Here is a 57,671-nt window from a genome sequence, read left to right as displayed (position 1 = left end):
GCTTACAGCTATTTTGTCGTTTTCAGACAATCTGTCTATACCATCGAATCCCCGGTCCCTAGGATTGGCCAAGTAGAGCAAGGCGAAGGCGGCCTTCAGAAACATTGGCGTCTGCTTCAACAAAGTCACCTTTAAAATGATTCTTTTAGAGCAAAATGGAAACGAACATGCACCAAACGTTCTCGGCTCATAGTTCAGTCAACCCGACGAGTTCCTTCGACGATCTCAATGATCTGAACTCGCCGTCGCGCAGAAAGCACTACCTGATCGCCAGCGACTTCGATCAAACGCTCAGCTTCAACGATACCGGAGTCGAGCTCAGCGAGATGCTGGGATTGTCTGACTTTGAATCAAAAGTCAGCGGACTGGCCAACTCGCATCTCGTCCAGCAGGGTGGCGAGTTGACCTACCTCTTGCTGCACGATCCCGACTATCGACAAGTCCGCCGCGATCATCTTTGGGAAGCAGGGAAGCGGATTCGTCTGAAGAAGAATCTGGCTCCGCTGATGGAGTTGCTACAACAAGGGATCGATGGTCACCGCTTCACGTTCTATGTGGTCTCCGCGTCGCCCGAAGAGGTGGTGCGTTCGGCGCTTGAAGGCATCGTGCCACCGGAGCGGATTTTGGGAACTCGACTGAACTATCACCCCGAGACGGGTGAAATCACCTCGGTGTCGAAGTTGACGGCTGGTTACGGAAAGGTGACGGTGATGGACGAGCTGCAAGAACAGCTCGGTATTCCGTGGGACCGAATCGTTTACGTTGGCGATGGCAGCTCCGACGTGCACGTGATGTTGCACGTCAACCGCTGTGACGGCTATACGATCGCCGTATCAGAGAACAAACACCTCGCTCCGATCGCACGTCGCACGGTGCTTAGCGACAACGCGTTCAGTGTGCTAATTCCGATGCTCGAAGACGTCATCGGTTGGACGGATCGAGCAAAAGTGCGAGAGCTGTTCGACAAACATGGTCTCGATGTCCAGGGCTGGGAGAAGACGCAAGTCGACCGAATGGCGATCGTCCCCGCCAAACTGGAATCACAGGGGCTGCAAAGGGAATATTGCTGAGCCCTCTGCAAAGCCGCTCCCCCCCTTTTCAAACCAAGCGGTTTGGCGTGGCTTCGCCCCCCGCTGCGATACCCAGGACGGATTGCCGGCGCAATCCACCAACCGCAATCATCGTCTGAATACCATCGTCTGAATACGAACCACATGGCAAACGCAATACTCCAGCAACCACTGACTCGTCAGCCCGCTGCGTTTTCCTTGAACGCGTCGCTATGGGCGGTGCGTGGACTGTTCTGCTTAAATGGTTTTCTGTATGCAACCTGGGCGACCCGGATACCTGCGATTCAGTCGCAGTTCCAACTTTCCAATGGAAGTCTGGGCCTAGCTCTGATGGTCGTGGCGACAGGAGCGGTGGTGGCGATGCCCAGTGCGGGTTGGCTTTGCTCCCGTGTCGGTAGTCGTCGGATCGTTGCCCTCAGCCTCGTACTGTACCTATTGGGGCTGCCAACGATCTCAGTGATGCTCAACCTGGGTTCGTTGATCGCGGCGTTATTCGTATTCGGTGTCGGCCATGGCATGCTCGATGTTTCCATGAATTTGCAAGCGTTGGAGGTCGAGCGTCGATTGAAAAAGCAGGTCAATTCGTCGATTCACGCTTTGTGGAGCATGGGCGGACTGGCCGGCGCCTTGGCGGGAAGTCTGATTGCGATTGGAGGCTTGGACGTTCGTTGGCACTTTGGAATCGTGGCTACCGCGTTGGCATTGGCGAGCGTCCCCATTGTCTCTCGGCTGTTAGCCGACCGAGCCGGTCGCGACCACGGTTTCCACGACGAAAAGACGCGACCGTGCAAGCCCAACACGGATTGCGAAATCCGCGGGGAGTCCGAGCCTCAGCAACGCAGCCGAGAGGACCACGAGCGTGCGCCGCGCGGGGTGACGATTCTGCTCGGCGTGATCGCGTTCTGCGTGATGGCCAGCGAAGGAGCCATGGCCGATTGGAGCGCGGTGCTCTTGCATCAATCGCTTGGCATCGGCGAAGGGGTCGCAGCAATGGGGTACGCAACATTCGCGATTGCAATGGCGATCGGTCGCTTCGCCGGAGATAGCTTATCCGCGAGATTGGGCCCCACTAAACAAGTGCGCATCAGTGCCCTGATCGCGATGGCCGGAGTCCTAATCGTGGTAACATCCACTCAGCTTTTCGTGGCGCTCGCTGGCTTCACTCTAATCGGTGCGGGTTTGGCGACGATTGTTCCCGCCGTCTTCAGCGCTTGCGGCAGACTACCAGGCAATTCACCCGGCGTCGCGCTGGCGACGGTTTCCACGATCGGGTACTTTGGCTTTTTGCTTGGACCGCCGCTGATCGGCTTCCTTTCCGAGTGGGTCAGTCTGCGTGTGGCACTCAGCACGCTGGCGGGAACCATGATGCTCACCATGGCCCTAGCTTCGGCAACTAGCTCGCAACGTAAATAGATCGGTCAAGCCGCATCCAAGGATGTTTGGGACGCGTCCCCTTTTGCTCTGCTTGAGAGCTCTTAGAATGCCGCAATGTTTGAACTTCGTTGCACCGTCCGAGATTGCCAAGAACCGCTTCACCAGCGTGAGAACGGTCTTTTTTGCGCGGCCGGCCACCACTTTGACCGAGCCAAAGAGGGGTACTGGAGTCTGTTGCAACCCCAGGATCGGAAATCACGCAATCCCGGTGACGCCGATGCAGCGGTGCTTGCTCGGCATCGCTGGCTGAAACGCGGCCATGCGGCCGGACTGATCGAAACACTTCAACCGTGGATCACGGACCAGCAACGTATCGACGCGGAGGTGCCGCTGCGCACGCTTGATCTCGGCTGCGGCGAGGGCTCGTTTGGCCCGGCCTTGTTCACCGCCGATGCCGACGGATATTGTGGCATCGACCTGTCCAAACGCGCGATCAAACTCGCCGCTCGCGGTTGGCCTTCAGCCACCTGGGTGCTGGCCAATGCAGATCGTATTTTGCCAGCGGCCGATGCGAGTGTTGACCGCGTGATATCGCTGTTCGGACGTCGTCCGGTGCAGGAAATCAGCCGCGTTCTCGCTCCTCAGGGCACCTGCATCATCGCGGTGCCTGGCGAAGAAGATTTGATTGAACTTCGAGAACAGGTCCAGCAAGCGGGACATCGCCGCAGCCGCTGGGAAATCATCGTAGAGGAGATGACGAGTTCCGGGCTGCAGTGTGACGCGCGAAAACATTGGCAGCAGCAGGTCGAACTCGAACCCGACGCGATCGCTGACGCCCTCGCGATGACCTACCGCGGCATGCGACATTCCCAGCAGACTCGAATGGAGTCTTTGGCCGCGATGAAGGTGACTTTGGCCGCAGATCTGCTCCTGCTACGCCGCTGTCCGTAATGCTTCTTGAGGCCGTTTTTGTCGTTCCCGGCTGAACTTCTTGGCTCTCAACGCGTCCCAACATTTCTCATTGTCCACTCCGACTACGAATGCCACTCGGTTTCAAGTTACAGTACAATGACTCGCTCGCGATCCAGCGGAGTCGCCGCGTGGTGCACTCGCTCATCCACGATCGATTACGACGCCTCCACGGAACCGTCGACGCGAACGCAACTCCGCATCCTTATTTTCTACACGTACGACTTCACAAGAACCGCTTAGGAACAAAAGCATGACTCGCAATTCTGCATGGCTAATGGTGGCGATCGCTGTCATTATCGCATCCCCTACTATCCGCGCCGCCGAGCCCAAGCCACCCGAAGGCTTTCGAGCGATCTTTAACGGACAGGACCTATCCGGATGGTACGGCTTGAACCCCCACCTTGCGGTTAAACTGACGGGTGAGAAAAAAGAAGCAAGTTTGAAGACGCAGCGAGACGAGTTTTCCCAGCACTGGAGCGTGGAAAACGGAGAACTCGTCAACGACGGGCACGGTGCCTATGCAACCAGCGAAGAAGAGTTTGGCGACATTGAGTTCCTCGTTGAGTACAAAACGGTCGCCAAGGCCGACAGCGGTATTTATTTGCGGGGCACGCCCCAGGTGCAGATCTGGGACTGGCATCAACCCTTCGATCCCAAGAGGCCCACCCGAAAACCCCACCTCGGGTCCGGTGCACTTTTCAATAACACGCCGGGCAATTCGGGTCGCGACCCGTTGGTGTTCGCCGATAAACCATTGGGCGAGTGGAATCAGGTCCGTATCCGCCAAATTGGTGACCGCACCTGGGTTTGGTTGAACGACTTGTTGGTTGTCGATGATGCGGTAATGGAGAATTTCTGGGATCGCAATCAAACGCTCCCCGCAACCGGCCCCATCATGTTGCAAACACACGGCGGTGAAATTCGCTGGCGGAATCTGTTTGTGCGCGAAATCCCAGCGGACGAAGCGGCCGAGATCCTGAAGTCCGTCGACGAGCCCAAGTCAAAACTGGCCACCGCGTTAACATTGCACGCCTCCTTTGACCAAGGATTGGATGCCGATTTTTCTCGCGGCGACCGAACGTGTTATGTCCGCGCTGGAAAAGAAATGCACCACGCTGAGGCCAATGACGATGGAAAACTTGAACCCGAGTCGGGTCGTTACGGCGGAGCACTTCATTTCACAAAGAAGAGCCGTTTTCAGCCAATATTCAAAAACTCCGGCGTACTCGACTACAACGCGAAAGACTGGAGTTCAACGGTTTCGGTTTGGTTGAGGCTCAATCCTGATAAGGATCTCGAACCGGGCTATTGCGATCCCATCCAAATCGTCGGAGACAGCAGTGCCAAAGGGTTCATTTTCCTGGAGTTCTCCAAAGATGAAACGCCACGATATTTCCGTTACGCGATTCGTCCACTGACTTCGATTTGGGACCCCAACAACGTCGGTTGGGGTGAACTCCCTTTCAATAAACGTCCGATGGTTCAAGTGGAGAAACCGCAATTTTCAAGTGACTCCTGGACGCACGTGGTGTTCACGCTCGAGAACATCAATAACAAGGACGCCAAGCCATCGGGGCGTTTGTATATGAATGGCAAGTCGATGGGGGCCATCGAAGACTGGGATTTGACGTTCGATTGGGATCCCGCATCCGTGCTGATGGTCTTGGGCGCATCTTATGTTGGTCACATGGATGATTTGGCCGTCTTCGATCGCGTGCTTAGCGGCGAAGAAGTAACGCAACTCTACGGCTTGAAAAACGGCGTCAAAGAGCTTTACGCTCCAGCGCCGCAGCAAACCAAGTAACCTTCTTGGCATTGCCATTGGGGCTCATCATTGGGGCCCCAATGGCTTCGTTCTTATTCGGGTGAGTTCTTAATTACCCCAAGCGTAAGCGTGGGGATATACCGCTTGACTCCCCCCCCTCCGCTGATGCGTCGGGTTATGATTTACGCGAACCCTCAAAGCCCGGCGCTGCCGATCGCCACCGTGTTGCGGCCCAAAACGTTGCGCCTCCGTCACGCATCGCGTGAGCGATCATCGTAGAATGCTGACAGCGTCCGTTACTCCAAAAATGGGAATTCGCTCATGCGTTGCTTGACTGTGGTTTGTTTTCTGCTCGCCGTGCAACTCACTACCGCGGTGCACTCGTCCCTAGGCGCTGACGTGGACGTGATCGATATCGGCAGTCGACGTGAACTGTTAGTCGACCACTTGCTAATCGAAAAACTCAACAATGTTCGCTTGGTGCTTAATCGGCCGCGAGATGAAGGGATCGTGTTGAAGTTCGATAAGCCGTGGGAAGGACCGTTCAGCGGTTATTGCACAGTGATCAAGGATGGTGATCTATATCGTCTGTACTATCGAGGCAATCCGAAAGCGGGAGCGGACGGCAATACTGGTGAAGTGTACTGTTACGCAGAATCGAAATACGGCATCAAGTGGACGAAGCCCGAATTCACTCAGTTCGAAATTCCGGGGCATGAAACGAACAATATCGTGCTCGCCAATGCCGCTCCGCTGACCCACAACTTCTCTCCGCTGCTTGATACGCGTCCAGGGGTTTCACCCGACCAGCGTTACAAAGCAATCGGCGGAACAATGACCAGTGGTCTGGTGGCGATGACGTCCGCGGATGGGATTCACTGGAAAAAACTTCGCGAGCAAGCAGTCATCCCCAAGGAGATGGTTCCTTTCGACTACATGTTTGATTCTCAGAACGTCGCCTTTTGGTCAGACGTTGAAAAATCATACGTCTGTTTTTTCCGAGTTTTCGCAGACGGAGTCCGCCGCATCTGTCGCACCACGAGCAACGATTTCCTAAATTGGTCGCCCCCTGTGTTGATGGAGTATCGTCATGGAGAGGGTGAAGCGCCAATCGAGCATCTTTACACGAATCAAACCCACCCTTACTTTCGTGCTTCCCATTTGTATGTTGCAATCGCTGCTCGCTTCATGCCCGGTCGTCAGGTACTTTCCAAGGAACAAGCCGAGGCGATCAATGTATCGCCCGCGTATTTCAAAGATACGTCCGATGCCGTATTGATGACTTCGCGTGGCGGAGAGTACTACGACCGCACGTTCCTGAGCGGCTACGTTCGTCCCGGGATTGGCGCCAAAAACTGGGTTTCGCGAACCAATTACCCCGCCTTGAACGTCGTGCAAACCGGTCCCTCGGAGATGTCGGTTTATCTGAATCAAGACTACGCCCAGCCAACATCGCACTTGCGAAGATACTCGATGCGATTGGATGGGTTTGCTTCGGCACAGGCCCCTTACGCCGGAGGAGAATTGATTACGAAACCGTTGAAGTTCAAGGGCCGTGAACTGGCAATCAATTTCAGTACCTCCGCAGCTGGCAGCATTCAAGTCGAGATCCAAGATCTTTTAGGCAAGCCCATCCCTGGCTTTACCCTCGACGATGCAAATGAACAAATTGGCAACGAGATCCGGCGAGTGGTCTCGTGGAAAAAGGGCAGCGATGTCGGGTCTCTCTCCAACACCCCCGTACGCCTGCGATTTGTATTCAAAGACGCTGACTTGTACTCGTTCAAGTTTGACGAGTAACCCAATCGAGTAACCAAATCGTCGGCCACTGCAATCCATTCGGCGGACTTCATCTTGAACCTTGTTTGTTCATGGGAGCCGCGGACCACCGAATCGTGATGGTTCTTCTCGGCATGTGATCGAGCCTTCAATACGCTCCGGCAATGCCCAAGGTAGTCACGGCGTGTATAAACATTCGTCGTCCCGGTGACAAATCACAGCATATAGAGCACTCTGAAACCGGGGCGTCATCTTCCCAATTAGCACCATCGTTTTTGAACAAACTATCGGCAATGTCGGGACGCGTGGGTTGGCCTTTTCCAACCGCAAACCGCGTTCTCGATGACCCGAAAGTGACTTTACCACCGCGCGACTCCCGACTAGAATCCCAGCCGTGAGGAGCGAGCCGTTTGCGGTCCGTTTTTGAGGCGTTGGCCTAACTTTGTTGTCGTTCTTTTTCCAACCGTCGATGGTATCTCGCCGATGCCGATGCTTCGTTAGCATTTTATTGCTAGTGATGTTGTCGTGTGGGCTGGTAGGACTACCGTTGACGGCTCCCTCACCCGCAAAAGAAGGGCGTTTTCCTTGCGAAACATGCTCCTGCGGATGCGCGACGGCCGCGTATTGTTGGGACCAATGCTGTTGCCATACCGATGCCGAGAAGCTTCGCTGGGCGAACACCAACGCGGTCGCGGCGCCATCCTTTCTTGTCGCTCGCGTCAAAGAACGATCTCCATCCAATCCGATCGCGTTCGTTTCACGCAGTCACGACACGCCGCCCAGCGCGAGTTCTTGCTGTCCCCAGAATACACGCTGCACTGAAACGTCATCGTCGTGCCACGACGGCGTTGCCGAACCCCGGCGATCGTGTGGTTCGGCCGTCAAGGACAAACCGACGATCCGAATCATCCGGCTCGAGGACGCCGCGAAGTGCCACGGCATCTCGTCGTGGTGGGTGACCATTGCGCACGCGGTCGTCGACCCTCCGTCGCCCGTCCCCACAAAGATCGCCCCGCCGTTGCTGTACTCGTTTACAAACGATCACCTGCGCCCCATCTCACTCTCTTACGCTCCCGATCCGCCTGTGCCTTGGCACTACCGAAGCTCGCTTCGACTCGCCTCTCGGTGAGTATCTCGATCGTTGCATTTTAATCGCGGTAGACGCTGCACCCCAGGTTGCCTTCGCTGGCTCTCCTAGCGGTCTCGATCTCCGCTGACACCGTTCCCACGTTGGTTCTCCGGAGGCTTGCTCCTCACACCAGCTTGGTCTTCGTCACTGACGTGGGAGCGACCTTTGAAATGCGATTTATAATTCACCATTCCATTCACGTTGGCCCGCCATCGTGGTTGCTTCCGCTAGCGTTCGGACCGCGACCTCCGCTGGCCGCACACCACCATGCCATACACCACGCCACGTTGACTTCCCCCTCGTCGGGTGATTGGTTGCCATCGCGATCATCGACGCGTTAATGGGCAGATTGCCTCCCGCGGTCCAAACTGCTCGCACAGCATGAAGGGAAAGCGTAACGGTTGCCCGATGATCCCAATCGATTGGCTACCGCCTTAACGCTCACACCACACGTCCCCAACTTGGTGAGCGTTTGCAACAACCCCTCGCTCGATTGCCTAATGCGACCCACTATGCAGAACGTTTGCGAGTGCGACTGCTGCGTGATCGGAAATTTCCGCTTAGCATTTCGTCCTCGGTGGCTTCACGCATCAATGGTTGCGTGGGTTGCACAGCGGCGAGCAACTCATGCTCTCGCAAAAACTTGCTGACGATCTTCAATAACCCATCGCGGAAACGAGCGGGGTCCTGCCCTTCTTCGATCCATGCGCGGACCTCGATCCTTTGAGACGCTTGGCCTACACACACCAAAGTAGCTTGCGGGGCGGGCGCCAACAGAACGTCCGGTTGTGCAATCACAAGTTCTTGTAGCGTACGACAAAGATCGGCGGGCCGCTCATCTCGACTGACTGCGACTTCGATCGGAATCACATTCAATCGCCCTGCGCCCATCCAATTCACCACATCTTCGCTGACAAAATTCTTATTCGGGATAATGACTTCGCGTCCCTCGTCATCGGACAACACCGTCGTGCGAAATTTCTGTGCCGCAACACGTCCGGTGACACGTCCTACGGTAATCAAGTCTCCCAATCTCGCAGGTTTCTCAAACAGCACGACCAGTCCACCAAATAGGTTTCGCACCATGTCTTGCAATCCAAAGCCTAAGCCGATCGTCAGCCCCACCGCCAGCCACTGAATCGTTTGCCAGCGGACACCGACCCACTTACAAGCGACCAAACACCCCACGCCAAACAATAACACACGCCCGAGCACCAAGAAGAAGTGCTCCATCCCTTCATCGAATGAGACACGTTGTAAAACCAAAGCATCAAACAGTGCGGGCAGCAATTTTGCCAATTGAAACGCGACAAACAATGTCGCGGCCGCCAATAAAAGATGGAGCGCCGTTACGGGCGTCGATTCCATGACGGAGCTCGTGATTGTTTGACCCGAAGCATCAACCGAGCTTTGGGTGACCGTGTCCTGCACCGTCCAAACGACGGGATTTCCCATCCGCACATTGGGAAAGACATCGATCCAAAGCGAACCGAATGCAACGATTGCCCCCACCACCAATCCACATTGACACAGGAACGCGAGGTGGTGCTTCAGTTCGAGAAAATGTTCGCCTAGAACGCCGCTTACCTGAGATCCCGAGGAACTGCCCGTGTTAATTCGTCCGTATTCGTCGTATTGAGGCGACGGCATCGTGCCGGTTAGCATCTGCCAAATATTGGCCGAAACGATCTTCACGCCAGACCATAATGTCGCCGCAACCATTACAGACACCAACGTGATGATCGCGCGTCGTATCAACTCGGTTGACGTGTACCCATAGCCGAGCGCGGCGAGCACCAGCATCGCCAAGGGGAAACCGATCCCCGCCAAGTAGATTATAAACCGCACTCGATGGATCACGCTGCCGCCGAATTTGGCAATCCACGGTTCAAGGAAACCGCCGGTCGGACGAAAGGTCAGATGAGCGGTCAACGCGACCATCAACATCGCTGCCATCAAGCCGAATCGCGACACCGAGTCACGCCACATCCCGTGCTCAACCAAATTCATCAGCGTGATCACATACGCTGCCCAAACCAACCCGAACCCAACCAGCGTCAAGAACGCGGTCGCTCGTTCGCGGTGCGGCAGTTCTACCGCCACATGTTTTTCCATGTAACCGTGTTTACGAAGCAATTGCCGGGGCACTTCAACCATCAACGCTACCAAGCTCGCTGCGTACAACCCACTCGATGCGTGCAACGTCGATTCGGACACGACGCCAGTGCCCAACCAGCGAGCTAACACGTACAAAACCCCCGGAAACGCTAGCGCAACGAAGGTGGTTAAAACCCCCGCAGCCAACTTTCGCGTGTCCGCCGTCGCCTCACGCATCCGTTTGCGACTGCCAATATCAACCAACCATGATTTGGTTCGCCAACGCATCAGCAAAAACAAAACGATCGAAACCAACAATCCGATTCCAGCGATCGCATTCGCTTGCCATTTGCGCTTGATCGAGTATCCCAAGTCGGAGCTGCGACGGAAATCAAACAACGCTCCCAAACCGGCTCCCAAATTTCGCAGGTCGTCGATCCGAATCGGATCGCCACTGCGAATCCAAGTCACATGACGATCGATCAACGTTCGATATTCGCGAGTCAGTTTCGCCAATTCCGTGGTCGTCGAATCGAGCTCGGCCAATTTTCGTTGGTAATCATGATAGCCCTGTTGGAGTGCGGCTAACCATTCACGTCGCTGATCTAACAACGCCCTGACCTGGGATGCCAACACCATGCTCTGAACACTTGCTGCATCCAATCCAGCTTCGGCCAAAATTTCAGTGGTTTGGCCGCTGGCGTCGGCGCCGTTGTAGCGGACCATCTCCACTTCAAGCTGCTTCTGACGCGCGCGTCCGAGTTCTTCCGTTACAAAGAGTGTCACGGAACCGTTGCCCTGCCATGCGTCGAGCTGTTCCTTTTTGTGCCGCAGAAGCAAACCGACGGTAGGAGTCAAACCATAGTGCTCAAGTTTTGATCGAACGTCGTCAAGGTCACTCTTCGTCGTGTTCAGCTTCGCCGCGACGGCGCTGACTCGCTCGTTTAAGGCTTGATAATCTTCGGCCACATTGGCCCATTGCTCTGCATAGTTAGCGTTTTCGCCAGCAACCTTTGCCGCGACTGCTGGTATCGACATTCCCATCCGCCGGTACTGCGACACACTTTCTCGTGCCGATTGAATTCGCGTTTGCGTGTACGGTGTAACGAACGCTACGGGACCAACGTCGGATCGACTCGAGTTAGCAAGTTCACCGTTTCCAAAGGGAGGATTGGAATTCAATGGCCGAGTGCTTGCGAAACGGATAACGCCGTCACGCCGTGTCTCGGATCCGGAATCGAGACTGGAGTAGCCCGATGGAGACGCCGACGGAGTCGTTTCAAATGCGTTCTCAGGAACAACCGGTGTCGCTTGAAACGCCGAAGCGGAAGACCGATTCGATGCAGCATCCCGACTTTCCCTCGAAGCGGCGGTGGCGGTCCGTGAACCCGAATCGCGGTGGAACGCTGACGCAGACGAGTTCCCAGCCGAAGTCGATCCTTCCGAATTCCAGTACCGTTGCGGCTCACCGTAGCGGGAGGCCGACTCAACCGGATAAGACCCCGTGGGATAACTCGTCGTGGGATGGGAGTACGGAGCCTGATACGGATGCGGAGCGTTGAAAACTTGCCCCAAGCAATGACTGCACGTTGAACCTATCAACACTGCTGAAACGAGCAATATTTCGCAAATGACGAATCGTGTACCGAGCATCATGGTGGTGGCTGTCACTAACGTGGGATTGATTCAGTACAGGAACGCTTGGGAATCTTAAGCGATACTGGCCACCTGTTTCCGCCCCTCCGCTCAACGCATCGCGGCGGGGACGAGAAGTAAAATGGCCTCAGCTAATTGCGTCCGATTCCGAGTGCGTGGCTCCCCATGACCGCTCGCTGATCTGAGACGGGGGCGGCTTTGGAACTAGCACCGCAAACGGAGTAGGCTTAAGCCAGGCCGCGGTGGAAGACGGCACCCTTTGAAATACGCAAAATGCCCGATTTGCTCTACACCGATCGCGTTTCTCGGGGCCAAAAGAGTCACTTTTTTGCTAGAAGAGTAACCGCTCTGGAAAAAGCGGGGCGGCGCCCCCCCAATCGGCAGTAGCGAAGGCCTTTCACCGGCAATTTGCTAGCTTTGCGTTTGGGCTCGGTTCACGATCCGAACCGCGTTGTAAGCGAGACGAGGTGTCTTGATACGGGGACCGAGCCATACCGAGGCGGGCGGCGAGCGTTTGTATCAGCTGGACGACGCTACCCAGACGAAGTAGCCTGTCTCTATCGCATTTTTGTTGAATCGGATTGCCGGAAGGCTTGCCCCACTCAATCTGCAAGCGATGGCGTATGAGAGCGGATCGCTGAAAACGCATGGGAACTCGATCCGCCCCTGACACCGGTGGTCGGTTTGCTGGGGGGCGATTTACCGATGCAAGGGAATCGTGGCCTTAAGCACGCCCCTGTTTTGAAGCAACAAGCTCAAGCGGGGGTGACGCGATCATTTGGGTCCCCGCGACGTCTGACACTGTTTCCCATCGTAAATGTAGTAGAATAGCGAATGTGAAACCATTAAGATTCATCGTGAAATGTCGATCGATCGCGAGCGGGCTTCGCGGTCGAAAATAACGCGGTGCCACTGTGGTCGGTCGTTGATCGCGGCTTCACGTATCACGATACAATGAGTCCGAAAGGTTTCTGAACAATCGCTTGACCATTGGCATCAAGACAATGACTGTCGCTTCAGGACGCTCCCTCTTTATGCCAATCCTGCAAATTCGCTCGATGAAATGGTACTTGCCATTACTGATGCTTGTCGCAGGCGTGATCGGAAGCATCTATCTCTATCATCTGATGCGCACGCTTGATCAAAAAGCGATCGAAAAGGGTTTTCGCCGGTCAGCCGAAGAGCGGGTCGCGGTATTCGAATCCGAATTTGCCAGACCGATTGATCTCATCCGCGGAATCGAGTCGCTGTACCGCAGTTCACAAAGCGTCAATCGACGCGAATTCCACAGCTTCATCAATGGAATGAAACCGCAAACCATTGGATTCAATGCGATCACGTGGGTCAGCCACGTGGACGAATCACAGCGGATTGCGTACGAGCAGGGTGAATCGGTCTCTGAACAAGGGATTCTGCAGCGAACCGCGGAGGGTCAACTGCAACCTGCCTCACATCGCCCGGAATATTTGCCGGTAACCTACAAGTATCCGCCCAACAATTCACGAATCGAGCTCGGCGAAGATTTAAATGCAGATCCTCGCTTGCACGATACGTTTGCGGTCGCGAAGTCAACGAAGCGCATCACCGCGTCGCCTGCGCTGCCACGTCAAGAGGAAGGAGCGGGGCTTCAGGTGCTGCTGGTGTCTGCGGTTTTTGAGAAACCCGAGGATCGTTCTCAGACGCCCTCCCCAGAAAAGTTGAGGGGATTTATTGTCGGGCAGTTACGCTTAGATCAAGTGCTTGAGAATGCACTCGCACCGCTAGATCATGCGGGAATCGAAATCCGGTTGTTTGAGAATAGTGCGTCACTCGATGCACGCCACGCCTACCTGCATAGGTCGCGTCTCCACGAACATCCATCGGCGGAAACGAAATCCATTGGATTGTTTGGTGAAAAACCGACTGCATCGCTCCATTTCGACGGGTTTGTTGAACGCGCTGGACGAACGTGGACGCTGCACTGCACAGCGAACGCGGATTATGTGGCAATTCGCCGCGATTCGACTCCGCGTACCATGTTGCTACTCGGAATACTGACCTCTGGAATCGTCAGTGCATTTGTTGCTTACCTGTTCCGCAGAACGGAACTGGTGGAACGATTGGTGGTGGGACGGACGGCGGATCTGAATCAAGAAAAGTTGAAAGTCGAAGAGCAACTGGCCAAACAAGACGCTTTGGAAAAGGAGCTGGATGTTAGCCGCGAGCAGTTTAACGTGCTGATGCTCGGGTGCAACGACGGCATTTTCGAATGGAATTTAGAAACGAACAAGGTGTTCTTTTCGCCACGATTCCTGGACATGTTGGGCTACAATCGCGAAGACATTGGCGATGACGCTGACGCGGCGCTTCAGCTGGTGCATCCCGACGACCGAGACAATGTCTCCACCAAGCTCGATCAATACGTTCGCGGAGAATTAGAGAAATATGAAGTTGAATGTCGCATCCTGCACAAAGACCACCACTACGTGCACGTGCTCTCTCGCTGCTTTACCGTTTGCCGCGATGGAGACACGCATCCGAATCGCGTGGTGGGCAGTCACGTCGATCTGACCCAATGGAAACAACATGAAATTGAGCTGAATCAATTTAAAACCACGCTTGACCAGACCCATGATTCGGTCTTCATGTTGAACCCTCAGACCCTTCGTTTTTACTATGTCAACCAAGGAGCCACCAAACTGCTTGGCTATTCCGCGATGGAATTGTGCCAATTGGGCCCCCGGGATGTCGATGTCGGAATGTCAGCGGACGCGTTGCAGCGAATGGTGGCGAGCCTTTTGTCTGGCGAAAAACCGATGCAACGCGTTGAGACGGTCGTGCGGCGAAAAGACGGGCGAGATGTCCCTGTCGATCTTTTTGTGCAATACATTGCACCAGACGACGAACCCTCTCGCTTAGTCACCGTTGTCCGAGATATCTCCGAACGCAAAGAAAATGAGGCGGTTCTTGCTGAACGCAATCGGTTGGCGATGTTGACTGCGGATGTCGGGGTGGCGTTGTCACGCGCGGTTGCACTGGAGTCTGGCTTACAAGAGTGTTGCCAGTCCATGGTCAACCGATTGCAAGTATCGCTCGCGAGGATCTGGACCATGGATCCGACGCAGTCCGTCTTGGAACTGCAAGCCAGTGCGGGATTGTACACCCACCGCGACGGAGTCCATTCACGCATTCCCGTCGGGCAGCGCTGCGTGGGACGCGTGGCTCAGCGTGGCTTGCCGTATTCGACCAATGACTTGCAAAACGACATGGAACTTGAGGATCCGCTGTGGGCCAAGCATGAAAACTTGGTCGCCTTTGCCGGCTATCCGTTGATCGTCGGTGAGCACGTCGTTGGCGTATTGGCATTGTTTAGTGAGCACCCTTTGAAAGTCAACACGCTCGAATCACTGGCCTCGATCGCCGACACCATTGGCGTTTTTGTCGAACGCAAGCGGGCGGAAGACGAGTTACAGCAGACTCATCGTCAGATTTCGAAACTCTCGTTGGTCGCCAGCAAGACACAGCATGCCGTGTTCATCATGGACTCTAGCTGTCGTATCGAGTGGGTGAACGAAGCGTTTACGCAAATGAGTCAATACGAGTCGGACGAGGTGGTCGGGCGACGCCCCATGGATTTCTTGATTGGTCCCGATTCAGATTCCGAAACCATTCGTACAATTCGCCAAAAAATTGAGCGACGAGAAAGTATTGCGGTCGAAATTTTCAATTACAAAAAGTCAGGCGATGGGCATTGGATCGACCTGAAGATTGACCCGGTGTTTGATAGTGCCGGCGAGTTGTGCAATTTCATTGCGACCCAGATTGACATTACGCAACGCCGAGAGAATCAGCAGGCGCTGATTGCAGCGAAGGTGGAAGCCGAGCGAGCGAGCAGTGCGAAGAGCGAGTTTTTGGCAAGCATGAGTCACGAGTTGCGAACGCCTCTAAACGGTGTCATTGGCATGACGGAATTGCTTGCCGATTCTCCACTGGATGATCGACAGCGTCGCTTCGTTAGCGCTTGCCAAAGTAGCGGCAAGGCATTGCTGGCGTTGATCAGCGACATTCTTGATTTTTCTAAAATCGAAGCGGGCTCCATGGAACTAGAACAGCACCCCTTTGATCTTCCTCAGTTACTTGAAGACGTGGTGCGCAGCATGCCGCCACGATTGGAAGACAAAAGTGTGCAACTCAGCCATTCGATCGACCCCGCCATCGCGTTGCGTCTTGTGGGCGACAGCCATCGCTTGCGTCAAGTCTTTGTGAATCTGTTGAGCAACGCGATTAAATTTACCGATCGGGGAGAAATCAACCTACGAGTCGAACACCAAGAACAATCGGAGCGTGGCGTCACCCTACTCTTCTCGATCACCGATACAGGAATTGGCATCCCTGCCGATCGCCTGAATCGGTTGTTTCAGTCGTTTTCACAGGTCGATAGCTCCATCAATCGAAAATACGGTGGCTCGGGACTTGGCCTTTCGATCTGCAAAGCGATCGTCGAAAAAATGGGGGGACAAATCGGCGTCGAGAGTCGTGAAGGCGTTGGTTCTCGGTTTTGGTTTACTGCCAACTTCCGCTTGTGCGAAGCGGGGGATTTGCCCGCACTCGATGAAGCCTCGCTTGTGCCGAAACCAGCGATGGAAAAGAAAGCGTCTGGAACCCGTATCCTGTTAGCCGAAGACAACAAAATCAACCAACTCTTTACACGCGAGATGCTGTCCCGTTTTGGTTGGAATTGTGATGTGGTGGAAAACGGCCTTGAGGTACTCAAGGCGTTAGCGGGCAAATCTTACGACATCGTGTTGATGGATTGCCAGATGCCGACGATGGACGGATTTGTGACGACGAAAAAAATTCGCGAATCGGAAGCAAAGAAAAAGAACGGGAAGGATACTCCCCTAGTCATCGTTGCTCTCACCGCCAATGCCATTCAAGGCGACCGGGAACGATGTCTCAATGCGGGGATGGATGATTACCTTGCAAAGCCATTCGAACCGACTCAATTGAGGTCAACCATTGAGAAATGTTTTGCCGAAGTCGCGCGCAGGTCCGTCTGTGAGCACGTTGGAAAATGATCATACAAATCACGCATCACGACACAGGAACAGCGCCACGCACTTGTCCTTACTAGCATCAACAAAGCAAAGGGACAGAGCATCTTGCTGGGGCACGTGGTTCTACCTCCGTCGACTGGACGCATCCCATTGGGGACAGAGCACTTTGCTGGCGGCAAGCGAACCTCGATAGCCATCCCCCCGCAAAAGCGCTCTGTCCCTCAGTGAGAACCTCCAAGAGGGGACAGAGCATTTGGCCGGGGTGCGTGGCTCTAGCTCGGTCGATTGGACGCTGAGGATCCGCATCTTCAGACGGTTGCGGACGCCAAGATGGAGCGATGAGTGCCCCACCGCTCGCGCGAAGCGGCCGGCAATGGGCAATGGGCAATGGGCAATGGGCAATGGCAATGGCAATGGCAATGGCAATGGCAAAATACAGCTGCAACCCACCGTCGTGGGCACCTGCTCGCTAGAACCCAAAAGAAATATTACGTGCTAGCTACGAAGCACTCGTCAACAGCTCACGCGCCCGCCGCCGGAGATGGTAGCGGCGGTGCGTCCGATGACTACGCATCGAATCGACACGCTCGGGTCGACCCGCAACCGTGCAAAACAGGCTCATCCGCTGGGAATCAATGTCACCGACTTGCAGGTTGCGAGCTTCCTCGAGCCGCAAGCCCATCGAGTAGGTCGTCCAAAAGAAGGCTGCAATCCGCTCGACTCGGCAGGCGTCGATGATGCGGTGCACCTGTTCGATGGTAAGCACCTCCGGCATCGTTTTGGACCGCTGCAGCTTCATCGTGGCGAGCGTCTGCCAGTTCCGCTTGCAGGTTCGCGAGTAGAAGAACTTGATACCTGAGAAGGCTACACGAATGGAACCGTACGCGAATTGTTTTTCGTTCTTGAGGTACAGGAAGTATCGCCGCAGTTCGGCTTCGGTGATTCGGTTGGGGCGTTTTTCGCAGTAGTCGGCCAGTTGTCGCACGGCTCGCAGATAGCCGTGCACGGTGCGTTTGCTCATACCGGCAAGCTGCAGGTCTTCGTTCATGTTCTGATAGAGCTTGCCGTCGAAGTAGGGAGAAGCGGCAGGGAGGTTGTCGTAGTTGACCATGGTGGAACCTTGTTGAGAGGGTAAAGAAAACAACAAGGAAACATGCCTGCGCCGTGAGCACCTGCTAAACTAACGATCGAAAAACCCAACCACCCCGCCGCGATAGCGGCTTACTTGAACCATCGCTTGAACCGAAGTCGCGGGCTGAGGCTTATGGCGAGGTCCATGCCTGGACATGAGTGGCGAACTGATACTTGAATTTGTTCTATTATGCAGCGAACCATGCCGCACAACGAAGGACGGCTGTCGCGAAATGACCGATGGAGACTCAACCGTCCGTCCTCGCTGATAACTGCCTTTTGTGCCTACGTGAAACAAGTTAAATAATGACACTATCTGCAATGCTTATGACCGCCAAGCGACTCCCGTCGGGTATCGGCGGGATCCTATTGGTTTACTTCATATTGGGTGCATCGGGATGTGGGGGACCGGCTCCCAAGCCCTTAAACGTGGCGGCTGACAGTGTCGCATCGCTCGATCCACACGTGCCATTTTTGCTGCCCGCAAATACGCAGCTCGAAGCAATGAGCAAGTGCGTCGTGTCCTTCCCCGGCGCGGATCTATTTGAAGAGGGTGAAGTGATCGGGGAGGTTGTCGTCGTTGACAATGATGCGTTGATCTATCTTGCGCCAAATAAACAGGTAATCGCAGTGACACTTGAACATGGACAGTCCATGTCAATAACGAAACCACGCACGATTACGGTCGACGAAACGGATGCGGCACCTTGTCGCTTTAAGGTGACGCGGCCAGACGGCACCTAACCATGCGATCGTGACGGAGCAGCGGTGGCACGCTGTTCCGCCAGCTTGCAAGTTAACTCCCGCCACCTGCACATCACGACCATTAGGCGTAGATTTAAATGATGCACTCAACAGGCGTCTGGTGTGACCGCGTGCAGGGCGGTGAAGGGATCCTTCGTCACTTTGACGCCAGCGCAGATCTTGAACCTCTATTCCTCATCAACCTGCATTACGACTCGCGATCGCTTGATTTTGAATTAGTTTCATTCACCGCTCCATTGCGAACCGCCCCCAAATGGCCGAAGGGCCTGGATGGAGGCACGCGTCTGCGGCTAATCGGTTCCACAAATCGCTTGAACATCAACGCGCCGGCCTTTTTCTGCGAAACGTCGCTTGAAACAATTGACTGCAAGATGAAAGGCGTTGAATGGCGTGAAGGTAAGTTTAACGAGAGAGAATTCGACGGCGTGATGCTGGAATTACGCCAAAACGGGGACTTGGTCATCAACGCCGAATGTGCTGCACTGCGCCTTGGTGGAATTCAGCCATTCGATAACGATGAAGCCGACCGCTATAGGAACCCTGAGAGATATGCCTAACGATTGCCTGAACCGGAGCGTCTGAACCGGAGCGGCGAATTCGGCGAATTTTCAAGCCAACGCTTAACTTCGCTGCCCGGTTACGCTGGTCGTTATTCGCCAGAGAGACATCATGACAATCAAACGCATGGACAACGTCGGCATCGTGGTGGAAGACATCGACACCGCCGTCATATTCTTCACGGAGCTGGGCCTTGCTCTCGAAGGCCGGATGACAATCGAGGATGAATGGGCCGGCCGCGTCACCGGCTTGCGTGGCCAGCGTGTCGAAATTGCAATGAGGTGCACACCTGACGGCCACAGTCGATTGGAGCTCTCTCGCTTTGACGCCCCGGCCATTAAATCCGATCACCGCACAGCTCCTGTGAACTCGCTTGGATATCTGCGTGTCATGTTCGCGGTTGACGACCTTGACGACACGCTCTCGCGGATCGGCAAACTTGGCGCGACGGTGGTCGATGAAGTCGTCAACTACCAGGACAGATACCGGCTATGCTACATTCGCGGCCCTAAGGGAATTCTGATCGGTCTTGCTCAACAGCTTGGTCAGCCAGAGACCCGAACGAATCCTATGAAACAAAACGAATGAGACTACGAAAATACCGAATACCAATGCGATGCACCGGCGCCGCGAAGCCGGTCAGTTTGGCAATGGACTTTCATTCGTCGCGGCCGCTGATCGCGGTCGTTCTGCCATCGAATCCCATCAACGGAATGACGTAACACAATGGTTTTTCTTGGCGTCTGCATTTACGCACTTGCTTGTGTCGTCACCGCGTTCGCATTGGCTTTTTTCATCGATGGAACGCTTCCGAGCAGTACGCCGTTCGGGCCTGAATCACTTGGCTTTAATGGAATCATGATCGGTATGGCAATGATGCCGGAGCATTTCTTCTTGGTGCCACATATGGCTGGTTCTCAGGAAACGGACGGCAATCCAAACTTGATTCCTTTTCGATACGGATTCTCACCTGCGAGCTGCGTTTTCATGTCTGCTGCGGCGATCGGAATTCTTCAATCGATCGTGGTGTTCTTTCTGTGGCGAACAGCAACCACTGCGACTCAATTTGACATCGCAAATTCCTTATGTGGTATCGTGACTTTTGCGCTCGTCGTGCTGGACGGAGTATTGCTTGCGTCAGTATCCGCCAATGCCCTTGCCTTGGAATCCCACGGTGATGGCAAACCGGTTCGGCGCCGCAAAAATGGCAGCACCGCATCATAAACCGGAGACCGCCATGGCGAGATTTCAAATGGCTGCCACCTTGGGCGATCCCGGTTATAGCAAACGCTACCCGTCTGATATCAAACGAGTACCGTCGCCACGCTGGAACGCTTTGCATTACTCGCAGTTCGATTCGCATCGTCTACCGTTCTTGCTGTCGATCCTTCACAACCTAGCTCGGCAACTTATGCGTTTGACGTTGGGACGTAAAATGTACGTTCGGAACACGCGACGGTTCTGAGGCCAACTACCGATGAAACGGGCGAACGTGGTTTGCGAGTGACAACCACTGTGCGGAAGATCGCAGATACGATGCGGGATACCGCGAAACAGTCCGGCCCGGCGGACAACCCCAAAACTGCACTGGAGCGTCGGTGGCAACACGGTTCGAAGCCGAAGGTCAATTCCCGTTGCCCAGTGAATTCACACGTTACACAGCGAATCGGCAGACAGACCTTACCCCTCGCATGATCGTCTTTGGACGACTACACCCCAGCACAGGAGACTCTGATGCAATACCGAGTTATCGCGTTCGCATTTGCTTTACTTTCCGTTACCTCGTTGGCTTTCAGTGACGATCCTGATCCAGCGAAGCAGGCTAAACATCCCGCCGGGTTTACGAACCTGCAAAGGCTCGGGATTGCGATGCATGGATACCACGACATTTTTGGCCGCTTTCCGCCTGCTGTGCTTTACGCTCCCGACGGCAAAACCAAGTACAGTTGGCGCGTCGAACTGTTGCCCGTCCTTAAGCACTACGTTGACGGCATCGACAATGATGCACTGAACGCCAATACCACTCGTGAGCAGTATGCCGCATTGATCAAAGCATGCGGTTACGACATCGATCAACCGTGGGACTCGGAGCCAAACCGGGAGATCCTCAATGCCATGCCTGCCGTCTACAGGCATCCCAGCGATGCCCCCGAATCAAATCATTCCGCCTTTTACGCGATCGTTGGCAGTGGCACGGCCTTTGATCCCAACGTGACATCCACCTACACCGATATCAGAGCGTGGCCCGGCACCACTTTAATGCTGGCCGAATCGCGCAGTCGGGAGCCGTGGACAAAACCCATCGACATTGCCTATTCGGCCGACACGGTTATTCCTCGGTTTGGCGGCTTTAGTTCAAACGGTTTTATGACAGTCAGTTGTGATGGTGGCGTTCACTTTGTCTCTGACGCCGTTTCTCCAGCGGACCTTCGGTCGTACATTACGAAGGACCAATCAGACAGATTCAGCATACCGGGAATCCCCGCTGCGTATTAGCAGCACCTCCGCACACCTCATTGGGCTTAACGTTGCCTAGGCTACGTTTTGCAGCTTCGCCGCTTTGAGGATTTATGCCGAAAGACTTCTGCCGAGGTGCTTAGCACCTCGGTCTCGCGTGACTGCGCAACAAACTCGGCATGCCTTCCCAAACATTGCGATACAGGCCTTTGACCTTTCCACAATGCACCACGATCGTGATGACGAAAGCCGCCTCATGTATAAGAAATAAGTGCACAGAGTCATGAAACCATTGAAACACCTTCGATCGGCTGGCAGTCGCTTTTCGACTTCGCGAACATCCACGACGGGATCCATCTTGCGTGGATCGTGCTCGGACGGTCCGCCGAACTTGTATTTCGTATTGCGTGGCCGTTAGATTCAACGACTCAATACACCCCAAGACTTTGCCGCATCACAAGTCGCGCCTAATCATGACATTCATACGAAGATCGCGATGACGCGTTTTTTGACATCGATGCCGTACGATGCGATCTCAGTGATGGCAAATCGAGATCCCGCTGACGCGATCCGTGGCATGCCGTGAACCCATACGAATCTGCACCTGCCGTTCCGCCACCTCGCCGCTCCCTCCGTCTGCGCCTAGTGCCGTCCCGGAAACGAATTGCCTGGAACGCTTCCGTTGCACTACTCGCGTGCATTCTGTACGCGGACCGCTACTCGCAATTCACACCTTCGCTTGCCAGGGTACTTGCAAGCCGCTTTGACGACATCTACGCGTTTGTGGCCATTGCCCGGTTGGCAAACCTTCTTACTCCCTTGTTTCTGCTATTCGCATTCACCACGGTATTCTTCTCCAAACGTGTCGTGATGCTCCGGCTCGTCTTATTGCTTCCCGTTTTTCTCGATTGTTTTCTATCGCGTTCCTGCCCGGATTGGTGACTTCGTCTCATTGTTCGTCTACCTGGCGCTGGTCTCTTCGATTCTGGCGACTGGACTGGGGTGGCCCGCATTCGCTCGAAATTATTTCCGGCGTTCTCGCGGCTCATCGATTCCTGCCCCTCACGTCCATTAACAACGGGATGCATGCCGCGCGGCAGCGAGTTGGCAAGCGGACTCTCGTGGGTCACCGCCGGGTGACCACCACCGTTCTGGCATGGAAGAAATCGCGAGGCCGATCCCGTGGTTCGCGTTGGTACCGTCAACGCTCGAAATCGTTGGACACCGCAGACGTTTTGAATTGGACGCCGCCCCGTCGAGACTTTTTCTCCATTACATGACTGGCAAAAACATGTGGGAAAAAGAGATGCGTGACGTGGGAAAAAAGCTCAGTGTCGCGATCGCCCCAAATCTATTCTTCATTTTTTTGCCAAACATCTTGTTGTCGTCCAAGACGATCAACGCGGTCGGATTGAACAGGAGGGCGCAGAGGACACGGAGACGCTGGTCCATTCTCGTCTGTTTTGTTTGACCGATTGTTTGCCCTAAAACGCCGCCAGTTCTTCCGAACGCTTGGATATTTGCTGGCCGACATCTGCTCCCCACATCTTCTAACCCTCTATTTTCTAACCTGCCTGTCCGGCGTCCCGCATTGCTGCTGCAAAAACAAATTGGTCAAGATGCTCTGTCCCCGTTGGCACCCGTTGGCACTGCCCCCTTTGGCACCAAGTCGATCAGCGCGGTCGGATTGAACAGGAGGGCGCAGAGGACACGGAGACGCTGGTCCATCCTCCTCTCCTCTCTCCGTTTCCTCCTGTTCGTTCACTTCTTCTTGTCGCGAACAGCCCACGCTCCATCGTTCGCGGCCAAATCTTGCGCCGCCGATCGAACACTGGTATCGTTTTTGGGGGAGTACTTATTTCTGACGGTGGCTCGTCCGCTTGGATCGGGTGACCACCACCGTTCTGGCATGGAAGAAATCGCGAGGTCGATCCCGTGGTTCGCGTTGGTACCGTCAACGCTCGAAATCGTTGGACGTCGCAGACGTTTTGAATTGCACGCCGCCCCGTCGAGACTTTTTCTCCATTAAATGACTGGCAAAAACATGTGGGACAAAAAGATGCGTGACGTGGGAAAAAAGCTCAGTGTCGCGATCACCAGGATCTATTCTTCATCTTTTTGCCAGACATCTTTTTGTCGCCCAAGACGATCAACGCGGTCGGATTGAACAGGAGGCCGCAGAGGACACGGAGACGCTGGTCCATTCTGCTCTGTTCTCTCCGTTTCCTCCTGTTCGTTCATTTCTTCTTGTCGCGAACAGCCCACGCTCCATCGTTCGTGGAAAAATCTTGCGCTGACGATCGAACACTGGTATCCTTTTGGAGTGCACTTTTCTGATGCTCGGGTCAACACCCGGCCCCAAACAGCCAGAATCAAGTGGTGCCTCCGATTCCTTGAAAATGCGTCGCCTGATGGTAGCTCGTCCGCCGGTCCTCGCTGATCATTGTCGATATCGGACAAAGAATGCTCCACATCGGTGTGGGGCCTGGGGGGGCATCATCTATTTTGAATCTTCCACGACTTACTGGTAACAGCCTGTCGCCGCTACCGCGGCTAGCCTGCACTTTTCATTCGCGTGATTGGCAGGCAATTTTGCACTTGCGGGATCGGCCGCGAATCGAAGGGACTTCTAACAATCTCGATGGTCTTGGTGCGGCGTTGGGTGCGGGAAGAAGGTTTTGCAAACCGGGAACACAAAGCGTATTCTAAACTTCGAAAAACACCGTTCTACGTGGCCGACGCCGGACGTCGGTGACGTTTAGGATACGCGTCATTGATCCGATTGAGATGCAATGCACAAGCAATGTACGAGGCAGCGAAGTCGATGAGTTCAAACAAAGGCAAAGGAATTACTGTCTTGGGTGCTTCGGTAATCATTCTCTTTACGATTACCGGCATCGCTTATTCGCAATGGCAGCGTCCTGATCCAACAGGCGAGAGAGTCCTCTTTACTCATGAAGGGCGAGAACGACAGTATCGAATTTTTGTTCCCGAGCGCTACAACGATAACACCACGACACCGCTAGTCCTCTGTTTTCACGGCGGAGGAGGCAGCGATGATCAGGCGTCCGCAATGGGTTTGACGCAATTTGCAAAAAAGAAGGGGTTCATCGTCGTTTATCCGAATGCGATCAATAAACATTGGAACGACGGTCGCGAGTCGGAGCTATTCGTTGAGCATGACAATTCGATTGACGATGTTGCGTTCGCGATGGCGGTGATTAATCGAGTCAAGGACGAATACACGATTGATTCGGATCGAATCTTTTCGATGGGCATTTCCAATGGTGGATTCATGACCCAGCGACTTGCGATCGAACATTCGGAAACGTTCTCGGCAGTGGCAATCGTGATCGCTACTATGGCAAAACCACTCAAAGAATCATTTGCTCCAAACCATCCAGTCTCCATCCTTTATCTAAATGGAACGATGGATCCCATCGTTCCCTACGACGGTGGCGAAGTGGTGATCAACCTCTTCCCCAGGCTCGCGAAGTTCAGTTCGAAGCCAAGCAAGAGTCGTGGTCATTGCATTTCGACCGACGAGGCCATCGAGCTTTGGTTGAAGCAAAACGGTATTGCAAATCAAGCTGCGGTTACCAAGCTCGCGGACAAAGACGCATCCGACGGTTGTTCGATCGAAAGATCTTTTTGGTCTGGCGGAAAGCGAGATACGAACGTCGCACTTTACAAAGTCGTTGGCGGAGGACACTCGTTGCCGGGACGCGACATCCGCATGCCAGAAAACATCGTTGGAAAAACGAATCAGGATATCGATGGATTCGAAGTGATATGGGACTTTTTTGAGAGTCATGGCCGCAAACCGGCAGCCAGCAATGCATCGTCGGACGACGCTAGCGAAGGTTAGCCATTGGATACTGCATTCGCGATACTGTCGTTTTCCGTGCCCGCCGTTTTTGCTTTCACGATTCGCAGCAAGACTCGGGCGATCCTGTGGGGCACCATCTGGTTTTGGTTGCTGATGGTGACAGCCGGACAATACAACCTTGCCAGTGACTCGCAATACAACAGTTTGGCTCCAGGTTTATCGATCGTGGCCGGTTGGATCCCAGGACTGATCTACGCCCTGATTTGCATCGCAGCTGCAGCGTTAGTTTCTGGGGTTTACTCTGCGTTCACATCTCGATCAGATCGATAAATTCCAATGGCAACCGTGTGCCAAATCGGCTCCTGCCCCTTTTTCCGCTCCACATGAGAACCGTGGATGACCACTTGCGGTAATGAAAATTGGCAAAATGATTGGCGGGCAAAATGATTTAAAACCCAAGCCGCCTCCATCCTGGAAATCATCTTGCCGAATAATCATTCTGCCAAACCCATGCACATGAGAACCGCGGATGACCACTTACGGCGATGAAAGTTGGCAAAATGATCGACGGGCAAAATGATTTTAGACCCGACCGCCTCGATCCTGGAAATCATTTTGCCGAACAATCATTCTGCCAAACCCACGCACACGAGAACCGCGGATGACCACTTACGGCGATGAAAGTTGGCAAAATGATTGACGGGCAAAACGATTTAAAACCCAACCGCCTCGATCCTGGAAATCATTTTGCCGAATAATCATTCTGCCAAACCCATGCACACGAGAACCGCGGATGACCACTTACGGCGATGAAAGTTGGCAAAATGATTGACGGGCAAAATAATTTTAGACCCAAGCCGCCTCCATCCTGGAAATCATTTTGCCGAATAATCATTCTGCCAAACCCATGCACACGAGAAACGCGGATGACCACTTACGGCGATGAAAGTTGGCAAAATGATTGACGGGCAAAATGATTTAAAACCCAAGCCGCTCGATCCTGGAAATCATTTTGCCGAACAATCATCCTGCCAAACCCACGCACACGAGAACCGCGGATGACCACTTACGGCGATGAAAGTTGGCAAAATGTTTGACGGGCAAAATGATTTTAGACCCGACCGCGTCGATCCTGGAAATCATTTTGCCGAACAATCATTCTGCCAAACCCACGCATACGAGAACCGCGGATGACCACTTACGGCGATGAAAGTTGGCAAAATGATTGACGGGCAAAATGATTTAAAACCCAAGCCGCCTCCATCTTGGAAATCATTTTGCCGAACAATCATTCTGCCAAACCCATGCACATGAGAAGTCGCTTCGCTCCGATGCGTGGAAGTATGCACGGTGAATATGGAGTGCCGCCATCTTACCGAAGAATGTGGCGGACTTCCTGGTAACAGAAAAAGCCCGCTGCGGCGGACTCTGCCAACGCCGCTTCACTCTAGGGTATCGTGCCGGTGACTCGTGATTCAGTCCGGAAACCTTTTGATCGGTTCACCGAGGCTGAAACTTGCCCGAGTGATTCTAAAAGACTAACTTCATTCATGATGGTCTCCCCGTCGGTTGCAGCCGACGAAAATTGGAAAGTTGCGGAGAGGCAGAGTCAGCTCTCCGGGAGACCATCTTTCAACAATGATTGGGACGCTTCCTGTTGCAAGCAGGATCAGAAACAGTGACCCCGTGGCCATGAAGCACGACGCTATGGCAAAGGAAGACTCTTTCGAGCGGGCGAGCCGAGAGGGGGGCGAGCCGAGAGGGGGCAACGGGGGTCTGGGGTGGTGTAAAGGGCGAGAAGTTACACCAGAATCTACACCCGATTTCCGACATCAAGAGTCTTCAGGACTCTTTAAGGGCAGAGGGCCTTTCGAAAGACACGCTGGAAAACGCGGCAAAAGACGTGTTATGCCGACTTGTGGCCCTTAACGGGATTTCGGCTAGCTGCCCCACTAGGGAGCGAACAATCACCAAAAAGCCCGTGTTTTTGGCGGTTTCCGGATTCTGGGGTGTACTCTGGGGTGTCATTGTCTGAGTTGCTCGCGATCTGGAAGCGTCTGTCTGCACCTGAACAAGCTCACGTACTAGCAACCGCTCGACAATTCGCCGCAAAGAATAAGCCTACAACAAATGGCTAGAATCCCCCCATTTCGCATGGCAAGTTCCAAGAGCTTGCGTAATCCCTCATCCACAGGTAGAATTTTCAGCATGTATACGTCTTGGTGGGGGACGCATACGACAGGAGCCAATAAAATGGCAGAAAACAGAAGCGATGCGTTCTACGTCGAGGTACTTCTTCCTCCAAGTGTTTGGAAGCCGCTCACCCAGAGCTACCCCTACAATCTCGGCTTCGGCACAGGTTATCGTCACTCCGATTTCCGAGATGCAAATTGCGAGCGTTGGGATTCCATCATTCGTCCTGATCAACTAACGCTTGGTTCGCCCAACGAATATAAAGAGGTGACCTATGGCTCTTTCGAAACCATGGCCGAAGGGGTGAATCTTTCGAGAGGTATCTCCAATTGTCTAGCATCGTCCAAAGATTATGGACGAGAGCTTTTCGCAATCCGAATATCTACAAATTTCGGTAGAGCCGTTCTCGATTCTTGGACGGGGGAAACAGGTGGCGAGAACTAGTCTTTTGTAGAGGTCGCGATAGTTCTGTGATTAGCGAATCGGTAGCCATACTCGTGAGAGGGTACGGCCGCCCTTATGCCACAGGATGCCGGTTCACATCACCCCGCCTTCAAAACCCTCCCGCCCCCTACGAGCACCCCGACCCGTCCACCCGCTACAGCACGCAAGGCCGAACACCGCTGAACCGTTAGCGGGGCAGCCGGCACGGGAAGCACGGCCGCACCGGCAGCCGGATGGGTCCTTCTGTTCGTACTGAAGTGGCAATTTGCGTATCTGTGGTATCCGGTTGGAACGGCGGTTCAACTAGGCCTGCCCGGATCACACAAGCAATCCGTATCGCCCGAGCAGCGGACGCAGCGGCAACGCTTGGGATAACTGCAGGGGCGTTGCAAGTGGGAGAACGGAAACCTACGGCCGTAGGGTTTCGTGCGGTTCCGGATAGCAGCAACATGGGACAATGACGGGTTTCTCGCTGCGTCACGGCGGGTCTGGGACACTGCAACGGGGAAGGCGGATTGTAGATTGAGATACCTTGTCACCAAGGCGATATCCTGAGCTGAATATTCCCTCTTCTGGCATTCCCGGATGCGTTGACACTGCCGATTGGGAGGCCGGAACGTGTTGGGCAGTCTGTCAACGTCCGATAACTTGCGCTACGTTGCACCGGATAGGCAAGAAACGTTGCGTTTAACGTGTTGCCCGCTTGGGCAATATGAATTGCTTAGGAAACAGGCACCGATTATTGACGCAACCCGTAGTCATTGTCATTGCAGCCGATGTCTCTGCGGAACTGCGAACGATTCGCGAGGTATTCCTCCATTGAACACGTTTCGGCTCGCTCAAGAGCCGTACGACGGGACACGGCTTTCGCTTTCTCTTGGCGGGATATACGCTCCCTGAAAGCTTTCTCAGCGGCAGCCTCAGCGGCTGCAGCTGCATCGGCCTTGGCTTGGTCACTCAGCAAAGTGTACTTTGGTTCCGTCATAACTCACTTAGCTCCCAGTAGGGTTTCGACGCTCAGCTTGCGGCCCTTCCCACAGACCGCGTCTTCGTCGTTCCAGCCTGCGCGGACTCGCGAGTGAATCAGGCCGTAACTCTGGCCTGAGATCTTCGCCCATTCTACGATTGATCGCGTCACGCCGTTGATTGTGAGAGCGTGTTTTGGTTGATCCTTACCGTAGACTGCGTCCTTGTCGTTCCAGCCTTGGTACGATCGGCAGTAGATCGTTTTGTAATCAGTCCCTGTAATTTTCGCCCATTCAGAGACGGAATGCGTGACACCGTCTACTGTGAGTTTCGGCCCGGTCTGCTTCCCGTAGACCGCGTCCTTGTCGGTCCAACCGGCTAGCAGTCGATTGTAGATCAACCCGTATGAGTTACCCGTTGCATATGCCCATTGAGCAAGAGACTTTGGGTCTCCGTCGATCGTTAGTACTCGTTGCATTTAAATTCCCGAATAGTGTGTTGTTATTTCTCTAACTACAACTTGTTCGTGAGCATTGAAATAAATCGAGAATTCTTGAAATTGATAGGGGAGGCAGCGGCTGCGTTAAAGTCTATGGACTACGGTCGGCCTAACCGTGAGAGAGTTGCCGGAGTCACATGCACCACGGGGATCAAGCCACCCTCAAGAGGGGCATCCAGTCCGGCGTTCCCAGGACCATTAGGCTCAGGGGCTCCGGTGACTCAGAAATATATTTTGAATTTCGCAAGATTCTCGTCCAAAACCGCAGCAGTCGCGAACAAGTTAATAGTTCGGCCCTAGAGAAGCTGGCGAGAATCGCCGCAAGCCCCCTACAAGGAGGGCAAAATCGTCAAAACGCGTTTCACGTAATTTGCGGTCTAGATCCCGTTTTGGGGTGTTTTCTTCAAATAAACCTACGGTAGGAAAGTTAGTAAGTAGTAGAGAGATCTTTTATAGAGGGACTTGTTTTGCGAAAATCGGCCCTAATCTCGATTTAGCCTGCAAAACACGTGAAACTGACTGTAACGGCTTGTTGTTTTCCCTAAAGGCTCCCGGCTGCAGACTCCGGCTTCAGTCTCTCGTTGCGGGTTGCATCAGTAATTCAGGTTGAAGGGGCTCCGGTACAACAAGCTGCTGTAAGAGGCTAGGAATCTGTTGCAATCGATTGTTCGCGGACTATACTGGGGTCTATCGAGATTGAGCGTTCATCCCCTATAGGGTTAAGCCTTCGTGCCATCTCGGCATCCGTCGGAGACGGTTAGAATTTGACCACCTGCGATGGCCGATGCTATTGCTAAAACTTCTCGCGTACAGACGGACGTCTGACGAATCGGACGAGAACCCACAGACAATTTCGTCGTTGTGGGTTCTCTCTCTGGAATCCGATTCAGTGCTATCGCGTAAACAAACCCTGTCTAATCTTCAAGCCAACCTCACTTGGCTACAAAAGCAAACCGAAGCTAAAGCCAGCCGGTCGGCTACCCGCCGCATTGACGCCGCCCTTCGAGCCAGCAACCTCTGTTGTTGCTGCTTGGATATCCTCGAATGTGCCCCACCTTCCTCGATTGACGTTGATCGATGGCTAGACCGCGTCAGTGGTCGCCGTTCGTCTCTCGACCGAATCGAGATCAACTTCCACAAGACAGTAGGGAACCGCCATGCAAGAGCGTTGGTGGCGGTCACGATTGAAGTCGTCAGAGCGATGACTTGGGTTGACTCATTCGACGTCGGCCTGCTTCACGTCCGTATGCCTGCGACGGCTAGCCGTGCCAATCTGGACAAAGCCAATGAGGCAAAACGAGAGCGTCTGAAAGCGATCGAAAATCGAGCGAACACCATTCTTGGTGTAGATACACCAGGGTCTGCTGGCTGTGTAACAATTCAAAATCCCGAGAGCCGTTTGAGTGCGGAAAACGCGGTGTTTTTGAAGGGCCCGAAAAGGATGAAATCTCGTTTTTGCGATCGGCCGGAATTGAAGATTGGTGAAAACGCCATCGTTCGCGTTACGGATCTTGCCAAGGACATCGAAGCGGTCGAAAGGATGGTGTCGGCGTGATCAGTATCGACACAGAAGCATTGGCAGAAGCGATAGCAGAAGCCATCCTTGCGAAGCTGCCACCGCGTCCAGAGCCACCAGCTACACAGCACTTGCTGGTGAGTTCAACCAAACTGGCAACTATGCTAGGGATCAGCAAACCCTTTATTGACCGCCTTCGCAGTGAAGGCAAAATCCCGAGTATCCAAGTCGGCACCCGGCGATTGTACGAACCGTCCGAAGTAGTCGCAGCATTGAGGAAACAGAATGGCGTCGATCAGTAAGGAAAAACGCAACGGGATTATCAATTGGCGTCTGCAGTTTCTGTACGAGGGTAAGCGTCACTCGATCCGGCTAACCGACAACCAGAAACGACGTGCCGAGAACGTTAAGCGTCACATTGAAGAGTTAGTACGTGCGAAGCGATCGGCTGGACAACCGGAACCATCGACCGCTCTCTGGGCTAACGATTTGAGTGGTACGCTACACGAGCGGCTGGTGCGTGTCGGTTTGATAGACGCTAAGCGAGTCAACGGAGACGCCGCACGGCTTCTGAAGCCGTTTGTGGATTCCTATATTGAAGACCGAACCGATATCGCACAGTCTACGGTCGATGCATACGAGTACGCCCGAGACTACTTGGTAGAGCACTTCGGAGAACACAAGCCGATTGCAGCTATCACGGTTGCCGACGCTGAGCAATGGAGACGATGGCTATTAGCCCGACCGGTTGCTTGGGACGATGACGGCAATACCACCAAGACGATGGCAGAATCAACCGTATCGAAGCTGGTTAAGAGAGCCAAGACAATCTTCAAGCACGCCGTCAAGTCTCGCCTGATCACTGAGAGTCCCTTTGAGGACATCAAGGCAGGTGGGGAAGTCAACCGGGATCGGGATCACTTCATCACTCCGGCAACCGCTAAGAAAGTGTTGAAGGCCTGCCCTGACCCTCAGTGGCGGTTGATCTTCGCCCTTGCTCGATTCGCTGGACTCCGGCGGTGTGAGATCCTATCCCTGAATTGGGACGACGTACTGTGGAATCAGGGGCGGTTGCGTATCGACTCGCCAAAGACAGGCGTGCGAGAGTGCCCGATCTTTCCTGAGTTATTGCCGTATCTCAAACAGGCGTCCGATCAGAGGCCTGAGGGGTCGACCCGCTGCATTCACCGATACCATCGACTTGCGAACCTTGGGACGCAATTAAACCGAGTCATCGAGTCGGCAGGCGTGACGCCTTGGGTAAAGACGTTTCAGAACCTACGGTCTACGCGTCGGACGGAGTTGCAAGAACAGCACCCGGACCATGTGATAAACGCTTGGCTAGGTCACTCCAGCAAGACAGCCGCAAAGCATTATTTGCAGGTCACTGACGAACACTGGGAACGGGGTGTAACTAGGGGTGTAAATCATGCTGAATCCCCGTGCCTCACGGAGATATCGACGGTCGAAAACAGCACGTTTCCGGCTGTGGATGACTCAGAAACACCGTGTATAACGGCGTTAGCTGCCCCACTAGGACTTGAACCTAGAATAACAGAGTCAGAATCTGTCGTGTTGCCAATTACACTATGGGGCAGTGCTCACGCGGGAAGCGTATCATAAACTTAATTGTGACTTTCGCTACTCGCTGTAACGCCTCCGCCAGCGTATTTGGAGCGTTTTTTGTCACGCAGTCAAGATCCCTTCGTTTCTCCCTTCGTTGTTGCCAGAGCTCCCACGGCATAGAATGTGCTAGCGGCGTGGATTCCAGACGTGGGATCCAGAGGGGCTTCCGCAGCAAAGAGGGGGGGGAACTGCAACCCGAACTCCCTCCACTGATTCTCTCTGGCAACACAAGTCTCTCTGGCAACACAAGGCAAAACCTAATTATGCTGCCCCACCCCGCGAGTGCCCCTTTCGTTTGCAAAATTAGGTTTTAGGGATTGTTCTATGGCTTTCTTGTCGACCAGCTCGATTGGAGATGATGGCAGCGCCGAGCGTTATCGATTGCAAGACGGCGAGACCATTATCGGACGACATCCGGATTGTCACATCGTCGTCGATGCGGGGGCGGTCAGTCGCTATCACGCCAAAGTGGTCCAGCGCAACGACGATTTTCTCGTCGAAGATTCCGGTAGCCGCAATGGCACGTTCCTCAATGGACAATTGCTGACCGAGCCCGAGGTCCTGCGCGAGGGCGACCGGGTCCGCATTAGTGACGTCGAACTGGTGTTTCACCAAGACGTGGTTCCCGAATTCGCTCGTGTTCAAAATCAAATGACCTTCGACGGTTCGAACTTCGGCATCATGATGGTCGAAGAGAATGAAACCGAGAAAATCAGCTCCTCGAAGGTGGAATTCCGCAGCAGCAGCGAAGGGCTCAAGCTATCGGCAACGCCCGAAGCCAAGCTCGAAGCTTTGATGCGAATCAATAGCAACCTTAGCAATGCACTGGGGCTCGATGAAGTGTTGCCCAAAGTGCTCAATAGTTTGTTTGCCATTTTCCCTGCCGCCGACCGCGGCTTTGTGGTCATGGAAGACGCCAAGGGGAACTTGATTCCACGCTGGGTGAAGACGCGTCAGCCGCGTGATGAGAGCGAGACGGTTCGCATCAGCCGAACGATCATTCGCGAAGTGATGAACACGGGCGAGGCAATTTTGTCGCTCGATGCATCCGAAGACACGCGATTTGACAGCAGTCAATCGATCGCGGACTTTTCGATCCGCTCGATGATCTGTGCGCCGCTGATCGATGGCAGCGGTCAAGCCTTCGGGGCGTTACAAATCGACTCACTCAAAGGACGCGGCCAATTTCGCGAAGAGGACACCGACTTGCTCAGTGGCGTGGCGGCCCAGGCGGGAGTGGTGATCAACAACGCGCGTTTGCACGAACAAGCGTTGGTTCAGCGTGAAGTGGAACAGGACTTGAAGTTAGCGACCGAGGTCCAGCAGGCATTCTTGCCCCAATCGCCACCCGACGCTCCTGGCTATCGCGTGTGCAGTTTCTATCGAGCGGCGAACCACATTGGCGGCGACTATTTTGACTACATCCACTTCTCGGACGGACGCGTCGGGATCGTGGTCGCCGACGTGGTCGGGCACGGAGTCGCGGCGGCAATGTTCATGGCAAAATTGTCTGCCGAAACACGATTTTGCTTAGCAAGTGATTCCAATGTGGCGCGGGCCACCGAGCGATTGAACGATCGGATGAGTCGGTTGCACGTCGAGCGGTTTGTCACATTCTTGTTGATCGTGATCAATCCTAACAGCGAGACAGTGACGATCGTCAACGCGGGCCACATGGCACCGGTCGTCCGCTTAGCAAGCGATGGCTCGATCGTCGAACCGGGTCAGGAAGAATCGGGGTTGCCGATCGCGATCGATGACGGCATGACCTACGAAGCGGTGGAGTTTCCAATGGCCGTCGGGGATGTCGCGGTGATGTATACCGACGGCATCAACGAAGCGATGGATATCGACGACCACGAATTTGGTATCGATCGCGTCCGTCAACTTACCGCGGCGGGGGGAAATGCGGAGGAGATCAAGGACAGTTTGGTTGACGCCGTCTTGGAGCATGTGGGCGATGCCCCGCCCTTTGACGATATGTGTTTGGTGGTGATCGAACGGATTGCAGCGCCCGGTCAAGCGATCGCGAAGGCGACCGACACGGTGGACTACGATCCGTACGACGACGAAATCGACACGGGAGCCTAGCGTATGAACATTCCGACGGTCCGCTATGTGGTGCGGTTTCACGGCGAGGTTCAAGGGGTCGGCTTTCGTGCCAACGCGCTTTCCCAAAGCGCCGGACTTGCGGTGCGTGGGTTCGTTCGCAACGAAAGCGACGGATCGGTGCAGTTGGATGTGGTTGGTGTTGAACGCGATTTGCGTGAGTTGGTGGCCAGAATCGAAGCCTCGATGAAACCCAATATCGATTACCAGGAAACCGAAAAATTACCGTCGGAGGATCGACCGGATGAGTTTCGGATTCGCTTCTCCTGATAACGCAAACCTCAATACGACCGGGCCTGACCCCATGGGCCGTGTGGAAAACCAGCAACCGCCAATGAAACGCGACCGAATCTATTCGTTGCCCCATGGACGCGTCGGCGACTTCACTTTTGACGAACAGGTCGTCGAAGTGTTTCCCGACATGATCGCGCGCTCGGTGCCCGGCTATGCCTCGATTCTATCGATGATCGAACAGTTGGCCGGACGCTTTGTCCAGCCCCACACGAATGTCTACGACCTGGGCTGCTCCCTCGGCGCAGCGACCCTGTTAATGCAACGACAAGTGCCTCGCGATTGCACCATTCACGCGGTCGATAATGCGCCAGCGATGATCGATCGGCTTCGTTTGAAACTCCAAGCGACACTGCCCGATCCGAACCAAGGGACGGTCGAAGTTCACCAAGCGGATGTGTGCGAATTCCCGATGACAAATGCTTCGTTTGTCGTGCTAAACCTAACGCTACAATTCATTGCGACGGAACAACGAGCGACGCTGTTGAACGCGGTCGCCGATGCTCTCGTCCCTGGCGGTGCGCTGCTGGTGTCGGAGAAGATTTGTTTCGAAGACGCGAAACAACAATCGTTGCTCAATGATTTGCATCATGATTTCAAGCGTGCTAATGGATACAGTGATTTGGAAATCGCTCAGAAACGTACGGCACTCGAAAACCGTTTGCTGCCCGAAACGATGAAGACTCATGTGGACCGACTTTACGCGGCAGGATTTGACTGTGTCGTCCCCTGGTTCCAGTGTTTCAACTTCGTGTCCATCTTGGCTGTCAAAGCGGGGGCGGCACCGTGACTCTGTTTGATCGCGAGCCCTTGTTCGAGGAACTGCGTCGCCGCGAGCTTGCCGATTGGGCATCTGAGCTACGGCGACTCTGTGACGAGCGGTTTCATCCGGCGAAACATGGAAATCTCGAAAAATGGCAGCAGGCTTGGCAAGCGCTGCCCGATTGCGTGGATGCACTATTGCACGCCCACGGCGATGCCGTCACCGTGGAGGGGACACTCGATGACGCCTCAGTTGCATCGCTAGCACAGTCGTTGATGCAATTTCATCCCTGGCGAAAAGGACCGTTTGAGCTATTTGGGATCCCGATCGACACCGAATGGCGATCCAACTTGAAATGGGATCGTTTAGCGTCGGCAATCGATTTCCGTGGCAAAGCCGTCTTGGATGTCGGTTGTGGCAACGGTTATTACGGCTGGAAAATGCTCGCCGGCGGGGCCGATTTGGTACTCGGGTGCGATCCGTATTTGTTGTACGTGATGCAGTTCGAAGTGTTGCGTCGTTATGCGGCCGAGTCACAGAAGCATTTCATTGTCCCGTTGGCGGATACCGATCTGCCGCCGCGATTGGGCGCGTTTGATGTAACGTTGTCGATGGGGGTGTTGTATCACCGCACAAGTCCGATCGACCATTTACAAACGCTCGCCGAAACTCTCAAACCCGGTGGGCAAGTGGTCATGGAAACACTCGTGATCGATTCACCCGAAGCGAACACGCTGGTGCCCAAGGATCGCTATGCCAAGATGCGCAACGTTTGGTTCATTCCATCGGTGCCGATGTTAACACGGTGGTTAGACCGCACCGGGTTCGGCAACATCGAGGTCATCGACGTGACGGCGACCACGCCATCGGAACAGCGTTCGACGCCCTGGATGACGTTTCACTCGTTGGCGGACTTTCTTGATCCGCATGATGCTTCGCGTACGATCGAAGGCTATCCCGCCCCCGTTCGCGCCATTGTGGTGGCAACGAAATCGTAATCCGCCGTTTGGGATCCATTGCGGGATTTTAGGACGCAAACGGCGTGGGACGGTCGCCTAGCGATGAGCAAGAATCACGGGTGATGTCGCTTGGTGATTTCGATCATGGCGTCATGCAGCCGCGAATTACTGGCGACGAGGCTGGTCGTTTTCAGCGGTAACGGTTGACCATGCCCCTCGGTCACTTGGCCTCCGGCTTCGGTAACAAACAACCGTCCTGCGGCAAAGTCCCAAGGCGAAAGTTGGTATTCGAAGAAGCCCCCGAATTGACCGCAACCGACTTGGCATAAATCGAGCGATGCAGTTCCAAATCGACGAATGCCGTGAATGTCATGTCCAAAAAATTCTTCGATCGCAGCCAACGTGCTCCGCATCATGTCGCCTCGGTCGTAATAGAAACCGCAACCAACCAAGGTCTGGGAAAGCGTTTGCGAATCGCAAACCGAAACCGACTCGCCGTTCAGAAAGGCACCGCCCCCTTGGGTCGCCGTGTACATCTCCTCACGCACAGGGTTATAGACCACTCCCACGATGGGTTGGCCATGATGGTAATACGCAATCGAAACCGCAAAATGGGGCAGGCGGTGGGCGAAGTTATTGGTGCCATCCAAAGGGTCAATGATCCACAGGTGTTCGGCGTCCGTGGCCCCACCAGCGAGCGATTCTTCGCCGAGCAATTCATGACCGGGAAATCGAGATCGCAAAAACTGGGCAATCGTCTGCTCGCTTTCGAGGTCCGCATCGCTGACCAAGTCGTACGTTTTGCCTCCGGATTCGGATTTATTTCGGATCACGACCCCCTCGCGAAAATAACGCATCAGCACTTCGCCCCCCATGCGAGCAGCACGGGCGGCGGTCTGTAAAAGTCGATTGCGGTCGATCATTCAATGAGTCTCATTAACAAGAAAGGGGAAGCCAGCGAGGCCACATTAACAAAGACACCCCCGATCACCGTAGCCCCCACCCGGCAGATCGCTTTGCAGTGCAACCAACACGCCATACCATCATGGATGAGCGAGAGCGGGAATGGGACAGTGTTTCCCGTTGCCCCCTCGAGAGAAGCATCTGGATAAGAATAAGTGGACGAACACGCGTAGAGGAGGACCGGTAGATGAGGATTTCGGCAGTCACCCTAGCGACGACTTGCATGTCGACGGCGGTTGACTTTTACAAACGCCTTGGCTTTGAGCTACATCGTGGTGGTGAGTCCGCGACGTTCACGACGTTTTCGGTGGGCAAGCATCACTTGAATTTGCGATTGCTCGAATCCGCGTCGGCACCGCCGAGCACGACGCTGGTGATCTTTGGGGTCAACGACGTCGATAAAATGCATCGCCTGTTATTGGAACGAGGCTTACACCCCGAATTTGAACCACGCGATGCAGAATGGGGCGAACGCTACTTTCACATCCGCGATCCCGACGGGCACCCGTTGAGTTTCGCCGAGCCATTGGCACCCTAGCGGCAACTCACTAAGCCGAATGCTGGGATCGATTCCGATTGTAAAAACGGATCGGCATGATCACGATCGGTTGCGAACGTCGCGGGGGGACATACGATCCCCGGTGATTCATCAACCTCGCTTTAACTTCACTGCTTGAGTCCTGCTCAAACGGAAGCTCGTGCGAAGGAGCTGCTTTACTGGCCATCATCGCTTCGCCGCGAGCGGCAAGAAAAATAAAGCCAGCGACAAGGACCAGTATCCAATTGCCAGTGATCAATCCAAGTAAACCGAACCCCATCGCGGTGATTTGCCCGATTGTGGCTGCGATCCGAGTCGCCGATGCGTAGGGCATCCACATGGCAAGCAGCGATCGCAATACACGGCCACCGTCCATCGGGAACGCCGGCAACATGTTGAACACAACCAAGGCGACGTTGACAATCGCCAATTGCGTGGCGAACAACGCAACGGCCCCCGAGGCTGGATTCAAGAATACGATTCCCGCGAAAATCACAGCGGCGATGCCCACGTTCACGGCGGGGCCCGCCAGGGCAATCGCCAACTCCTGGCCCGGCCGACGAGGCATGCGTTGTAGACTCGCCACGCCGCCGATCGGCAACAAGGTGATATCACGTGTGGGAATACCAAAGTAGCGTGCCATCAACGCGTGCCCGTACTCATGACATAACACGCAAGCAAAAATCGTGAGCACGAACAAAACCGAAAGGGCGGCGCTGGCGATACCGCTGCCCGCCGCCAGGCTCGAAAAATAGACCCACAATGGAACGAGCAGAAACGTCCAGTGAATCCGTACGTCGATCCCCGCCAATCGTCCTAAATGCCATGCCCTCATCATCAAAACAATCTCCCTAAACTCATGCGTATGCGTCACTGCACTGCATTGCATACGCTGTGCCAAAGGGATTGGACTGCCAAATCGTCCCGCAAACGCCGGTGGGGCCAATGGAGGGGCCAGGGTCGAGCTGCGCGGCAAGAACTCCCACAGCGGCAATTTGCCCCGATCGCATCGGCTAGCGTCGATATTGCATCCGAGCGACTAAACACATTTTGACCGTTTAGTTAACAAGGCGTAAGGAATTTTGAACGATGCAAAAAAACTCAAAATCACAACCCGACGCGTCAGCGAGGGAGCGGGGGACCGGGGGACCGGGGGACCGAGTCAACGGTGATCATTCCCTCGCTTACGCTTCGGGTTATCCAACATGCCGAGATCGAACGGATGCGGGAGCGTGGAAATCGGTCAGCTTGGCACTCCGTCACCGCGAAGTTGTTGCAAGGCGTGATAGGCCGCGATCGGTGCTGACAAACGGGGTTCAACCCCCTCTAACGACTCCATCACCGTCGCAATGAGCTGTCGATGCCTGCCGTGCTTGCGGATTTGCTTGAGTGCATGGTGGGCGACTTTGTAAAACGATCCCGAGCGACTCGACCGCGTCAGCCCACTGAGCACCGCTTCCAATCCGGCTTCGCCCATCTCGGCCACGCCCTCCGCGGCGACCCAGGCAACGTCGTGGTCTTCATCGTCCATGGCGTGCACCAACGGCAGCGCGGCAATCGGCTCGGCTATTTGCGACAACGCTTTGGCCGCTTCCCAACGAACTTGACGGCGGGGGTCCACCAATTCGGCAATCACCGCCTGGATCACTTCGTGGCTGTTTGCATCGACCAATGACTGGCGAGCTTTCTCGCGGTCAACGCCATCCGCCGAAGCAAGTTGCTTCACCGCCAATTTAATTTCATTGGAATTCATGGGTCACTCACTTCCGCGTGGGAGGTTGTGGGAATTGAACAAAGGGAATCGAACGAAGCGAAACCGACTGAACACCACCGCCGGAGCCTAACGCTTGTGCGACACGGTAAAATTCAATATAGCAAAGGTTTCTGCGGTGGACGCTATTCGAGACGCGTCATGCACTCGCGGCGAGCAATGCACTTGAGGCGAACCTTCAACGCGTGCAGCCCCGATATCAGGCTATCGTTTCAAAGCGGAGCCGCGTGCTTCAACGAATAAGCTTGGCTGGCGAAGGCACAGCGTTTGCCAATGAGCGTGTCAAGCAACAAAGCGGGCAACGTAGAAAGCGGGCAACAAATGCGGCAGCCGTCTGCTCGCATGCCCCCTTGAACCAACGCGTCCGGCCCCCAACGCGGCAGATTCAATTTTCTTGTCGATTTTCATCGTTGCCGACTGAATTTCATCCACCACTGGCGAGTCACTTTTAATGAAGCTACGAAACAAACTGGGGGTTTTTCTATCCGTCAGCGGCTTCGCGTTGCTGTGCCTCGGTTTTTCAGGAGCGTGGTATGTGCTTGAGTTGCAACGGCAAAACTCGCAACTCCTCGATGTCAATGTGGCGAGCATCCGAGCGGCGGAGGAATTGGAGTTGCTCGTTCATGAGATGCGACATGAGCTCGGTATGTTCTCACTGACCCACGAACCAGCACACCTCGATGTCGCGGTCGAACAGGAACGTGACGTCAATCAATGGCTCTCTCAGGCCACCGCGTTATCGGCGACCACCGAAGAGCGAACGGTATTGGCAGAACTGCGTGGGGGTTTACAGGATTATTTCATCCAATTGCACCAACTTGTCGATGACCGGACGACACCAATTTCGTCCACGGATATCGAACAACTACGCGGAGCCATTCTGTCGGACCACGTTTTACAAAGAGCTCACCACTATCTCAAGCTGAACGAAAATGAGCTCGAACAAAGCAACCTACAAAACCAGTCATTGGCTCATAAATTGGCATTGGTGATGGTATTGCTAGGCGCCTGCGGCGCGGTGGTCGGCTTGGAAGCTGGGTACGGGGTGTCCCGAGCGATCAACCGTTCCATGTTCATGCTCTCGGTTCCGATTCGTGATGTCGTAGGCAAGTTGGACATGGTCGTTGGACCGGTCGAAGTATCGGCGGACCCAAGTCTACAGGACTTACAAATCGTGCTCGAAACGGTCGCCAGTCGCGTCGCCACGGTGGTTGAACAATTGCAAGTGAAACAGCATGAAGTGATTCGCGCCGATCAATTGGCTGCGGTGGGACAACTAGCGGCCGGCTTGGCCCACGAACTACGAAACCCGTTGATGTGCATGAAGACACTCGTGCAATCGGCCCGCCGGGATCCCCCTTCGACGAACTTGAACGCGACCGACTTGGCCATTTTAGACGAAGAAATAACGCGACTCGACAATCTGCTACAAACCTTTCTCGATTTTGCTCGCCCCGCGGAACTGGAATCTAAACCCGTTGAGCTGGCCGCCATCGTCCGTCAAACGATGGGGCTTGTGGCAAGCCGCGCGGAAACTCGACACATTCAACTCGACACCCAATTGCCAAATGAATCAATGGTGGTGCAAGGCGATGCGTCACAGTTGCGACAAGTGCTGCTGAATCTGCTACTCAATGCATTTGATGCAGTGCCCAATGGCGGAGAGATTTCAGTGATCGTTGAGCGACAAGGCATCGATTCAGACAACGAGGCATCGCCCGCTGGACGACCCGAATGGGTATGCTTGAGCGTCATTGATAACGGCTGTGGTTTACCCATGGAGCAACTCGAGCGAATTTTCGAGCCGTTCTTTAGCACCAAAGATCCCGGCGTGGGGCTCGGCCTCGCCGTCTCGCGGCGAATCATTGATGCTCACGAAGGCCAGCTCCTAGCGGAAGCTCGCAGCGGCGGCGGCACCGAATTCAAGGTGCGATTGCCGTTGGCCGTTGGAACCGCGTTACCCCATCTGACCTGACCCCATCTGACCCCATCTGACCTCATCTGACCCCATCTGACCTCATCTGACCTCATCTGACCTCATCTGACCTCATCTGACCTGACCTGGAACCCGAAGTGCCCAAACTAATCATCATTGATGACGAACCCAACCTGCTCTACTCGCTCAAGAAAAGTCTGGAAACCGACTCCCTCGAAGTGATCACGGCGGGCACGGCGGAAAGTGGGATTGCCGCCGTCCGAGAACATCGTCCCGATGCGGTGCTTCTCGACGTACGGTTGCCCGACATGTCGGGGCTCGACGCGTTCCATTGTATTCACGAAATCGACGCCCGAATTCCAGTCATTATCATCACCGCCTACTCGACGAGTGAAACGGCGATTGAGGCGATGAAACGTGGAGCCTTTGAGTATCTGTTGAAGCCGGTTGAGTTTGAAAATTTGTTATCCACCATCCATCGTGCGCTCGAGATCAGTCGCATGAGCCGAGTGCCCGCCCGGTTTGAAATCGCGGGGGACGGCGACGCGAATGCGGACCAGATCGTGGGTCGTTCTCCAGCGATGCAGGAGGTCTACAAATCGATCGGCCAAGTGGCCCCTCAAGATGTCAATGCCTTGATCCTCGGCGAGACCGGGACCGGCAAGGAGATGGTGGCACGCGCGATCTACCAACACAGTCGTCGCGCGGAGCGTCCCTTTTTGGCGATCAATTGCGCGGCGTTACCCGAAAACTTACTCGAGAGTGAACTGTTCGGGCATGAACGTGGCGCCTTCACAGGAGCCGACAAACGTCGGATCGGAAAGTTTGAACAGGTCGACAAGGGGACCATTTTCCTCGACGAGATCGGTGACATGACCTCCACGACGCAAGCAAAAGTGCTACGCCTATTACAAGACGGAAGCTTTGAACGCGTGGGCAGCAACGAAACAATCCAGGTCGACGTGCGAGTGATTGCGGCGACCAACCGCCACTTGCTCGAGATGGTCAACGAGGGGACGTTCCGCGAAGACCTTTATTATCGGCTCAGCGTGTTCGCGATCCAATTACCTCCGCTGCGAGAGCGTGTCGATGACATCCCCATCTTCGTTGAACACTTCATCAAGCTGTTCAGTGCCGACTTGCAAAAACAGATCCGATCCATCGCCCCCGAGGCGATGACCATGCTCGAGCAATACCGTTGGCCAGGAAATGTACGGGAACTGCAAAACGCAGTGAAGCATGCGTTGGTGCGAAACGTAGGCGAAGTGCTATCGGCCGCTTCGCTCCCGGCAACGTGTCGCGGGGAGGTGCTGGCCGGCGAAGATCACACCACCTCAGCCTTGGATGTCGAAAACATTCGCCAATTCATTCACGAATTACTTTCCCAGGGACATCCCAGTTTGTATCAGAAACTGCACGGCGAAATCGATCGCATCTTGTTACCCGAAACGTTGCAATATGCGGGAGGAAACCAAGCCCAAGCGAGTGAAATCTTGGGCATTGCCCGCAGCACGCTGAGAACCAAGATCGCAGATCTGGGGCTGACATTTGAAAAACGGCTCCGGAACGACAGGGACCGCGAAAACTAGCGGCATCCAATCCCTCCCTCGGCGCCCGGCTCTCAATATCCGGGTTGCCGAGGAGATTCCCAAGTCAGTTACCGTCGAGTCGCGTCACTCGAAGTGTCACCACTCCGAGGTGTCATCACTCCGAGGTGTCATCACTCCACTTTGTGAAGTTCCGTCGGTTCAGCCAACTCCCCCAACTCGCTGTCAACGACACTTGCGGCCAATACGATGGGATCCGAATGGAGTCGTTTGACTTGCTTGGTTCGGCGGTGCTGCTTTGACTTCACACGTCGCTTCAGCGCATATCCGGCACGTCGAATCGCTTGGGATAACGACGCCCCTACGCTGTCCCCCGTTTCGGTGACAACCACCGACTCGACGCCGTTGAGCGTCACGACGACGCGACATTGCTTGCACACTCCGCCGCGAGGACCATTGATGTCATCCAGACAAATCGAAACCTTTTGCACCCACCGTTCCAACCTTTGAAACGATTGATTGAGCCGTTCCTCAATGTGGTTGCGAAGGGAGTTACCAATCACGATTCGATTGCTGCTGATATCTAACTTCATCTGTTTGATCCTTTGTACCGGGATAACGAAACGACTAACGAAAGTTCTTCTGGACACACAGCGAAGCGATCCGATGGTGATGACTCAATGGAGCAGTCGCCACCAAACAATGGCTCCGAGCGTGAGGCAGCCGCCGACCAACATCATCAGGAACCAACGCAGTCCCCGAAGTCCGCGATCGACTTGAGCAGAGAGCGGTTGCAGCTCTCGATCACTCGCCTCCTGTTCACGAGTGTTTTTTTTAAAAGAGGGGGACGGACAGTGATTGAGGTGTGCCGCGGCTGCAAACGGAACTTGCCAAGGAAGTTCACGTTGACCGTTGCGAGAGGCACGGTTGATTTTCTTGGTGTGATTCACAAAAACACTCCCCGATGACCGGTCGCATCGAGAACCGTCCTTACGACAGGAACGGCGTCAAGGTTCTGAAAAGCAGGATTTTGGGGCGCAGGATTTTGGAGCGTATGATTTTGGAGCGTGAGGCCGCAAACGGGCTGGCCGGATCGCTCGAACGCGAGGGGATAAGTTTCAGCAACGTTCCATTGTAATCTCACGAAAGTCTCCTATCTCCACTTGCCAAAAAAATTTCGCCAATGGCATCGACATGCCTCATCAATCTGCTGATCCAGAGGTATTGGCAAAGGGTGTGCCAAAGCACCAGACGACGATACAAAGCTCATTTCCAGCGAAAAGAACAGCGTTTTAGCGGATAAAACGCTGGCACTTCGGGCCTCGGCACGCTTCACCCCCAGAAATGGGTACGCCGAGAGCAGGACGGCGGAGCCCAATGCGGTCGCGACTGAATAATAGTCGCGGCGGTTGAAAATCCGACGAAGCGTTAACGAACGCAAGCATTGCGGAATGCTGCCCCGATTGCGCGGCAAAGTTTTCACGAAACTTCGGGTTAAAATCCGGGTTAATTGAAGTGGGGATGATCGTATCGATCCCCATTGATCCCTAAAACACTAGACTAAACAGAACCGTTTGCTGCGGTCGCCGTTCCTCTCTTTTCCGTAACGCCCTCTCTTTCTCGAAACGTTTGTTTGGCAGTTAGCGATTCCACCGCGATGCGTTATCAACAGTCCGATCCGGACGTTCGTTTGATGCTGCGCGTTCGCGACGATGACGCTGGAGCGTTTGAAGAATTGGTGCGTCGATACGAGGCAAGATTGGTGCGATTGATGCACACGCTCGGCCCCAGTCATCAATTGGCCGAGGACTTGACCCAAGAAATCTTTTTACGCGTTTATCGCGCTCGAAAGCGGTACGAACCGGGCGCAAAATTTTCCACATGGTTATTTACAATCGCAGGTAATGTGGCGCGGAATTCAACTCGAACGCTGTCCCGTCGCCGCGAAGTCAACGAGGTGGATGCCCCTCGGGGCAGTGATGCCCCGAGCGATGCCCAACTACTCGCATCCACCGCGCTAGAAGCGAGCGGTTTGATGCCAACACGCCTCAGCGAGGGAAGCGAGCGAGCCGAGATGGTACGTCAAGCGGTCCAGTCCTTAAGCGAGCGCCAGCGAATGGCGTTGATGTTGTCACGTTTTGAAAACATGAGTTACATCGAAATTGCCGAAACGATGGAACTGACCCCCAAAGCGGTCAAGTCGTTACTCAGCCGAGCGAGAGTGAACTTAAAAGAGATCCTTCAACCCTACGTTGACTCGGGGCTGATCACCAAGGAGGTGGAGTCGTGATCTCGACACTGCTGACCGATGACGCGCCGCTGGACCCTGACGACGAGTTGCTCGTTGCCTATGTCGATGGCGAGCTTGAGAGTGACCTGCGCAGCCGACTCGAAGATCGTCTGTTGGCCGAGGAAGGATTGCGGCGTCGGTTGCAGGAACTGCAGCAAGGTTGGGATTTATTGGACGAGTTTCCCAGCACCACTCCGTGTGAAAAGTTGGTGGAGTCGACATTGGAGTTGGTGGTCGCGGATCTTGCGATCCCCCACGCCGACACCTCACGACCGCGTTTCGCAGTGACTCGGTTCCGCTGGCCCTTGATCACGTTGCTGCTCAGCGGGGTTGCTGCCTTGGTCGCGGCAGGATCGATCTACGCGGTCCGCGCCACGGATTACCAATCCCAACTCGAAGATTTGGCGATTGCCGAGAACATCGACGCCTATTACTACGGCCGCGATTTGCAATTGATGCGTGATTTGGCTTTGAATGATTCATGGACAAAAATGATCACGGCCATGAAAGAGATCGGCGACTTGTCGCCTCCCAAAGCAATGGTTGCGACCGTCAAAACGTCCGAGCGCGAGGATGCGATCGAAACCTTGTCGTTGGTCGAACGCGCGCAATTAGATTCTCGCTGGAAACGATTCACCAGTCTGCCTGAGCCAGATCAGCAACGCATACGCGAGACCGCCGATGCGGTTCGCTCCCAACCCGACGCCGACGCGATGCTAGAGACAATGCAAGCGTATTCGGCGTGGCGTGAGACGTTGTCAAGCGACCTGCGTGACAAGATCGAATCCGACCAGATTGAAGAGCGACGCGAGGCCATCAAACAAGCGATCGATCAAACGCAATATGCGGTCTCCAAACGATCGAGTTTAAATTTGTCGGACGATTCGATCGAACGAATTGCCTTCGCACTGCACCAAATCCTGAAACAGCGACTGGCCGACGGAGACCAGGCGACGACGCGTTCGATCGCGCGTTTGACGCAATTCACCGACACCAAACGAGCTGAAATGATTACGATTGGAGCGATCGTTTTCGGCGATATGGGACGCGGCGATTTGCGCAACGGGCGTTTTGGCTTTGCTCGTGGGCCGGGAGGCCGTGGCTCAGCGGGTCCAGGCTCAGCGGGCCCAGGCTCAGCGGGCCCAGGCTCGTCGGGGCGGGGCTCACCGCCCAGCGGCAATGCACAGGATCGTCCCGCTCCCTTGACGGTCGCGGAGTTATCGTCGATCGAGATCATCTTGTCAGACACCGATCGCGACCTGCTCAATTCAATCGCCGGCGACCCACGCAATCCGATGATGGAAACGGTAACGCTGCGTTATTGGGCCGAGGAAACGGTGCGCCGAAAAGCATGGTCTCGCGAGGAAGATGCCAGCACCTTGCTGCAGCGTTACGAGCAAATGGATGCTCATGATCGTGACGTGCTCGATCTGCTTCCGCCCAAGCAAATGCTTGATCGCTTGACGCCTCCGGCGCGTCGTTCTCGCTGAGTCATGCTAGAGCACACCACGGGAAGCACGCGGGCGATCGTGGTTGGGGGCGAAGGCGTTTGCGAGCAACGGCGCTTGTGGGCAACGGTGTTTGTGCTCGCGGCAGCGCGCGAAGTCGACGATGCCCCATACAGCCTGCTGCGTTTAACGTCCGCCAATCGGCGACCGAGCTAGCACCCGCTTCGCCGCCGCGGGACCGCTACGACAGCTTGGCTTCGGCGTACGTAATCAAGCGATCTTGCTCTTCGTCCCAAAGCTTCAAATTTAAACAAGCGATGATGTCGCGAAGCTTGAGGGACGTTTTTCTCGGTGCTTGCAGCGGTGGAAGCGCCCGCATTGCCTCGGGAAGCCGATAGAAAGGGATTTTCGCATTCAAATGATGCACGTGATGGTAACCAATGTTACCGGTCATCCAGTGCATCACGGGACCCAGATCGAGAAAACTCGATGATTGCAACGCCGCGTGGGTGTAGCTCCATTCTTCGCCGTCACGAATCTTCGCATCGGGAAAATTGTGCTGGATGTAGAACAAGTAGGTTCCCGCACAGGTGGCAATCCAAGTGGGCAGCAAAAAGACGAACATCGTTGTCGTCCAACCGCTGAACCAAACACAGCCTGCGATGAAACCAAAATGAATCAATAGCGAGGTGAAAGCGTCCCAATGCCGGCGTGGATCGCGCTGCGCGGTGCAAATGCACATGCCGTAAAGGAAGACGGGAAAGTAGCCCAGCAAAATCACCAGCGGATGACGTGAGATTCGGTAAGCCAGTCGGTCTGACCAGGATGCTTTTCGATAATTCTCGGTCGTCATGATTGGGAACGAGCCAATGTCGACGCCAAACAACTTCGAATTGTGGTGATGGTGATAATCGTGTGAATGTTTCCACGCACTCGGGGGCGTGAGCATCAAGTTGCCATACAGACTCAGAATCCAGTTAGCCAATCTGGAATGCTTCAAAATGGCGTGATGTTGATAGTCGTGATAGAGGATAAACATCCGCACCAATGTCAAACCGGTCAGCAGGCTGGCGAGGCTTCGCAACCACCACGCGTGTCCCAATCCGGCCACACTCGCAAAGAACAGCACGGCTAAAAGCGTGGTGCCTAGATGCCACCAACTCTTCGCGCGCTGCTCCACCGCGAATTCACGGCTGGCGATCAATAGCTCTCGATCCAAGGCATGCTGTTCCTCGGACGACCGGACTTCGTTTCCAACGGCAACTGAATTTTGCCACGATTCGATTGCCGTATCGGATTCAATGCAATTGGCACTCAATGTGTCTAACTTCCTATGGCATTTGTGCAAACGCTGTTCGCCGATTTCATGGGCTCGAGCGTTCCGGATGCAAGCTGCAAACGAGGGTTGACGGTACGATCAGTACCGTCGCGGGGTAGTATGTGAGCAAAACTGCCCCAGCGCGACAACCACAACCCGGTCACCGTGTGCAACCAAACCCAAAATTGAACTAATTATTGCTCGATTTGGGGAGGATGAAGCCTCCGCATCGGTGCCAAGAACGCGATCACACACCCCTAACATGTGCTAAAACACGCCCCTCACGTATCCATTCCCCCGTTTTACCGCTCCCGCCACGCAGCCCAAACCGAAAGAATCCCCTTCGGGGGGGGTGCAGTCAAGATCACTTAGCAATAGGGCGGGGCAGCAACTGCTTAGGCGTCCAGCGGAGGGATTGCCTCTGCGGCGGTTGGGGCGGCATCGGCCCCGGGCTTGGCCGTAGCTCGCCCTCGACGATGACGGAGACGGCGCGCCACCGCTTCCCAGACCATCCCCCCCAACACGATCAAACACGCCAACCCAAGCAATTTCGCAGGCAGATCCCCCATCCGAACATAGAGACTCGTTCGCGGGTCGCGGCGGGGTGTCGCGATGATCGCTCCGTTCGTCCCCGCGGGCAACGCGTCCACCAACCGGCCACAGCTATCGATCCACGCCGTCGGACCGTTATTGGCCGACGACAATACCGAACGCCGCGTTCCCACCGCAACCAATTGGGCACAGCGGCGATGGTGATCCAGGATACTGGAATCATCAAACCAACCATCATTCGTCACGGTCACCATCACATCCGCACGGACCGCATTATCGCGAAGGTTCGCAATGTGGTTCAGCGCAACCCGTTCGACCGCAGTCTCGATACAAACCAAGGGCACGACGTTTGTGTCGTTGACCGTAAAGACGCTGGGGCCATCCCCCGGCGTAACGCCCAAGCCCGCGGGAATGAGAGAACGGACGCCTGGGAGACTCGGCAAAATGGGAACGTATTCCCCGAACATCACCAAGTGATTTTTGCCATACCATGCGGGCACCTTCGCCGCGGGTGAAATGTGAACCATCCCGCTATAAGCGTGCGGCGTCGATCCATAGCGTGCCACGCCACAGCCGACCACCAAGTGCGGTTTCCGTTGGCCGGGATTCACGTTTTTGCAATGCTCGAGCAGCTCGTTGGCACGCTCCAGGAAATAGCCTTGGTTTTGCTCCACCATGGCGACAAAAGTCTCTGGCGGTCCTGGATATTGCTCGGGAACCACCGCATCGGGTTCCACGACCATCCATGGCAATCCGCCGGTAAACATCGACTCGGGCCACACCACCGCGTCGATCGCTTGGTCACTTCGTTGGAGGGCTTGGACCGCTTGGCTGGCGTAGTTCTGGAAAATGCGCAGCTCGCGTTCAACGTCTTGCTGGTACTCAACTTGTTCGTCACGTTGCAATAACGCAAAGGTCGCCAATTCGTCCGACAGCGGTTCGCCGAGTCGCCATTGGCCATACAACACACCGCCTCCGACACAGGCAATTGCGACCACACACGAAACGGGACCCCAGCGTGCTTCACGCTCCTCGATCGCAACACGCTCCTCGTGCGCTTTGCTGCGTTGTGGTTTTCGGAAAACAAAGCGAGCCAGCACACTGTAGATCGCCACGTTCACCGTGACGATCATGAAACTGACTCCATAGCTGCCAAACAGGTCGGCGATTTGAATCAGCGTGGGGACCTCCGCCAGCGTGTGGCCGAGCATGACCGCGGAAATGCCGGTAAGCATGTAGTTCCGCACCCACTCTAGTCCGACCCAGGCGACCGGGGCGGACACGCATAGCGGAACGTTCCATCTCGCACTGCGGCGGCACAGCACGATGAACAGGGGAAAGTAGACACCGAGGTAGCCCGCCAGCGCCAGCAAGCAAACATACATGGCGGGATGGGCATGACGAATGCCTTGCAGCGATATCAGCCAAAACAGTGTCGAGGCGAACCAAATCGCGGCAAAATCGCGTTTTTTCAGCGGCGAGGTTTGCCAAACGAGCCCCAATCCAGGCAACAACGCAACCCACGCCACGAGCCAAAGCCCGAGCGGAGGTTGGGAGAGCCAAAGCATCACCATGCTGGCCATCGCCAAGCAAAAGCGAGTGGGTGCGGTGGAGGCTCGGAGGGTTTGATCCCGCTGCCGCGGTGGGTTTTCATTCATGGCCGGGATCTTAGTGTTTCCTGGGCGGCAATAAAATCGCACTTTCGCGACCGACGTTTCTCGACTCGCCTCATGAACGCCGCGTCGGTTCGGCTACAATGTCGACTCGAAGCGAACCTTCTGCTGTTTTTGTTTCATGACTCGTGTTAGACCCCGCTGCGATGAAATCTCCTGAATTCCTTGGCCCTTATCGCGTCGGAGAGACATTGGGTCGAGGTGGAATGGGGGCCGTTTACGTCGGCGTGCACGAACGCACGGGCGAAAAAGTCGCAGTCAAGCTGATCGCCGCCCACGTTGCCGATGAACCCCGCTTTCGGCGACGTTTTGATGCCGAAGTGGAAACGCTCAAACGTCTCCGCCACGAGGGAATCGTCCGGCTGATCGGTTACGGCGAAGAGCAGGGCCAATTGTTCTATTCCATGGAACTTGTCGAAGGGGAGTCGCTTCAACAGCGGATTCGTCGCCAGAAAAAACTGGATTGGCAAACCACAATCGATATCGCGATCGAGATTTGTGCGGCACTGAAACACGCTCACGATTTCGGGGTCATTCACCGCGATTTAAAACCGGCTAATTTGATTTTGTCGAACGCCGGGAAAGTCAAACTGGTCGACTTCGGCATTGCCAAATTATTCGGTTTTGGCGAACAAACGATGGCGGGATCGATTCTGGGGACCGCCGACTACATGGCGCCCGAGCAAGCCGACAGCAGTGGGGTTTCGGTGCGCACCGACCTGTATGCACTCGGTAGCGTTTCTTACGCGATGTTAACCGGTCGACCTCCTTTTCCAGGCAAACGGACGACCGAAGTGGTCGAGGCACTGCGTCGCGATCGCCCAGTACCGCTCGAATTGATCGATCCCGAATTGCCGGAGGCGCTTGTCGAGCTCGTCCACCAATTGCTTGAAAAGGATCCTGCCGACCGGCCACCGACGTCGCTGTCGGTGATGAATCGCTTGAAGGCGATGCGGGCCGGACTGCTACATCAACAAACCCTTCACGCCGGTTCGTTACCCACCGAGCCCGGCGTCTCCGCCCCAGATCACTCCAACGCCGAAAAAACGGACGCCTTGCTGGACAAAACTGGCGCCGGGGATCTCGATACGACGGGCATCAGCGCCGCGGATCCACCACGAGCCGCTTCGCCGAATCCGTCGAGCGATTCACGCAAGACCGTCAACTTGGTCCACAAGACGAAAGTCACGCCAGCCGATTCGCGATTCGAAGCGACGATCGTCTCACGCAATACCGCCGCAACGGTTCGCCCGACCGACCCAGGAAACGACGAAGCGACGTCGACTCCGACGGCAAGCCGCCCCACTCACTTTCAATCGGTCGAGGACGAGGTCGCCTCCCCCCAAACCTCGGGAGCCGCCAACGCGTCGACCAGCGATCATTGGAAACAAGCCATCTCCATTTCGTTGATGGCAGCCGTCTTGATCGCTGCGGGGCTGTTGTTTTTCAAAGCGACCAAGCAACCCACCGCGGACGATCTCTACGCAATCATTGCCGATCACGCCGAATCCGAGAACGCTGCCGAAGCTCAACGTGAAATCGCTCAATTTCTGACGCGGTTTCCTGAGGACCCACGCTTCGAAATGGTTCAACAGTTAAACCGATCATTGGATTTACAACGCACGCTAAGACGATTGGGGGTGCAAGCCAAGCTGGGCATTTCGCCACTCTCCGCTGCCGAGCAGGGCTTTCTCGATGCCATGAGCGATCGCCAACAAGATCCCGCTGGGACGGCGGCACGCCTAACTCAATGGCTGGCAATCTACGACACCGCCACGCTGCAAACCTCCCCCGATGAGCCGTTCGACAACCAACTGGCGGAGATGGTTGTGTTGGCGAAGCACGAAGCGGCACAGCTTGCCGAGCGCGCTCCTGCGATTGTGATCGACCCCAGGGCGGAGGAATTGCTCGATCGCATTCGCCGCACCGTCACCGCAGCACCCCCGGAAACCGCCATCAAGACGCTCCGCGGGATTGTCCAACTGCATGCCGATCAGCCGTGGGCCGAGCCAGCGGTCGAAGAAGCGGAACGCTGGCTGCAAGAATTAGAGCCCCAACCGCCCAAGCAATAACGTGCCCAAGCAATAACGTGCCCAAGCAATAAACTGGCCAAGAAACCTCCAGCCCGCGACGGGGGCAACGGAACGACGTTATTCCTGGCGAAATCGCGGCCAACCGTGACCGCCGAAGCGCGAGATGCACCACGGCGACCGATTCCCCGACGGTTTCTTGGGTTCCCCAATCGGCGCTCCCGCCTTTTCCGCATAGAATCCCGGCTTACCTTTAATTTATCCCACTCTTTGTTGTCAGGTTCGCATGTCCACTCGCCGCCGTGCCCGCGAGATCGTATTGCAGCTGCTTTACGAGGCGGACGTCAACGATCCTCGCGATGATGACTCCGCTAGGCAATTTATTCGCTCGCGTTTGCAAGGACGTAAAGCCTTGACCGAGTTTGCTTACAAACTTTTGAGCGGAACCCTCGAGCATCGCAGCGATGTCGATGCCCATCTCAGTAAACTTGCGACCCATTGGACCTTGCCCCGAATGGCCGTGACCGACCGGAACGTGTTACGGCTGGGAGGCTACGAAATCCTCTACGGCGACACGCCTGGACGCGTAGCCGTGAACGAAGCGATCTTGTTGGCCAAACGCTACGGCGATAAAAACAGCCCGCGATTCGTCAATGGAGTGCTCGACCGACTCTACAAAGATTTCGAAGCACAACAAACGCAGCAAGCCAAAGAAGCCCGCAGCTAGGCGTTACGGTGCCGGGAGCGGCGCTGCCGAGCCGGGAGCTTAGAAGTCCACGATCATTTCATCTTCGGCAAGAATGACGGGGCAATCGACTTGGTGGCGGATCGTTTCGAGATCGACCGGGTCGGCGGACAAGTCGAGTGGATTGACATGCGTGATCAATAATTTCTTGGGACTCATGCCTTTCGCCACTTCGGCGACGCGACTGGTCCAGCAGTGGCCGGTTTTCTGAGCCCACTGGGCGGCAGAATCGCGAAAATAGCATTCCTGCATCAGCAGGTCACACCGTTTGCCCCAAGCCGCCATCGCTTCGCTGGTGTCACCGGTATTGTCCGTCGCATAGACCAATTGTTTCTGCTCGTTCTTCCACTCCAAACGATAGGCCACGCTGCCGCCTGGATGATCTTGAGTGCGATACGAGATCAAGCAGTCTCCGATCGTGAACTCGTCTAGCTCATCGATCTCCATCCACTCCGCGTCGAGCGATGCAGGAAAGATCAAATCGGAAAATAAGTGGCTGCGAACGGCGTCGAGCTTTGCTTTCTCGCCCCAGATGCGGCACGATTTGACTGGCGTTTCGAACAACACATCCAACAGAAAGGTTAAACCACAGGTGTGATCGAGATGTGCGTGGCTGAGCAAGATATCGAGCGAATCGGACTGAATTCGCGATGACAAACGAAAAATGCCCGTTCCCGCATCCAACAAAATCCCTGATTCCGGCAGGAAGTAGCACGAGGTATGGCGTTGGGCGTTGGGATGATAGCCAACCGTACCGAGGCATTGAAGTTGCATGCGTGCCGTTTCTCGCTCAGATCCTGGATTCGTAAATTTTTCGTTCACAAGTCGTCGCATTCTAGCATACCAGTTTGGCGAACTTGCCGTGCATGTCGGTACAGACAGCGGCGTACGCCAGCCCCGCATTCCGCATGTCAGCAGCGACTGCGAAGGGGGGCAGCAAAATTTGCGGAAAAGGGAATGGTTGGAAATATCCACAGCCACTTGCGATTCGCAGAAAAAGGCGATATTGTTTGCCCAGCCGATCGCGGATGTGGCGGAATTGGCAGACGCGCTAGATTCAGGTTCTAGTGCCCGCAAGGGCGTGGAGGTTCAAGTCCTCTCATCCGCACTGAGTCAAAGAAAGGGTTTTCGCTTCATCAGCGGAAACCCTTTTTTCGTGTTGCTGGCCTGAGTTTTATTTTAAAGGCCGCAGTCGGCGGGCGTTCCCTCTGGGTTTCGCTCTACTGCGATTCGGGAACTTGTTGGATCAGCTTGACCGGTCGCAGGCGAATGTAGGTCACGCCGCCTGAAAACATGGTTTCTTGAAACGTCTCGAATCGCCCTTTTCGTTTACCGACGACAAAACGCACACCTTCGCGTGTAAACGATCTTCGGATTCTCGATTGGGATCGCTTGTCGATTCAGCGAACCCCCATGTGCCTCCCCTCTCACAATCGGGCAGTGCAACGCCTTTCGGCGGCGCCGCCTGAAGCGAGCGAGTATCGGGTAGCGGAATGACGAACGCGGCGATCGCGATCGCGACGCCGATCAAGGCGAGTGTTTTTTTCATTTCCGAATCCGTGGCTTGGTGTTGGACGCTTCAATTCGCTTGGCGTCCCTTGTACAAAATCGATACAAAGCGTGACACCGGCGCAGCCATGCCCCGCGAAAAGAAATCAACGAACAGGAGGAAACGGAGAGAACAGAGGGGAATCGGCCAATGTCTCCGTTTACTCTGCGACCTCCTGTTAAATCCGACCGCGCTGATCGTCTTGGACGACTAAAGATGTCTGGCAAAAAAATGAAGACTAGATCCGGGCGATCGCGACGCTGAACTCTTTCCCCATGTGATGCATCTTTTTACCCCACATGTTTTTGCCGGTAATGTAGTGGAGAAAGAGTCTCGACAGCGCAAGATTTGTCCGCGCGCGTTCAAGCATGGGCTGTTCGCCGCAAGAAGAAATGAACGAACAGGAGGAAACGGAGAGAACAGAGGGGAATCGGCCAATGCCTCCGTTTACTCTGTGCCCTCCTGTTCAATCCGACCGCGCGGATCGCCTTGGACGACAAAAAGACGGCATGCAAACAAATCACGAATAGATCCGCGTGATCGCGACGCTGAATTCTTTCCCCATGTGATGCATCGTTTTGCCCCACATATTTTTGCCGGCAATGTAGTAGAGAAAAGAGTCTCGACAGCGCAAGATTTGTCCGCGCGCGTTTAAGCATGGGCTGTTCGCCGCAAGAAGAAATGAACGAACAGGAGAAAACGGAGAGAACAGAGGGGAATCGGCCAATGTCTCCGTTTACTCTGCGACCTCCTGTTAAATCCGACCGCGCTGACCGCCTTGGTCGACAAAAAGATGCCTGGCAAAAAAATGAAGACTAGATCCGGGCCATCGCGACGCTGAACTCTTTCCCCATGTGATGCATCTTTTTGCCCCATATATTTTTGCCGGTAATGTAGTGGAGAAAAAGTCTCGACAGCGTAATATTTGTCCGCGCGCGTTCAAGCATGGGCTGTTCGCCGCAAAAAGAAATCAACGAACAGGAGGAAACGGAGAGAACAGAGGGGAATCTGCCAATGTCTCCGTTTACTCTGCGACCTCCTGTTCAATCCGACCGCGCATCTCCGCGAGCGCTAAGAACGGAAGTAGCAATGGGCATCGAGATCGCAACACTGCGTCCCATACCCTAACGTCGAAACGCCCTGGCCAGCGCCGCTTGAAACAGGGTTTGCCGCTGGCCATTGCAGTTCGCTTGGGCGTCCCTTTTACAAAATGGACACAACGCGTGACACCGGCGCAGCCATGCCCCGCAAGAAGAAATGAACGAACAGGAGGAAACGGAGAGAACAGAGAAAAGATTGACCAGTGTCTCCGTTTACTCTGTGCCCTCCTGTTAAATCCGACCGTGCTGATCGTCTTGGACGACTAAAGATGTCTGGCAAAAAAATCACGAATAGATCCGCGTGATCGCGACGCTGAACTCTTTCCCCATGTGATGCATCTTTTTGCCCCACATGTTTTTGCCGGCAATGTAGTGGAGCAAGAGTCTCGACAGCGCAAGATTTGTCCGCGCACGTTGAAGCATGGACCGTTCGCCGCAAGAAGAAATGAACGAACAGGAGAAAACGGAGAGAACAGAGCAGAATCTGCCAATGTCTCCGTTTACTCTGCGACCTCCTGTTAAATCCGACCGCGCATCTCCGCGAACGTTAAGAACGGGAGTGGCAATGGGCATCGATATCGCAACACGGTGCACCATACCCTAACGTAGAGACGCCCTGGCCAGCGCCGCTTGAAACAGGGTTTGCTGCTGGCCATTGCAGTTCGATTGGCCGCGACTTGTACAAAATGGATACAAATCGTGCCACCGGCGCAGCCATGCCCCGCAAGAAGAAATGAATGAACAGGAGAAAACGGAGAGAACAGAGCAGAATTGACCATCATCTCCGTTTACTCTGCGACCTCCTGTTAAATCCGACCGCGCATCTCCGCGAGCGTTGAGAACGGAAGTGGCAATGGGCATCGATATCGCAAGGAAGCGTCCCATACCCTAACGTCGAGACGCCCTGGCCAGCGCCGCTTGAAACAGGGTTTGCTGCTGGCCAATGCAATTCGCTTGGCCGCGACTTGTGAACACCAAACACAAAGCCTGACGCTGCGCAACTTCACTGCCCCTGCACAACTTCACCCGTTGCATGGCCCCAACGGAAACATTCAACGCGATGATGAACGACTTCGCACTTGGCATGGTCGACGACGCGACTGGAATTGCCCACGAAAAGTTGACAGTGGACCGGCGGATGTCAGACTGTCTCTGACAGGAGATCCGATTCATGGACAAGCGTCGAACATTCAGCCGAGAATTTAAACTGGCTGCCGTTAAAAAAGT

44 protein-coding genes, 2 tRNA genes and 2 pseudogenes are annotated in these 57,671 nt (G+C 54.8%); 34 read left to right on the top strand and 14 right to left on the bottom strand.

Annotated elements, in window-relative coordinates; translation table 11 throughout:
• Positions 1-167: 167 nt before the first annotated feature.
• From Pla52o_RS22145 to Pla52o_RS27125, 6 genes are all read left to right on the top strand, one after another.
• Positions 168-1,070: an HAD-IB family phosphatase gene (locus Pla52o_RS22145; protein WP_146596806.1), complete on the top strand. Its 903-nt coding sequence runs from the start codon at positions 168-170 to the stop codon at positions 1,068-1,070.
• Between the two features lie 144 nt (positions 1,071-1,214).
• Positions 1,215-2,483 carry an MFS transporter gene (locus tag Pla52o_RS22140; RefSeq protein ID WP_146596805.1) on the top strand — a complete coding sequence of 423 codons (1,269 nt, stop codon included), beginning with the start codon at positions 1,215-1,217 and terminating at the stop codon, positions 2,481-2,483.
• A 75-nt stretch (positions 2,484-2,558) separates the two neighbouring features.
• Positions 2,559-3,395 carry a putative RNA methyltransferase gene (locus Pla52o_RS22135; protein WP_146596804.1) on the top strand — a complete coding sequence of 279 codons (837 nt, stop codon included), beginning with the start codon at positions 2,559-2,561 and terminating at the stop codon, positions 3,393-3,395.
• Positions 3,396-3,666: 271 nt separating this feature from the next.
• The gene (locus Pla52o_RS22130) at positions 3,667-5,220 is read left to right on the top strand and encodes a family 16 glycoside hydrolase (RefSeq protein WP_146596803.1); all 1,554 of its coding nucleotides are present in this window, start codon (positions 3,667-3,669) and stop codon (positions 5,218-5,220) included.
• A gap of 282 nt (positions 5,221-5,502) precedes the next feature.
• Entirely contained in the window at positions 5,503-6,981 is a 1,479-nt protein-coding gene (locus tag Pla52o_RS22125) for a hypothetical protein (protein ID WP_231612554.1), read from the top strand.
• Between the two features lie 526 nt (positions 6,982-7,507).
• Positions 7,508-8,089: a hypothetical protein gene (locus tag Pla52o_RS27125; protein ID WP_197169427.1), complete on the top strand. Its 582-nt coding sequence runs from the start codon at positions 7,508-7,510 to the stop codon at positions 8,087-8,089.
• A 510-nt stretch (positions 8,090-8,599) separates the two neighbouring features.
• Here Pla52o_RS27125 and Pla52o_RS22120 read toward each other — a convergent pair.
• A complete protein-coding gene (locus Pla52o_RS22120) occupies positions 8,600-11,230 on the bottom strand; it encodes a mechanosensitive ion channel domain-containing protein (RefSeq protein ID WP_146596833.1) in 2,631 nt (876 codons plus the stop codon).
• A 212-nt stretch (positions 11,231-11,442) separates the two neighbouring features.
• Here Pla52o_RS22120 and Pla52o_RS27550 point away from each other — a divergent pair, with 212 nt between their 5' ends.
• Complete coding sequence (locus Pla52o_RS27550; RefSeq protein WP_146596802.1) at positions 11,443-11,748, top strand: hypothetical protein; 306 nt, start codon at positions 11,443-11,445, stop codon at positions 11,746-11,748.
• A gap of 1,098 nt (positions 11,749-12,846) precedes the next feature.
• Entirely contained in the window at positions 12,847-16,899 is a 4,053-nt protein-coding gene (locus tag Pla52o_RS22110; RefSeq protein WP_146596801.1) for a PAS domain S-box protein, read from the top strand.
• A 478-nt stretch (positions 16,900-17,377) separates the two neighbouring features.
• Here Pla52o_RS22110 and Pla52o_RS22105 read toward each other — a convergent pair whose 3' ends face one another.
• Positions 17,378-17,989: a tyrosine-type recombinase/integrase gene (locus Pla52o_RS22105; protein WP_146596800.1), complete on the bottom strand. Its 612-nt coding sequence runs from the start codon at positions 17,987-17,989 to the stop codon at positions 17,378-17,380.
• A gap of 326 nt (positions 17,990-18,315) precedes the next feature.
• Between Pla52o_RS22105 and Pla52o_RS22100 the strand changes: the two genes are divergently transcribed.
• From Pla52o_RS22100 to Pla52o_RS22070, 9 genes are all read left to right on the top strand, one after another.
• Positions 18,316-18,753 carry a hypothetical protein gene (locus Pla52o_RS22100; RefSeq protein WP_146596799.1) on the top strand — a complete coding sequence of 146 codons (438 nt, stop codon included), beginning with the start codon at positions 18,316-18,318 and terminating at the stop codon, positions 18,751-18,753.
• Positions 18,754-18,884: 131 nt separating this feature from the next.
• Positions 18,885-19,331 (top strand): hypothetical protein, encoded by a 447-nt coding sequence (locus tag Pla52o_RS22095; protein ID WP_146596798.1) that lies wholly within the window; start codon positions 18,885-18,887, stop codon positions 19,329-19,331.
• Between the two features lie 112 nt (positions 19,332-19,443).
• Entirely contained in the window at positions 19,444-19,920 is a 477-nt protein-coding gene (locus Pla52o_RS22090; protein ID WP_146596797.1) for a VOC family protein, read from the top strand.
• Entirely contained in the window at positions 19,917-20,054 is a 138-nt protein-coding gene (locus Pla52o_RS27120; protein ID WP_197169426.1) for a hypothetical protein, read from the top strand. Before Pla52o_RS22090 ends, Pla52o_RS27120 begins: the two co-directional genes overlap by 4 nt.
• A 4-nt stretch (positions 20,055-20,058) precedes the next feature.
• Positions 20,059-20,556: a hypothetical protein gene (locus tag Pla52o_RS22085; protein WP_146596796.1), complete on the top strand. Its 498-nt coding sequence runs from the start codon at positions 20,059-20,061 to the stop codon at positions 20,554-20,556.
• Between the two features lie 13 nt (positions 20,557-20,569).
• Entirely contained in the window at positions 20,570-20,797 is a 228-nt protein-coding gene (locus Pla52o_RS27545; RefSeq protein ID WP_231612553.1) for a hypothetical protein, read from the top strand.
• Between the two features lie 236 nt (positions 20,798-21,033).
• The gene (locus tag Pla52o_RS22080; protein WP_146596795.1) at positions 21,034-21,828 is read left to right on the top strand and encodes a DUF1559 family PulG-like putative transporter; all 795 of its coding nucleotides are present in this window, start codon (positions 21,034-21,036) and stop codon (positions 21,826-21,828) included.
• A gap of 2,785 nt (positions 21,829-24,613) precedes the next feature.
• The gene (locus Pla52o_RS22075; protein ID WP_197169425.1) at positions 24,614-25,657 is read left to right on the top strand and encodes an alpha/beta hydrolase family esterase; all 1,044 of its coding nucleotides are present in this window, start codon (positions 24,614-24,616) and stop codon (positions 25,655-25,657) included.
• A 3-nt stretch (positions 25,658-25,660) separates the two neighbouring features.
• Positions 25,661-25,948: a hypothetical protein gene (locus Pla52o_RS22070; RefSeq protein ID WP_146596793.1), complete on the top strand. Its 288-nt coding sequence runs from the start codon at positions 25,661-25,663 to the stop codon at positions 25,946-25,948.
• Between the two features lie 1,174 nt (positions 25,949-27,122).
• On the opposite strand, the pseudogene Pla52o_RS22065 reads toward Pla52o_RS22070, so the two are convergent.
• A pseudogene (locus tag Pla52o_RS22065) lies at positions 27,123-27,312 on the bottom strand (hypothetical protein); the annotation flags it as partial.
• Between the two features lie 559 nt (positions 27,313-27,871).
• On the opposite strand from Pla52o_RS22065, the gene Pla52o_RS22060 reads away from it, so the two are divergent.
• Positions 27,872-28,255 carry a hypothetical protein gene (locus tag Pla52o_RS22060; protein ID WP_146596792.1) on the top strand — a complete coding sequence of 128 codons (384 nt, stop codon included), beginning with the start codon at positions 27,872-27,874 and terminating at the stop codon, positions 28,253-28,255.
• 988 nt (positions 28,256-29,243) lie between these two features.
• Here Pla52o_RS22060 and Pla52o_RS22055 read toward each other — a convergent pair.
• Complete coding sequence (locus Pla52o_RS22055) at positions 29,244-29,699, bottom strand: hypothetical protein (RefSeq protein ID WP_146596791.1); 456 nt, start codon at positions 29,697-29,699, stop codon at positions 29,244-29,246.
• Positions 29,700-30,609: 910 nt separating this feature from the next.
• On the opposite strand from Pla52o_RS22055, the gene Pla52o_RS22050 reads away from it, so the two are divergent.
• The 3 genes and pseudogenes from Pla52o_RS22050 to Pla52o_RS27960 all read left to right on the top strand — a co-directional run.
• Positions 30,610-31,275 (top strand): hypothetical protein, encoded by a 666-nt coding sequence (locus Pla52o_RS22050; RefSeq protein WP_146596790.1) that lies wholly within the window; start codon positions 30,610-30,612, stop codon positions 31,273-31,275.
• Positions 31,272-31,538 carry a helix-turn-helix domain-containing protein gene (locus Pla52o_RS27540; RefSeq protein WP_231612552.1) on the top strand — a complete coding sequence of 89 codons (267 nt, stop codon included), beginning with the start codon at positions 31,272-31,274 and terminating at the stop codon, positions 31,536-31,538. Before Pla52o_RS22050 ends, Pla52o_RS27540 begins: the two co-directional genes overlap by 4 nt.
• Positions 31,522-32,622: pseudogene (locus tag Pla52o_RS27960) on the top strand (tyrosine-type recombinase/integrase); the annotation flags it as partial. The gene Pla52o_RS27540 and the pseudogene Pla52o_RS27960, both read left to right, overlap by 17 nt.
• A 139-nt stretch (positions 32,623-32,761) precedes the next feature.
• Here the strand turns inward: Pla52o_RS27960 and Pla52o_RS22035 are convergent.
• Positions 32,762-32,833: transfer RNA gene (locus tag Pla52o_RS22035), tRNA-Gln, on the bottom strand.
• Between the two features lie 353 nt (positions 32,834-33,186).
• Here Pla52o_RS22035 and Pla52o_RS22030 point away from each other — a divergent pair.
• From Pla52o_RS22030 to cmoB, 4 genes are read left to right on the top strand one after another with little or no spacing between them, the layout of a single operon-like run.
• Positions 33,187-34,953: a SpoIIE family protein phosphatase gene (locus Pla52o_RS22030; protein WP_231612551.1), complete on the top strand. Its 1,767-nt coding sequence runs from the start codon at positions 33,187-33,189 to the stop codon at positions 34,951-34,953.
• A 3-nt stretch (positions 34,954-34,956) separates the two neighbouring features.
• On the top strand, positions 34,957-35,241 hold the full coding sequence (locus Pla52o_RS22025; RefSeq protein ID WP_146596789.1) for an acylphosphatase: 285 nt from the start codon (positions 34,957-34,959) through the stop codon (positions 35,239-35,241).
• Entirely contained in the window at positions 35,216-36,052 is an 837-nt protein-coding gene (cmoA, locus tag Pla52o_RS22020; protein ID WP_231612550.1) for a carboxy-S-adenosyl-L-methionine synthase CmoA, read from the top strand. The genes Pla52o_RS22025 and cmoA overlap by 26 nt, the downstream gene beginning before the upstream one ends.
• On the top strand, positions 36,001-37,023 hold the full coding sequence (gene cmoB / locus Pla52o_RS22015; protein WP_231612549.1) for a tRNA 5-methoxyuridine(34)/uridine 5-oxyacetic acid(34) synthase CmoB: 1,023 nt from the start codon (positions 36,001-36,003) through the stop codon (positions 37,021-37,023). Before cmoA ends, cmoB begins: the two co-directional genes overlap by 52 nt.
• A 74-nt stretch (positions 37,024-37,097) precedes the next feature.
• Here the strand turns inward: cmoB and Pla52o_RS22010 are convergent, their stop codons facing one another.
• The gene (locus tag Pla52o_RS22010; protein ID WP_146596787.1) at positions 37,098-37,907 is read right to left on the bottom strand and encodes an inositol monophosphatase family protein; all 810 of its coding nucleotides are present in this window, start codon (positions 37,905-37,907) and stop codon (positions 37,098-37,100) included.
• A 227-nt stretch (positions 37,908-38,134) separates the two neighbouring features.
• Here Pla52o_RS22010 and Pla52o_RS22005 point away from each other — a divergent pair, with 227 nt between their 5' ends.
• A complete protein-coding gene (locus Pla52o_RS22005) occupies positions 38,135-38,485 on the top strand; it encodes a VOC family protein (protein ID WP_146596786.1) in 351 nt (116 codons plus the stop codon).
• A 10-nt stretch (positions 38,486-38,495) separates the two neighbouring features.
• On the opposite strand, the gene Pla52o_RS22000 is transcribed toward Pla52o_RS22005, so the two are convergent.
• Together Pla52o_RS22000 and Pla52o_RS21995 are read right to left on the bottom strand one after the other, a co-directional pair.
• Positions 38,496-39,323, bottom strand: a complete 828-nt coding sequence (locus Pla52o_RS22000) for a site-2 protease family protein (RefSeq protein ID WP_146596785.1) — start codon at positions 39,321-39,323, stop codon at positions 38,496-38,498.
• A gap of 405 nt (positions 39,324-39,728) precedes the next feature.
• Positions 39,729-40,238: a HEAT repeat domain-containing protein gene (locus Pla52o_RS21995; RefSeq protein WP_146596784.1), complete on the bottom strand. Its 510-nt coding sequence runs from the start codon at positions 40,236-40,238 to the stop codon at positions 39,729-39,731.
• A gap of 469 nt (positions 40,239-40,707) precedes the next feature.
• Here Pla52o_RS21995 and Pla52o_RS21990 point away from each other — a divergent pair, with 469 nt between their 5' ends.
• Both Pla52o_RS21990 and Pla52o_RS21985 read left to right on the top strand, forming a co-directional pair.
• On the top strand, positions 40,708-42,231 hold the full coding sequence (locus Pla52o_RS21990) for a sensor histidine kinase (RefSeq protein WP_146596783.1): 1,524 nt from the start codon (positions 40,708-40,710) through the stop codon (positions 42,229-42,231).
• Between the two features lie 98 nt (positions 42,232-42,329).
• Positions 42,330-43,781, top strand: coding sequence for a sigma-54-dependent transcriptional regulator (locus Pla52o_RS21985; RefSeq protein ID WP_231612548.1), 1,452 nt, complete (start codon positions 42,330-42,332; stop codon positions 43,779-43,781).
• A gap of 131 nt (positions 43,782-43,912) precedes the next feature.
• Here Pla52o_RS21985 and Pla52o_RS21980 read toward each other — a convergent pair whose 3' ends face one another.
• Both Pla52o_RS21980 and Pla52o_RS21975 read right to left on the bottom strand, forming a co-directional pair.
• Entirely contained in the window at positions 43,913-44,332 is a 420-nt protein-coding gene (locus tag Pla52o_RS21980) for an HPF/RaiA family ribosome-associated protein (RefSeq protein WP_146596781.1), read from the bottom strand.
• Between the two features lie 84 nt (positions 44,333-44,416).
• Positions 44,417-44,689: a hypothetical protein gene (locus Pla52o_RS21975; protein ID WP_146596780.1), complete on the bottom strand. Its 273-nt coding sequence runs from the start codon at positions 44,687-44,689 to the stop codon at positions 44,417-44,419.
• Positions 44,690-44,703: 14 nt separating this feature from the next.
• Between Pla52o_RS21975 and Pla52o_RS27110 the strand changes: the two genes are divergently transcribed.
• The 3 genes from Pla52o_RS27110 (at position 44,704) to Pla52o_RS21965 (ending at position 47,519) form a co-directional block, all read left to right on the top strand.
• Complete coding sequence (locus tag Pla52o_RS27110) at positions 44,704-44,877, top strand: hypothetical protein (protein WP_197169424.1); 174 nt, start codon at positions 44,704-44,706, stop codon at positions 44,875-44,877.
• A 519-nt stretch (positions 44,878-45,396) separates the two neighbouring features.
• Positions 45,397-46,029, top strand: a complete 633-nt coding sequence (locus tag Pla52o_RS21970; RefSeq protein WP_146596830.1) for an RNA polymerase sigma factor — start codon at positions 45,397-45,399, stop codon at positions 46,027-46,029.
• Positions 46,026-47,519 carry an anti-sigma factor family protein gene (locus Pla52o_RS21965; protein WP_146596779.1) on the top strand — a complete coding sequence of 498 codons (1,494 nt, stop codon included), beginning with the start codon at positions 46,026-46,028 and terminating at the stop codon, positions 47,517-47,519. The genes Pla52o_RS21970 and Pla52o_RS21965 overlap by 4 nt, the downstream gene beginning before the upstream one ends.
• Before the next feature lie 199 nt (positions 47,520-47,718).
• On the opposite strand, the gene Pla52o_RS21960 is transcribed toward Pla52o_RS21965, so the two are convergent.
• Both Pla52o_RS21960 and lnt read right to left on the bottom strand, forming a co-directional pair.
• Positions 47,719-48,795, bottom strand: coding sequence for a fatty acid desaturase family protein (locus Pla52o_RS21960; protein WP_197169422.1), 1,077 nt, complete (start codon positions 48,793-48,795; stop codon positions 47,719-47,721).
• A gap of 395 nt (positions 48,796-49,190) precedes the next feature.
• Positions 49,191-51,005: an apolipoprotein N-acyltransferase gene (lnt, locus tag Pla52o_RS21955; RefSeq protein WP_146596777.1), complete on the bottom strand. Its 1,815-nt coding sequence runs from the start codon at positions 51,003-51,005 to the stop codon at positions 49,191-49,193.
• A 161-nt stretch (positions 51,006-51,166) separates the two neighbouring features.
• Here lnt and Pla52o_RS21950 point away from each other — a divergent pair, with 161 nt between their 5' ends.
• Together Pla52o_RS21950 and nusB are read left to right on the top strand one after the other, a co-directional pair.
• Entirely contained in the window at positions 51,167-53,092 is a 1,926-nt protein-coding gene (locus tag Pla52o_RS21950; protein ID WP_146596776.1) for a serine/threonine-protein kinase, read from the top strand.
• 244 nt (positions 53,093-53,336) lie between these two features.
• Positions 53,337-53,777: a transcription antitermination factor NusB gene (nusB, locus tag Pla52o_RS21945; protein WP_146596775.1), complete on the top strand. Its 441-nt coding sequence runs from the start codon at positions 53,337-53,339 to the stop codon at positions 53,775-53,777.
• Positions 53,778-53,816: 39 nt separating this feature from the next.
• Here the strand turns inward: nusB and Pla52o_RS21940 are convergent, their stop codons facing one another.
• Positions 53,817-54,569, bottom strand: a complete 753-nt coding sequence (locus Pla52o_RS21940) for an MBL fold metallo-hydrolase (RefSeq protein WP_146596774.1) — start codon at positions 54,567-54,569, stop codon at positions 53,817-53,819.
• 250 nt (positions 54,570-54,819) lie between these two features.
• Here Pla52o_RS21940 and Pla52o_RS21935 point away from each other — a divergent pair.
• Positions 54,820-54,903: transfer RNA gene (locus Pla52o_RS21935), tRNA-Leu, on the top strand.
• 168 nt (positions 54,904-55,071) lie between these two features.
• Here the strand turns inward: Pla52o_RS21935 and Pla52o_RS21930 are convergent.
• Positions 55,072-55,344 carry a hypothetical protein gene (locus tag Pla52o_RS21930; RefSeq protein WP_146596773.1) on the bottom strand — a complete coding sequence of 91 codons (273 nt, stop codon included), beginning with the start codon at positions 55,342-55,344 and terminating at the stop codon, positions 55,072-55,074.
• Positions 55,345-57,671 lie beyond the last annotated feature (2,327 nt).

The sequence above is a fragment of the Novipirellula galeiformis genome, from assembly GCF_007860095.1.
GTDB lineage: Bacteria > Planctomycetota > Planctomycetia > Pirellulales > Pirellulaceae > Novipirellula > Novipirellula galeiformis.
The sequence above is the reverse complement of the archived record's forward strand: the minus strand, read 5'-3'. Positions and strand labels throughout refer to the sequence as shown.

Excerpts from the sequence above, each read along its gene's own strand:
- Pla52o_RS22030 (WP_231612551.1), top strand. The coding sequence starts at position 33,187 with ATGGCTTTCTTGTCGACCAGCTCGATTGGAGATGATGGCAGCGCCGAG.
- Pla52o_RS22025 (WP_146596789.1), top strand. The coding sequence starts at position 34,957 with ATGAACATTCCGACGGTCCGCTATGTGGTGCGGTTTCACGGCGAGGTT.
- Pla52o_RS22105 (WP_146596800.1), bottom strand. The coding sequence starts at position 17,989 with ATGGTCAACTACGACAACCTCCCTGCCGCTTCTCCCTACTTCGACGGC.
- Pla52o_RS22140 (WP_146596805.1), top strand. The coding sequence starts at position 1,215 with ATGGCAAACGCAATACTCCAGCAACCACTGACTCGTCAGCCCGCTGCG.
- Pla52o_RS22005 (WP_146596786.1), top strand. The coding sequence starts at position 38,135 with ATGAGGATTTCGGCAGTCACCCTAGCGACGACTTGCATGTCGACGGCG.
- Pla52o_RS27545 (WP_231612553.1), top strand. The coding sequence starts at position 20,570 with ATGGCGAGATTTCAAATGGCTGCCACCTTGGGCGATCCCGGTTATAGC.
- Pla52o_RS22120 (WP_146596833.1), bottom strand. The coding sequence starts at position 11,230 with ATGGGAATGTCGATACCAGCAGTCGCGGCAAAGGTTGCTGGCGAAAAC.
- Pla52o_RS21930 (WP_146596773.1), bottom strand. The coding sequence starts at position 55,344 with ATGAAAAAAACACTCGCCTTGATCGGCGTCGCGATCGCGATCGCCGCG.
- nusB (WP_146596775.1), top strand. The coding sequence starts at position 53,337 with ATGTCCACTCGCCGCCGTGCCCGCGAGATCGTATTGCAGCTGCTTTAC.
- Pla52o_RS22145 (WP_146596806.1), top strand. The coding sequence starts at position 168 with ATGCACCAAACGTTCTCGGCTCATAGTTCAGTCAACCCGACGAGTTCC.
- Pla52o_RS22130 (WP_146596803.1), top strand. The coding sequence starts at position 3,667 with ATGACTCGCAATTCTGCATGGCTAATGGTGGCGATCGCTGTCATTATC.
- lnt (WP_146596777.1), bottom strand. The coding sequence starts at position 51,005 with ATGAATGAAAACCCACCGCGGCAGCGGGATCAAACCCTCCGAGCCTCC.
- Pla52o_RS22055 (WP_146596791.1), bottom strand. The coding sequence starts at position 29,699 with ATGCAACGAGTACTAACGATCGACGGAGACCCAAAGTCTCTTGCTCAA.
- Pla52o_RS22010 (WP_146596787.1), bottom strand. The coding sequence starts at position 37,907 with ATGATCGACCGCAATCGACTTTTACAGACCGCCGCCCGTGCTGCTCGC.
- Pla52o_RS21940 (WP_146596774.1), bottom strand. The coding sequence starts at position 54,569 with ATGCAACTTCAATGCCTCGGTACGGTTGGCTATCATCCCAACGCCCAA.
- Pla52o_RS22000 (WP_146596785.1), bottom strand. The coding sequence starts at position 39,323 with ATGATGAGGGCATGGCATTTAGGACGATTGGCGGGGATCGACGTACGG.
- Pla52o_RS22085 (WP_146596796.1), top strand. The coding sequence starts at position 20,059 with ATGGTTTTTCTTGGCGTCTGCATTTACGCACTTGCTTGTGTCGTCACC.
- cmoA (WP_231612550.1), top strand. The coding sequence starts at position 35,216 with ATGAGTTTCGGATTCGCTTCTCCTGATAACGCAAACCTCAATACGACC.
- Pla52o_RS22100 (WP_146596799.1), top strand. The coding sequence starts at position 18,316 with ATGACACTATCTGCAATGCTTATGACCGCCAAGCGACTCCCGTCGGGT.
- Pla52o_RS27550 (WP_146596802.1), top strand. The coding sequence starts at position 11,443 with ATGGAGACGCCGACGGAGTCGTTTCAAATGCGTTCTCAGGAACAACCG.
- Pla52o_RS22125 (WP_231612554.1), top strand. The coding sequence starts at position 5,503 with ATGCGTTGCTTGACTGTGGTTTGTTTTCTGCTCGCCGTGCAACTCACT.
- Pla52o_RS21950 (WP_146596776.1), top strand. The coding sequence starts at position 51,167 with ATGAAATCTCCTGAATTCCTTGGCCCTTATCGCGTCGGAGAGACATTG.
- Pla52o_RS27120 (WP_197169426.1), top strand. The coding sequence starts at position 19,917 with ATGAGACTACGAAAATACCGAATACCAATGCGATGCACCGGCGCCGCG.
- Pla52o_RS21980 (WP_146596781.1), bottom strand. The coding sequence starts at position 44,332 with ATGAAGTTAGATATCAGCAGCAATCGAATCGTGATTGGTAACTCCCTT.
- Pla52o_RS21970 (WP_146596830.1), top strand. The coding sequence starts at position 45,397 with ATGCGTTATCAACAGTCCGATCCGGACGTTCGTTTGATGCTGCGCGTT.
- Pla52o_RS21990 (WP_146596783.1), top strand. The coding sequence starts at position 40,708 with ATGAAGCTACGAAACAAACTGGGGGTTTTTCTATCCGTCAGCGGCTTC.
- Pla52o_RS22060 (WP_146596792.1), top strand. The coding sequence starts at position 27,872 with ATGGCAGAAAACAGAAGCGATGCGTTCTACGTCGAGGTACTTCTTCCT.
- Pla52o_RS27110 (WP_197169424.1), top strand. The coding sequence starts at position 44,704 with ATGACCGGTCGCATCGAGAACCGTCCTTACGACAGGAACGGCGTCAAG.
- Pla52o_RS22075 (WP_197169425.1), top strand. The coding sequence starts at position 24,614 with ATGAGTTCAAACAAAGGCAAAGGAATTACTGTCTTGGGTGCTTCGGTA.
- Pla52o_RS21995 (WP_146596784.1), bottom strand. The coding sequence starts at position 40,238 with ATGAATTCCAATGAAATTAAATTGGCGGTGAAGCAACTTGCTTCGGCG.
- Pla52o_RS22135 (WP_146596804.1), top strand. The coding sequence starts at position 2,559 with ATGTTTGAACTTCGTTGCACCGTCCGAGATTGCCAAGAACCGCTTCAC.
- Pla52o_RS22110 (WP_146596801.1), top strand. The coding sequence starts at position 12,847 with ATGACTGTCGCTTCAGGACGCTCCCTCTTTATGCCAATCCTGCAAATT.
- Pla52o_RS22090 (WP_146596797.1), top strand. The coding sequence starts at position 19,444 with ATGACAATCAAACGCATGGACAACGTCGGCATCGTGGTGGAAGACATC.